Source organism: Acinetobacter sp. YH12100, assembly GCF_013419135.1.
GTDB classification, from domain to species: domain Bacteria; phylum Pseudomonadota; class Gammaproteobacteria; order Pseudomonadales; family Moraxellaceae; genus Acinetobacter; species Acinetobacter pseudolwoffii.
In genome coordinates this window covers 57,672-115,114 of record NZ_VPAQ01000003.1, presented here as the reverse complement: position 1 = coordinate 115,114, position 57,443 = coordinate 57,672, and the positions used below count along the sequence as shown (strand labels likewise).

General features: G+C 43.1%; 58 protein-coding genes and 1 other RNA gene (1 of these 59 only partly in view). 31 read left to right on the top strand and 28 right to left on the bottom strand.

Going from position 1 to position 57,443, the window contains the following annotated elements; translation table 11 throughout:
* The 11 genes from FTU40_RS03685 to FTU40_RS03635 form a co-directional block, all read right to left on the bottom strand.
* Positions 1-653: the 5' portion of a methionine ABC transporter permease gene (locus tag FTU40_RS03685; protein ID WP_180039814.1), read on the bottom strand. It extends 43 nt beyond the left edge of the window; only the first 653 of its 696 coding nucleotides appear in the window; it begins with the start codon at positions 651-653; its stop codon lies beyond the left edge, outside the window.
* Positions 650-1,675 carry a methionine ABC transporter ATP-binding protein gene (locus tag FTU40_RS03680; RefSeq protein ID WP_005171261.1) on the bottom strand — a complete coding sequence of 342 codons (1,026 nt, stop codon included), beginning with the start codon at positions 1,673-1,675 and terminating at the stop codon, positions 650-652. Before FTU40_RS03680 ends, FTU40_RS03685 begins: the two co-directional genes overlap by 4 nt.
* 76 nt (positions 1,676-1,751) lie before the next feature.
* Positions 1,752-2,627, bottom strand: a complete 876-nt coding sequence (locus tag FTU40_RS03675; RefSeq protein WP_180039812.1) for a MetQ/NlpA family ABC transporter substrate-binding protein — start codon at positions 2,625-2,627, stop codon at positions 1,752-1,754.
* Positions 2,628-3,566: 939 nt separating this feature from the next.
* Complete coding sequence (purD, locus tag FTU40_RS03670) at positions 3,567-4,850, bottom strand: phosphoribosylamine--glycine ligase (RefSeq protein ID WP_180039810.1); 1,284 nt, start codon at positions 4,848-4,850, stop codon at positions 3,567-3,569.
* A 162-nt stretch (positions 4,851-5,012) separates the two neighbouring features.
* Positions 5,013-6,587 (bottom strand): bifunctional phosphoribosylaminoimidazolecarboxamide formyltransferase/IMP cyclohydrolase, encoded by a 1,575-nt coding sequence (gene purH / locus FTU40_RS03665; protein WP_005096691.1) that lies wholly within the window; start codon positions 6,585-6,587, stop codon positions 5,013-5,015.
* Positions 6,588-6,682: 95 nt separating this feature from the next.
* Entirely contained in the window at positions 6,683-6,952 is a 270-nt protein-coding gene (fis, locus tag FTU40_RS03660; protein ID WP_001086304.1) for a DNA-binding transcriptional regulator Fis, read from the bottom strand.
* A 396-nt stretch (positions 6,953-7,348) separates the two neighbouring features.
* Positions 7,349-8,203 carry a DUF3426 domain-containing protein gene (locus FTU40_RS03655; protein ID WP_005171257.1) on the bottom strand — a complete coding sequence of 285 codons (855 nt, stop codon included), beginning with the start codon at positions 8,201-8,203 and terminating at the stop codon, positions 7,349-7,351.
* A 15-nt stretch (positions 8,204-8,218) separates the two neighbouring features.
* Positions 8,219-9,124 carry a 50S ribosomal protein L11 methyltransferase gene (gene prmA / locus FTU40_RS03650; RefSeq protein ID WP_005171256.1) on the bottom strand — a complete coding sequence of 302 codons (906 nt, stop codon included), beginning with the start codon at positions 9,122-9,124 and terminating at the stop codon, positions 8,219-8,221.
* A 129-nt stretch (positions 9,125-9,253) separates the two neighbouring features.
* A complete protein-coding gene (locus FTU40_RS03645; protein ID WP_005096694.1) occupies positions 9,254-10,141 on the bottom strand; it encodes a bile acid:sodium symporter family protein in 888 nt (295 codons plus the stop codon).
* 88 nt (positions 10,142-10,229) lie between these two features.
* Positions 10,230-11,117, bottom strand: a complete 888-nt coding sequence (locus FTU40_RS03640) for a bile acid:sodium symporter family protein (protein WP_180039808.1) — start codon at positions 11,115-11,117, stop codon at positions 10,230-10,232.
* Between the two features lie 146 nt (positions 11,118-11,263).
* On the bottom strand, positions 11,264-11,734 hold the full coding sequence (locus tag FTU40_RS03635; protein WP_005171252.1) for a hypothetical protein: 471 nt from the start codon (positions 11,732-11,734) through the stop codon (positions 11,264-11,266).
* 255 nt (positions 11,735-11,989) lie between these two features.
* Here FTU40_RS03635 and mnmG point away from each other — a divergent pair, with 255 nt between their 5' ends.
* The 3 genes from mnmG (at position 11,990) to FTU40_RS03620 (ending at position 15,851) form a co-directional block, all read left to right on the top strand.
* Positions 11,990-13,870 (top strand): tRNA uridine-5-carboxymethylaminomethyl(34) synthesis enzyme MnmG, encoded by a 1,881-nt coding sequence (gene mnmG, locus FTU40_RS03630; protein WP_100328704.1) that lies wholly within the window; start codon positions 11,990-11,992, stop codon positions 13,868-13,870.
* 376 nt (positions 13,871-14,246) lie between these two features.
* Positions 14,247-15,392 (top strand): MFS transporter, encoded by a 1,146-nt coding sequence (locus tag FTU40_RS03625; RefSeq protein WP_373686044.1) that lies wholly within the window; start codon positions 14,247-14,249, stop codon positions 15,390-15,392.
* 132 nt (positions 15,393-15,524) lie between these two features.
* The gene (locus FTU40_RS03620; RefSeq protein WP_035337926.1) at positions 15,525-15,851 is read left to right on the top strand and encodes a hypothetical protein; all 327 of its coding nucleotides are present in this window, start codon (positions 15,525-15,527) and stop codon (positions 15,849-15,851) included.
* Between the two features lie 42 nt (positions 15,852-15,893).
* Here FTU40_RS03620 and glnG read toward each other — a convergent pair whose 3' ends face one another.
* Together glnG and glnL are read right to left on the bottom strand one after the other, a co-directional pair.
* Positions 15,894-17,375, bottom strand: coding sequence for a nitrogen regulation protein NR(I) (glnG, locus tag FTU40_RS03615; RefSeq protein WP_005096701.1), 1,482 nt, complete (start codon positions 17,373-17,375; stop codon positions 15,894-15,896).
* On the bottom strand, positions 17,362-18,471 hold the full coding sequence (glnL, locus tag FTU40_RS03610) for a nitrogen regulation protein NR(II) (protein WP_005096702.1): 1,110 nt from the start codon (positions 18,469-18,471) through the stop codon (positions 17,362-17,364). Before glnL ends, glnG begins: the two co-directional genes overlap by 14 nt.
* A 341-nt stretch (positions 18,472-18,812) precedes the next feature.
* On the opposite strand from glnL, the gene rimO reads away from it, so the two are divergent.
* The 12 genes from rimO (at position 18,813) to lpxA (ending at position 31,191) form a co-directional block, all read left to right on the top strand.
* A complete protein-coding gene (gene rimO, locus FTU40_RS03605; RefSeq protein WP_180039806.1) occupies positions 18,813-20,156 on the top strand; it encodes a 30S ribosomal protein S12 methylthiotransferase RimO in 1,344 nt (447 codons plus the stop codon).
* Between the two features lie 46 nt (positions 20,157-20,202).
* Complete coding sequence (pyrH, locus tag FTU40_RS03600; protein ID WP_004279886.1) at positions 20,203-20,931, top strand: UMP kinase; 729 nt, start codon at positions 20,203-20,205, stop codon at positions 20,929-20,931.
* A gap of 78 nt (positions 20,932-21,009) precedes the next feature.
* Entirely contained in the window at positions 21,010-21,564 is a 555-nt protein-coding gene (gene frr, locus FTU40_RS03595; protein WP_005096705.1) for a ribosome recycling factor, read from the top strand.
* A 7-nt stretch (positions 21,565-21,571) separates the two neighbouring features.
* Positions 21,572-22,324 (top strand): polyprenyl diphosphate synthase, encoded by a 753-nt coding sequence (gene uppS, locus FTU40_RS03590; RefSeq protein ID WP_005096706.1) that lies wholly within the window; start codon positions 21,572-21,574, stop codon positions 22,322-22,324.
* Between the two features lie 3 nt (positions 22,325-22,327).
* Positions 22,328-23,152 (top strand): phosphatidate cytidylyltransferase, encoded by an 825-nt coding sequence (locus tag FTU40_RS03585; protein ID WP_074382864.1) that lies wholly within the window; start codon positions 22,328-22,330, stop codon positions 23,150-23,152.
* A complete protein-coding gene (gene ispC, locus FTU40_RS03580) occupies positions 23,153-24,349 on the top strand; it encodes a 1-deoxy-D-xylulose-5-phosphate reductoisomerase (protein WP_005171243.1) in 1,197 nt (398 codons plus the stop codon).
* 3 nt (positions 24,350-24,352) lie between these two features.
* Positions 24,353-25,708 carry an RIP metalloprotease RseP gene (gene rseP / locus FTU40_RS03575; RefSeq protein ID WP_100355037.1) on the top strand — a complete coding sequence of 452 codons (1,356 nt, stop codon included), beginning with the start codon at positions 24,353-24,355 and terminating at the stop codon, positions 25,706-25,708.
* A 39-nt stretch (positions 25,709-25,747) separates the two neighbouring features.
* A complete protein-coding gene (bamA, locus tag FTU40_RS03570; protein WP_005171238.1) occupies positions 25,748-28,261 on the top strand; it encodes an outer membrane protein assembly factor BamA in 2,514 nt (837 codons plus the stop codon).
* A gap of 82 nt (positions 28,262-28,343) precedes the next feature.
* On the top strand, positions 28,344-28,841 hold the full coding sequence (locus FTU40_RS03565) for an OmpH family outer membrane protein (protein WP_180039804.1): 498 nt from the start codon (positions 28,344-28,346) through the stop codon (positions 28,839-28,841).
* Positions 28,842-28,844: 3 nt separating this feature from the next.
* Positions 28,845-29,915: a UDP-3-O-(3-hydroxymyristoyl)glucosamine N-acyltransferase gene (lpxD, locus tag FTU40_RS03560; protein WP_005096712.1), complete on the top strand. Its 1,071-nt coding sequence runs from the start codon at positions 28,845-28,847 to the stop codon at positions 29,913-29,915.
* A 5-nt stretch (positions 29,916-29,920) separates the two neighbouring features.
* The gene (fabZ, locus tag FTU40_RS03555; RefSeq protein ID WP_171063349.1) at positions 29,921-30,406 is read left to right on the top strand and encodes a 3-hydroxyacyl-ACP dehydratase FabZ; all 486 of its coding nucleotides are present in this window, start codon (positions 29,921-29,923) and stop codon (positions 30,404-30,406) included.
* A complete protein-coding gene (lpxA, locus tag FTU40_RS03550; protein WP_074382858.1) occupies positions 30,403-31,191 on the top strand; it encodes an acyl-ACP--UDP-N-acetylglucosamine O-acyltransferase in 789 nt (262 codons plus the stop codon). The genes fabZ and lpxA overlap by 4 nt, the downstream gene beginning before the upstream one ends.
* A gap of 73 nt (positions 31,192-31,264) precedes the next feature.
* Here lpxA and FTU40_RS03545 read toward each other — a convergent pair whose 3' ends face one another.
* Complete coding sequence (locus FTU40_RS03545) at positions 31,265-32,062, bottom strand: YbgF trimerization domain-containing protein (RefSeq protein WP_074382857.1); 798 nt, start codon at positions 32,060-32,062, stop codon at positions 31,265-31,267.
* A gap of 293 nt (positions 32,063-32,355) precedes the next feature.
* Between FTU40_RS03545 and ffs the strand changes: the two genes are divergently transcribed.
* An RNA gene (gene ffs, locus FTU40_RS03540) (signal recognition particle sRNA small type) lies at positions 32,356-32,452 on the top strand.
* 192 nt (positions 32,453-32,644) lie between these two features.
* Here ffs and FTU40_RS03535 read toward each other — a convergent pair.
* The 4 genes from FTU40_RS03535 to FTU40_RS03520 all read right to left on the bottom strand — a co-directional run bounded on the left by FTU40_RS03535 (position 32,645) and on the right by FTU40_RS03520 (position 35,652).
* On the bottom strand, positions 32,645-33,256 hold the full coding sequence (locus tag FTU40_RS03535) for a regulatory protein RecX (protein WP_074382856.1): 612 nt from the start codon (positions 33,254-33,256) through the stop codon (positions 32,645-32,647).
* Between the two features lie 90 nt (positions 33,257-33,346).
* Entirely contained in the window at positions 33,347-34,387 is a 1,041-nt protein-coding gene (recA, locus tag FTU40_RS03530) for a recombinase RecA (RefSeq protein WP_005096717.1), read from the bottom strand.
* Between the two features lie 145 nt (positions 34,388-34,532).
* Positions 34,533-34,973, bottom strand: coding sequence for an RNA-binding S4 domain-containing protein (locus tag FTU40_RS03525; protein ID WP_005096718.1), 441 nt, complete (start codon positions 34,971-34,973; stop codon positions 34,533-34,535).
* On the bottom strand, positions 34,966-35,652 hold the full coding sequence (locus FTU40_RS03520; RefSeq protein WP_180039801.1) for an HAD-IA family hydrolase: 687 nt from the start codon (positions 35,650-35,652) through the stop codon (positions 34,966-34,968). The genes FTU40_RS03525 and FTU40_RS03520 overlap by 8 nt, the downstream gene beginning before the upstream one ends.
* A gap of 13 nt (positions 35,653-35,665) precedes the next feature.
* Between FTU40_RS03520 and FTU40_RS03515 the strand changes: the two genes are divergently transcribed.
* Together FTU40_RS03515 and FTU40_RS03510 are read left to right on the top strand one after the other, a co-directional pair.
* On the top strand, positions 35,666-36,517 hold the full coding sequence (locus FTU40_RS03515; protein WP_180039799.1) for a 3'(2'),5'-bisphosphate nucleotidase CysQ: 852 nt from the start codon (positions 35,666-35,668) through the stop codon (positions 36,515-36,517).
* Between the two features lie 60 nt (positions 36,518-36,577).
* A complete protein-coding gene (locus FTU40_RS03510; protein ID WP_034608526.1) occupies positions 36,578-37,312 on the top strand; it encodes a phosphoglycerate mutase family protein in 735 nt (244 codons plus the stop codon).
* An 85-nt stretch (positions 37,313-37,397) separates the two neighbouring features.
* Here the strand turns inward: FTU40_RS03510 and FTU40_RS03505 are convergent, their stop codons facing one another.
* The gene (locus tag FTU40_RS03505; protein ID WP_180039797.1) at positions 37,398-37,838 is read right to left on the bottom strand and encodes a hypothetical protein; all 441 of its coding nucleotides are present in this window, start codon (positions 37,836-37,838) and stop codon (positions 37,398-37,400) included.
* Positions 37,839-38,040: 202 nt separating this feature from the next.
* Positions 38,041-38,307 carry a 30S ribosomal protein S20 gene (rpsT, locus tag FTU40_RS03500; RefSeq protein WP_005171172.1) on the bottom strand — a complete coding sequence of 89 codons (267 nt, stop codon included), beginning with the start codon at positions 38,305-38,307 and terminating at the stop codon, positions 38,041-38,043.
* Between the two features lie 214 nt (positions 38,308-38,521).
* On the opposite strand from rpsT, the gene FTU40_RS03495 reads away from it, so the two are divergent.
* The 5 genes from FTU40_RS03495 to FTU40_RS03475 all read left to right on the top strand — a co-directional run bounded on the left by FTU40_RS03495 (position 38,522) and on the right by FTU40_RS03475 (position 43,435).
* The gene (locus FTU40_RS03495; protein ID WP_180039795.1) at positions 38,522-39,187 is read left to right on the top strand and encodes an NAD(P)H-binding protein; all 666 of its coding nucleotides are present in this window, start codon (positions 38,522-38,524) and stop codon (positions 39,185-39,187) included.
* A 12-nt stretch (positions 39,188-39,199) separates the two neighbouring features.
* Entirely contained in the window at positions 39,200-39,709 is a 510-nt protein-coding gene (rraA, locus tag FTU40_RS03490; protein WP_180039793.1) for a ribonuclease E activity regulator RraA, read from the top strand.
* A gap of 117 nt (positions 39,710-39,826) precedes the next feature.
* Entirely contained in the window at positions 39,827-40,609 is a 783-nt protein-coding gene (locus FTU40_RS03485; protein ID WP_180039791.1) for a glutathione S-transferase N-terminal domain-containing protein, read from the top strand.
* Between the two features lie 220 nt (positions 40,610-40,829).
* Complete coding sequence (locus tag FTU40_RS03480; RefSeq protein ID WP_005096728.1) at positions 40,830-41,513, top strand: response regulator transcription factor; 684 nt, start codon at positions 40,830-40,832, stop codon at positions 41,511-41,513.
* A complete protein-coding gene (locus FTU40_RS03475) occupies positions 41,513-43,435 on the top strand; it encodes an ATP-binding protein (RefSeq protein WP_180039789.1) in 1,923 nt (640 codons plus the stop codon). Before FTU40_RS03480 ends, FTU40_RS03475 begins: the two co-directional genes overlap by 1 nt.
* A 58-nt stretch (positions 43,436-43,493) precedes the next feature.
* Here the strand turns inward: FTU40_RS03475 and FTU40_RS03470 are convergent, their stop codons facing one another.
* From FTU40_RS03470 to FTU40_RS03460, 3 genes are read right to left on the bottom strand one after another with little or no spacing between them, the layout of a single operon-like run.
* The gene (locus FTU40_RS03470) at positions 43,494-44,663 is read right to left on the bottom strand and encodes a cupin domain-containing protein (protein WP_074382849.1); all 1,170 of its coding nucleotides are present in this window, start codon (positions 44,661-44,663) and stop codon (positions 43,494-43,496) included.
* Positions 44,664-44,689: 26 nt separating this feature from the next.
* The gene (locus FTU40_RS03465) at positions 44,690-45,283 is read right to left on the bottom strand and encodes a nucleoside triphosphate pyrophosphatase (protein WP_180039787.1); all 594 of its coding nucleotides are present in this window, start codon (positions 45,281-45,283) and stop codon (positions 44,690-44,692) included.
* Positions 45,283-45,666, bottom strand: a complete 384-nt coding sequence (locus FTU40_RS03460) for a DUF2237 family protein (protein WP_005096732.1) — start codon at positions 45,664-45,666, stop codon at positions 45,283-45,285. The genes FTU40_RS03465 and FTU40_RS03460 overlap by 1 nt, the downstream gene beginning before the upstream one ends.
* 139 nt (positions 45,667-45,805) lie before the next feature.
* Between FTU40_RS03460 and FTU40_RS03455 the strand changes: the two genes are divergently transcribed.
* The 4 genes from FTU40_RS03455 to FTU40_RS03440 all read left to right on the top strand — a co-directional run bounded on the left by FTU40_RS03455 (position 45,806) and on the right by FTU40_RS03440 (position 49,525).
* Positions 45,806-46,993, top strand: a complete 1,188-nt coding sequence (locus FTU40_RS03455) for a phosphoglycerate kinase (RefSeq protein WP_180000056.1) — start codon at positions 45,806-45,808, stop codon at positions 46,991-46,993.
* Positions 46,994-47,146: 153 nt separating this feature from the next.
* Positions 47,147-47,425, top strand: a complete 279-nt coding sequence (locus FTU40_RS03450; RefSeq protein ID WP_005171152.1) for a hypothetical protein — start codon at positions 47,147-47,149, stop codon at positions 47,423-47,425.
* A 119-nt stretch (positions 47,426-47,544) separates the two neighbouring features.
* A complete protein-coding gene (fba, locus tag FTU40_RS03445; RefSeq protein WP_005096736.1) occupies positions 47,545-48,585 on the top strand; it encodes a class II fructose-bisphosphate aldolase in 1,041 nt (346 codons plus the stop codon).
* A gap of 85 nt (positions 48,586-48,670) precedes the next feature.
* Positions 48,671-49,525, top strand: coding sequence for a DMT family transporter (locus tag FTU40_RS03440; protein ID WP_180039785.1), 855 nt, complete (start codon positions 48,671-48,673; stop codon positions 49,523-49,525).
* Here FTU40_RS03440 and FTU40_RS03435 read toward each other — a convergent pair.
* Complete coding sequence (locus FTU40_RS03435) at positions 49,488-49,715, bottom strand: hypothetical protein (protein ID WP_005096738.1); 228 nt, start codon at positions 49,713-49,715, stop codon at positions 49,488-49,490. The genes FTU40_RS03440 and FTU40_RS03435 overlap by 38 nt on opposite strands.
* Positions 49,716-49,822: 107 nt before the next feature.
* Positions 49,823-50,476 (bottom strand): oxygen-insensitive NAD(P)H nitroreductase, encoded by a 654-nt coding sequence (nfsB, locus tag FTU40_RS03430; protein ID WP_005096739.1) that lies wholly within the window; start codon positions 50,474-50,476, stop codon positions 49,823-49,825.
* 243 nt (positions 50,477-50,719) lie between these two features.
* Here nfsB and hpaI point away from each other — a divergent pair, with 243 nt between their 5' ends.
* Together hpaI and FTU40_RS03420 are read left to right on the top strand one after the other, a co-directional pair.
* Positions 50,720-51,514, top strand: coding sequence for a 4-hydroxy-2-oxoheptanedioate aldolase (hpaI, locus tag FTU40_RS03425; RefSeq protein ID WP_074382843.1), 795 nt, complete (start codon positions 50,720-50,722; stop codon positions 51,512-51,514).
* A gap of 530 nt (positions 51,515-52,044) precedes the next feature.
* Entirely contained in the window at positions 52,045-52,263 is a 219-nt protein-coding gene (locus tag FTU40_RS03420; RefSeq protein WP_005096740.1) for a hypothetical protein, read from the top strand.
* 30 nt (positions 52,264-52,293) lie between these two features.
* Here FTU40_RS03420 and FTU40_RS03415 read toward each other — a convergent pair whose 3' ends face one another.
* The gene (locus FTU40_RS03415; protein WP_005096742.1) at positions 52,294-53,013 is read right to left on the bottom strand and encodes a UDP-2,3-diacylglucosamine diphosphatase; all 720 of its coding nucleotides are present in this window, start codon (positions 53,011-53,013) and stop codon (positions 52,294-52,296) included.
* A 110-nt stretch (positions 53,014-53,123) separates the two neighbouring features.
* Complete coding sequence (locus FTU40_RS03410) at positions 53,124-53,633, bottom strand: peptidylprolyl isomerase (RefSeq protein ID WP_005171140.1); 510 nt, start codon at positions 53,631-53,633, stop codon at positions 53,124-53,126.
* A 422-nt stretch (positions 53,634-54,055) separates the two neighbouring features.
* On the opposite strand from FTU40_RS03410, the gene FTU40_RS03405 reads away from it, so the two are divergent.
* Together FTU40_RS03405 and FTU40_RS03400 are read left to right on the top strand one after the other, a co-directional pair.
* A complete protein-coding gene (locus FTU40_RS03405) occupies positions 54,056-55,783 on the top strand; it encodes a glutamine--tRNA ligase/YqeY domain fusion protein (protein ID WP_005171137.1) in 1,728 nt (575 codons plus the stop codon).
* A 68-nt stretch (positions 55,784-55,851) separates the two neighbouring features.
* A complete protein-coding gene (locus tag FTU40_RS03400; RefSeq protein ID WP_005096746.1) occupies positions 55,852-56,763 on the top strand; it encodes a bestrophin family protein in 912 nt (303 codons plus the stop codon).
* A gap of 82 nt (positions 56,764-56,845) precedes the next feature.
* Here the strand turns inward: FTU40_RS03400 and FTU40_RS03395 are convergent, their stop codons facing one another.
* Positions 56,846-57,406: a lecithin retinol acyltransferase family protein gene (locus FTU40_RS03395; RefSeq protein WP_034608524.1), complete on the bottom strand. Its 561-nt coding sequence runs from the start codon at positions 57,404-57,406 to the stop codon at positions 56,846-56,848.
* Positions 57,407-57,443: the final 37 nt, after the last annotated feature.

Genomic DNA, 57,443 nt, shown 5'->3' with positions numbered 1-57,443 from the left:
TGTACCAAAATCAATAACACAACCACCGTCATGATCACCACAGAGGTATCGAAACGCTGATAACCGTAAGAAATGGCCAGATCACCGATACCGCCGGCACCGACAGCACCCGCCATTGCTGTTGCACCAATCAAGCTGATGGTGGCAGTGGTCAGGTTCAGAATCAGTGAACTACGCGCTTCAGGTAAGACAAATTTAAAAATAATCTGCATTGGGGTTGCACCCATCGCTTGCGCAGATTCAATAATGCCTTCATTCACTTCCAGTAATGAGGTTTCTACTAAACGTCCAATATAAGGGCCGACATAGATGGTCAGTGGTACAATTGCGGCCCAGGTGCCAATTGAAGTGCCGACCAAAAACTTGGTCAGCGGAATAACGGCAATCAGTAGAATAATAAATGGTAGTGAACGTAGCGCATTGACAATCGGATTGAGACCGTGATAAATCACACGATTTTGCAAGATGCCGTTAGGACGCGTCACCACTAAAGTAATTGCCTGAATAAAACCCCAGATACAGCCAAACAGCATTGCGAAGAACACCATATGAAAGGTTTCTTGCAGCGCTGTCACAAATTGATCCATCGACAGCGAGCTTTTCCAGAACGGCGCAGTAATTGTCGTCAGCCACTGTACAATTAAATCTCTCATGCCTGTACTCCTGCTTGATCTACCTGTACGCCGTTATCTTTCAGATATTGCACTGCAGCGCTAATCTCTGCGGAATCACCCAGGAGCTGAATAAACATCTGACCAATCACCGAACCATTAATTTCGGTCATGTTGGCAAACAGGATATTTAAACTGATATCAAACTGTTTAATCACGGCCTGAATCACCGTTTCCTGTGCCGAGCTACCAAGGAATTTTAAACAATAAATACTGTGATGATTCTGGTTTTCCAGATTATTCAGAATATTGACCGGCAAATGTTGCTGAAGCACGGTTTGAATAAAATTTTTGGTGGTCGGGTGTTGCGGCTGACTGAAGATCTGTAGCGTGCTGCCGGTTTCAATCACATCACCTTTTTCCATCACAGCGACATAATCACAGACGGTTTCAATTACATCCATTTCATGAGTGACCATGACAATGGTAATACCTTGCTCTTGATTGATTTTTTTGAGTAATTGCAGAACTGATTTGGTGGTTTGTGGATCGAGTGCCGAAGTCGCTTCATCACAAAGTAAAATCTTGGGATGGTTGGCAAGGGCACGGGCAATCCCGACGCGCTGTTTTTGACCACCAGACAATTCATCCGGAAAAGCCTGCCGTTTATGTTTCAGGTCAATAAAATCTAATAATTCTTCGAGGCGTTTTTCCCGTTCAGCCTTGCTCCAGCCCAGAAGCTTCATAGGCATTTCGATATTGGCCGCCACGGTTTTGGTTTGCATTAAATTAAAATGCTGGAAAATCATGCCGATATTGGCACGTTCTTGACGCAATGTTTTGGCATCGAGTGCGGTAAAATCTGTTCCATTAATGATAATCTGACCTGAGCTTGGACGCTCAAGTAAATTAATCAGACGGATGAGGGTACTTTTACCGGCACCACTATAACCGATGATGCCAAAAATACTGCCGGTTGGAATCGATAGATTAATCTGATTCAAGGCATGCAAGGTTTGACCCTTAAGCTCATACTGTTTTGAAATATCTTTAAATTCAATCATAGTGTCAAAAACTGCATCACGGATAAAAAAACAGGCAAGAAATCGTCCTTGCCTGTTCTAAAAGACTATTATAGTACTATTTTGATTCAGTTAAATACGTCACCGGCTTGTTTACTGCAACTTTAGTGCCACCAAAATTTTCATCGACATACGCTTGAACTGCTGGCGTATGATACAAGGCACCTACTTTTTGCAGTACAGGATCCGTTTGACGATCTGCTGCAACCGCTAATACGTTTACATTCATTTTTGTGCTTTGATCAATTGGCTCATAGTAAACCGCATCTTTTAATACGTTTAAACCGCCTTCCATTGCCAGCGTATTGCCTAGCACAATTGCATCAACTTCATCTTTTACACGTACTGCAGTTGCCATTTGAATAGGCTTAATCACGATTTGTTTTGCATTTTCAGCCACATCAGCTGTTGTGCCTTTTACATTGTCAAAGCCAGCTTTTAATTTGACCAGACCTGCCGATTGTAAAAGTAATAACGCGCGTGATTCATTTGCACCGTCGTTTGGAATGGCAATGGTTGCACCTGTTTTAAACTCATTCAAAGATTTTACTTTGCTTGAGTAAATTCCCATTGGTTCTAAATAGGTGGTAGACAATGGTGCAATTTTTGCTGTATTGGCATCGTTATACGCAACCATATAGGCATATGACTGGAATGCATTGACATCGATTTCTTTATTGGCAACGGCTGTGTTCATTGACACATAGTCAGTGAAATTTTTCACATCAAGTTTAATGCCGACTGCTTTGGTTTCAGGTAATGTGGCGATATAGCGCCATACATCTGCATCTGAACCGGTCGATGCCATGGTTACGGTTTGAAGGCCATTCGCATCTTTGGCTTGTGCTGCATCATTGGCAGGCGCTTCTTGTTTGCCACACCCAGTCAAAGTTAATACAGAGGCACTCAATAAAACGCCAAGTAATTTTTTCATGAAATTTTCCTAATTTTAATCTTGCCTAGAGTATAAGCATTTTTAAATCGTGTTAAATAAGATTTTTATACGATCTAAGTATGTGTCCTGATCGTTGTTGGTGCTGGCTTTAAACTAAAAGATCCAAGCCTACAGCAATTGTTCTGGTGAACGCGATCAAGTCAGAAATGCCACAAACCTGATTGTAAATGATCTATTTTGGAGAGAAAAATAGATAGTTTATAAGCACATGAAGTAGTTTGAGCATTCTGGGATTGTCGATATCATAGCAATAAATCTATATTCGATATACTGGATAGCAAAGCCTTGTTTAGCTCTTTAATTGAATAAAAAACCAAGTTGTTTTATAAAAATATTAATTAAAACAATATTTTATTTATAGTAGGGATGTGGTTTTTAGGGGGGTGTTTAAATAGTGAGCTTTATAAGATTTTATCCAATCTAAATCATAAAAATGGATATATATGATTTATTGATGGAATCAAAGTAGCGTTGCGCTGTTCTAGACATCAGGGTGTTATCTCGATTCAGCTTCTTTGGGAAATAGCACATAACTTCATCGTCTGTGCATATTTGGATAAATGGGTCGGTGTCGGCGTCTTGCTATTAGATTTGCATAAATTTATTAGGGATGAGCATACAGTTTTTGTCAAAAATTTAGGTAATTTCAAAAGGTTGCATTGAGGGGCTTAGGTAACGCCGAGTTTAAGGAGTTATATAAAGCTTTGAATAAGTTGCATGAGGAAATCACCTATGCTTTAGATATAAAAAATTGAAGTAGATGTTCAAACTTATAACGATAAATTCCCATATTTGTATGACTATTGCCAATAATTTCTTGAAAATAAAGAAAATTATGAAAAACTAGCTAAAAATTACCTTATTGCAAAATAAGAAAACCCCGCACTCAGCGGGGTTTTTACTTAATCAAATGAATGGTTAAGCATTTTCACGAGCAATCGCACGGTAACCAATATCTTTACGGTATTGAACACCATCAAAAGTCACTTTTTGACAAAGCTCGAGCGCTTTTGCTTGCGCTTCACCAATGGTATTACCGAGTGCAGTCACACAAAGTACACGACCACCAGCCGTTACGATGTCACCATTCTCAAGTGCTTTCGTACCGGCATGGAAAACTTTTGCATCAGTCATTTCAGTGTCTAAACCAGAAATCACATCACCATTGCTTGATGTTTCTGGGTAGCCTTTCGATGCCAGTACGATACCGACAGTCTTGCGCTCATCCCATTCAGTTTCTTTCGGTAAATTACCGTCTAAGCCTGCTTGAACCAAATCCACTAAAGATGATTTTAAACGCATCATGATTGGTTGAGTTTCAGGGTCGCCAAAACGGCAGTTGAACTCGATCACTTTCGGTTGACCTTGTTCATCAATCATCAAGCCTGCATATAAGAAACCAGTATAAACGTGTCCGTCTTTTTTCATACCTTCAACGGTAGGACGCATCACTTCATTCATGGTTTTTTCAAATACATCCGCAGTCACAACAGGCGCAGGCGAGTAAGCACCCATACCACCCGTGTTTGGACCTTGGTCGCCTTCAAAGATACGTTTGTGATCTTGTGAAGTCGCCATTGGCAAAATGTTGTCGCCATCAATCATACAAATGAAAGATGCTTCTTCGCCTGCAAGGAATTCTTCAATTACAACGCGAGAACCTGCATCACCAAATTTGTTGCCTGCAAGCATGTCATCGATCGCATCAAATGCTTCTTGATTAGTCATGGCAACGATCACGCCTTTACCTGCAGCAAGCCCGTCGGCCTTGATTACGATCGGCGCACCATTTTTTTCAACAAATGCTTTCGCAGCATCTACTTCTGTAAATACATCGTAAAACGCAGTTGGAATGTTGTGGCGTTTTAAGAAATGTTTCGCGAAAGCTTTAGAGCCTTCAAGCTGCGCAGCAAATTGAGTTGGACCCCAAATTTTTACACCCGCTTCACGGCAAGCATCAACGACACCGTTTACCAATGGAGCTTCTGGGCCGACAATGACAAGCTCAACGGCATTGTTTTTTGCGAAATCGATAATCGCAGCATTGTCTAAAATACTTAAATTTACGTTTTCACATTTATTTTCAGTGGCTATACCTGCGTTGCCCGGAGCAACAAAGACTTTTGCAACTTTATCGTCTTGTGCGATTTTCCATGCAAGTGCATGTTCACGACCGCCATTACCCAAAACTAAAATATTCATCTAAAAATCCCTCAAAAGAATAGAATCCCACCTTGCGAAGCCATGCTTCTCACCCTGTAAAAAAGAAGGGCTTCACGAATAAAAATGTCCCTTTATTTGTGAAAAGTCCCCCTTTTTACAAAGGGGGATTTAGGGGGATTAATAAATACGACTTTGAATCAATTAGTGACGGAAATGACGCATGCCAGTGAACACCATCGCAATACCTGCTTCGTCAGCAGCCGCAATGGTTTCTTCGTCACGCATAGAACCACCCGGCTGGATAATGCATTTGATACCCGCTTTAGCGGCGTTATCAATACCATCACGGAATGGGAAGAATGCGTCAGACGCCATGACAGCACCCTCAACCACCAAGCCAGCATGTTCAGCTTTAATTGCAGCAATACGAGCAGAGTTAACACGGCTCATTTGACCTGCGCCAACACCAATGGTTTGACGGTTTTTCGCATAAACAATCGCATTAGATTTCACGTATTTTGCGACTTTCCAAGCAAAGATCATGTCATCGATTTCTTGTTCAGTCGGAGCGCGCTTGGTCACCACTTTAAGATCAGCTTTAGTAATCATGCCCAAGTCTTGATCTTGTACTAACAAGCCGCCATTCACGCGTTTGTAATCAAGTTGCGATTGACGTGCATCGATTGCTGGAAGTTCACCGCAAACTAAAACACGTACGTTTTTCTTCGCACCAGTCACTTCAAGTACGCCATCAGCAATACTTGGTGCAATGATCACTTCAACGAATTGACGCTCAACAATCGCTTGTGCAGTTGCAACGTCTAATTCACGGTTGAATGCAATGATGCCGCCAAATGCAGATTCGGGATCTGTTGCATACGCAAGGTCATAAGCCGCTTGAATGCCGTCTAAAGACACTGCAACGCCACATGGGTTTGCGTGCTTAACGATTACACAAGCAGGTTTCGCAAAAGATTTAACACATTCAAGTGCAGCGTCTGTGTCTGCAATGTTGTTATAAGAGAGTTCTTTACCTTGAAGCTGTTTCGCAGTAGAAACAGATGCTTCTGTCGCTGTGTCTTCAACGTAGAACGCAGCAGACTGGTGCGGGTTTTCGCCGTAACGAAGATCTTGAACTTTGTTCAATTGTGTATTGAAGGTACGTGCAAACTTGTCCGCTTCACCTTCTTGTTTGCCTACGCGAGCGCCAAGGTAAGATGCGATCATGCCGTCATATTGTGCAGTATGTTCAAATGCTTTTACTGCAAGGTCGAAACGAGTCGCATGCGATAAAGCGCCTTCAGCTTTAAGCTCAGCTACAACAGTGGCATAGTCAGAAGCATTCACCACGATGCCTACAGATGCATGGTTTTTTGCCGCAGCGCGAACCATGGTAGGGCCACCGATGTCGATGTTTTCAATCGCATCAGCCAGTGAACAGTTTGGTTTTGCTACAGTTGCAGCAAATGGATAAAGGTTTACAACGACTAAATCAATAGCATCAATGTTGTGTTCAGCCATCACAGCTTCGTCTAGACCACGACGAGCCAGAATACCACCATGAATTTTAGGATGTAGCGTTTTTACACGGCCGTCCATCATCTCTGGGAAACCAGTATGCTCTGAAACTTCTACTACAGCGACACTATTGTCTTTCAACAATTTGTAGGTACCACCTGTAGATAAAATTTCTACCCCTAGAGCAGCAAGTTCTTGTGCAAATTCAACAATACCAGTCTTGTCAGACACAGAGATTAAAGCGCGTTTAATAGTCATGATCTTCGTCACAGTTTTTAAGGAACAGAATAAAACAAAATCAGCAATTTACAGGTTAAAAAAAATGCCTGCGGAAGCCGCAAGCATTTTATCATTTATTCACTCATTAAACCGTGAGCTTTTAACTTTTTACGTAACGTACCACGGTTGAGTCCGAGAATCTCGGCAGCACGTGTTTGGTTACCACGTGTATATTCTAGAACTACAGATAGAAGAGGTTTCTCCATTTCTGCTAGCACCATGTCGTATACCTGAGATGGTTGCTCGCCCTGTAGTTGCGCAAAATAATGGCGAACTGCGCGATCTACGTGGATACGTAAAGCAACATCAGATTGTGCAGTAAAAATAGGAGATTTGCTATTCATGCGAATTAATCCGAAAAACAAATATCGCTTGGGTAAAGCGATATAAAAAGTGGTCTAAAATTGAAATGAACTCCGCTTTAGATCCTAAAACTGGAGTTCTAAAACTTAATCATTGCATTGAGCCAATAGCTTGACACATCTCAACGTTTTGGTCGAAAAATAAGCGTAACAATAGTTAAAGTTTTGTTACTGACCAAAATCAAAACAAAAAAATCTGCACGATACGCAATAAATTTTATAGCGCATTAGGCAAGACTGTATTTGTTGTGAAAAAGTAGCGAGGAGTTGCAGCACATAGCTTTCGTGGCGCGTATCATACCATTGTCTAAGCAAAAGTGAGCAAGAAAACTGCATTTTTTTTAACTTTTTTTAATTTTTTAATGCTTTCTATTCAGATTAAGGGCGAATTATTTCCAAACTATAGCGATCAAAGCTTTTACGATCGACAGGAAGCTCAAATTTGAATTTAAATGGACTGTTTTTCGGGATACGTTCAATATTGACCAGACTTTCAATCAGATACTCTTTGGCAGACAGGTTATAAGTCGCAACAACTTCACCGCGCTGTTCCAGATTGATTTTTAAAATCGGTAAAGCCAGGCTACGGTCATGGAAGTTGATCAGCTCACCGCTAAATTCAGTTTTCTTGTGACTGGTTGCCTTGATCTTGACTTTATTGACCTGAATCAGCGTGTAGTATTTTTCCAGATTGGAACAATTAAACACCTCGCATACATTGTTAAAGGCCAGACTCATGATATGACTATTTTTGATGTATTGCGGATTAAACCAGAAAAACTGGAACAGCAATACGCCAAATAGCATCAGGTTCAAGATGCTCCAGCCAATATAATACATTGGCCCACGGTATATCTGTTTTTCTGCCTGATCTTCCCAGTTCATGCTCGGCAGTACCGAGATAGGTTCGGTACTGAAATAGTTCAGATTGTTTAAATAGGTTTCCAGATCGATATTTGAATGTTCAACTTTCTGATCGAAAATATATAAAAGACTGTGCGTATTTTGCTGTTGATCGCGACCATATACAGGTGGGTTATATCGAGAATAGGTTTGATCCTGAGACGCTGAGGTAGTGACCGAGTTTTGGGCTTCGGCCACCAGATGCGATAAGGCATTAAATGAAGTGGTACATTTGGGACAGCAAACCATACCCTGCGCAATGGTGAGTTGAGCAACTGTGACCTTGTAGGTGGTGGAACAGGTAGGGCAATGGGTTCGTTTGTCACTCATAAACTATTTGTAGACTCATTCATTCTTATGGCGTTTACCCGAGATACGGCACCAGTGCTCGTCTCGTTTTTCTACGTCTAATATATCAAAATAATTTGAGTAAATGCTAGTAACATCAGCAACTTGCTCTTCGATAACTCCGGCAAGTGCGAACTGTCCCTCAGATTTAATTAAAGTTGCGAACTCAGGAGCCAACATCATTAGTGGCGCAGCCAAAATATTGGCAACAAATACGTCAGCCTTGGTAGTGCCGAGTTCATCTCTAAATTCTTCTGGCAGGCCGACATAAAGTTTGTCCAGTACACCATTCAGTTCAGCATTTTGCTGGGTGGCCAGAACTGCTTGTGGGTCAATATCAGTGGCATATGCTTTTTTAGCACCTAAGAGCAGGGCAGCTACCGCGAGAATGCCTGAACCACAGCCATAATCGATGACGATTTTGTCTTTAACGTCAATTTTGCCGAGCCATTGTAAGCACAAGAATGTAGAGGCGTGGTTCCCTGTACCGAATGCCAGACCCGGATCAAGCTTGATATTGACTGCATCGGCTTCAGGTGCTTGCATCCATTCCGGTACAATCCAGTATTTTTCAGCAATCTGGATTGGCTCATACGCATCCATCCAGGTGCGTTCCCAAGCCTGATCTTCAATGAATTCGTACTTGATCGGCGCTTCTGGCATTTGCGCACCAATAAAGGTTTCTAGTGCAGCAACGTCAATTTCTTCGCCTTCTTCCTGTGCATAAATACCAGTCACAATCACTTTATTCCAGAGTGGTGTTTCGCCTGGAAGTGGTTCCAGCAAATCCTGGTTTTCAGCATCATCCAGGGTCACACTCACTGCGCCTAGTGAGCTGAGTAATGTCTCAGTATAATCGACCTGAGCTTGTTCAACCGTAATATGAATTTGTAACCACTTCACAGAAATAACCTTTATACATTTTTCAAAAAGCTATTGTAACGGAAGTTCAGACACAACGCTGCTATCTTCTTGATGCATACCCAAAATAAAAAGGATGCCGAAGCACCCTGTATAAAGCTCTATAAAGACTTATGAAACCTTAGAGAGAAGAGGTGTTCTGTCTAATGGTGCAAAGCGGTTAAGCAGTAGACCAAAAATGGCAGCAAAAATATACATGAAGATTGAATAAACCGCGGCAGGCATGGCCACAGCAGTGCTGGACATCACGGTCAGGGCAATGGTCATGGCTAATGTGCTGTTGTGAATGCCGATTTCAAAGGCACTGGCCCGTGCCTGAGCGGTATCTATATTCATTAAGCGGGGGACAAAATAGCCGATGGTCAGGCTGAAAATACAGAACAATGCCGTGGCGACACCGACCTGAGTCAGATATTCGGCAATATTGGTGCGTTCACTATAGATGGCCCCGACAATAATCAGAATCAAGAATATGACTGCAAAAATACGCAGCGGTCTATTCAGTTTTTCAGTCAGGCGTGGTGCATGATGTCGAATCAGCATACCAATCGCGACAGGAATAATAATGATGCCAAACACCTGAAGAATTTTACCAAGCTGGAGTGTGATCTGCTGGCTGTCCTGCATGAAATGCATAATCGAAAAATTAACGATCAACGGTAAAGTTAAGGCTGCAATCACTGAATTAATCGCAGTCAGGGTGATGTTGAGTGCCAGATCACCTTTGAAAAGATAGCTAAACAGATTGGCCGTACTGCCGCCGGGTGAGGCGGCTAACAGCATCAGACCCACGGCAAGAAGTGGAGGCAGGGCCAAAACTTTACACAGGATAAATGCAATACCGACCAATAAGACCAGTTGGCAAAATAATGCGACTAAAACAGCTTTAGGATGTTGGGTGACCCGGGCGAAATCTTTGAGGGTAAGTTCGAGACCTAAACCCACCATAATAATCGCGAGCGCAAGCGGCAGTAAAATCGTAATAATGCCAGAATCCATCTGTCATGCTCCTTGTTAAAAATTATTTTAATACTTTTGCTTTTCTTGGGAAAAGCATACAGCTTTATCGCAGACTCAGCCAAATAAATTACAAATCCGATAAACGATTTTTATGGCGATAAGCGATATATTGGCGACTCATCATCACCCCGAAAATAGTCGCAAAACTATACATGACAATGGTGTAAATGCCGGCCGGAATTGCCATGGTGACATCGCCTAAGACCGAAATCGCAATGGTGATCGCAATCGCCGTATTATGAATGCCGATTTCAAAGGTACAGGCCCGTGCCATTTTTTCTGGAATACCCATCAGTAGCGGAATGCAATAACCAATAAACAGGCTGGAAAAACATAAAATCACAGTAGCTAAACCAATACTGGAAAAATATTCAAAGAGATTAAAACGATCTCTAAAAACGGCAAATATCAAGAGTATGCTTAAAAAACTAATTGAAACGAAGCGCATCGATTTGCTGACGGTAATGGATAAATGTGGAAATTTGGCTCGAAGCAGCATCCCGATGATCACGGGGATCAGGGTAATTAAAAACACCTGTATCATTTTTTCAACTGGAAATGTCACAGTCGAGTCGTGACTCATAAAATATTGTAATGAGAGATTGATAATAAAGGGCAGGGTGAAAATAGAAATGATGGTATTGATGGCAGTCAGGGTGATATTCAGTGCGACATCGCCTTTATACAGATAGCTAAACAGGTTGGCGGTTGGGCCTCCTGGTGAAGCGGCCAGAAGCATTAAACCTACTGCGAGTAAAGGAGCTAAGTCCAGAATCAGGCAAATAAAGAAAGCAATACTGGTCAACAGTATGAGCTGTGTAAATAGGGCAATAAAAATGACTTTAGGATAGCGGCTTAAGCGCAGGAAATCCTTGATTTTTAATTCGAGTCCCAGCCCCATCATCATGATTGCCAAGGTAATAGGCAAAAAAAAGTTAAAAAACCCCGAATCCATGAAAAATCCCTTTTTATTATTGATTTTTAGATAGATTTTAAGTGTAGCGGAGCTGAATAAATAAGCAATATAAAACGGGCAAAATGTATTCACTTTGCCCGTCAAAGCTTTTACTTGAAATGTAAGCTATTTAGAGCTATGACAGCTTACATGCCTGGCTGAGTTTGCATTTGCGCATCAGGCGGAGTCTGCTGGTCATTCATTGGTTGCTGCATTTGCGGCTGGCTCATTTGTGGTTGCATTGGCTGACTGTGCATTTGGGATTGTCCCTGAGGGCGTGGCGGCATAAAGCCTAAAGCACATTTACCTTTGACTTCGGTTCCATTAATGGTGGCGGTGGTCGCGCTACTATTGCCACTACAGGTACTCATGAGTTCAGCTTCATCACCTTTGATTGAAGCATTTTTTGATGAAGCGAAAAACTGTGGCTCACAGGTTCCATTCCAGATAATGCCTCGATGAGCAAAACTGACTTGAGCACCTTGGGTTTTGCCTTTACAAACCTGTTGATACTTTTGCGCATTATAAGTGGTTTCGACCTTATCATTTGCTGAGGCTGCAAATGGCGCAAAACATAAACCACACAGAACAGTTGAGAGAAAAATATTCTTATTCATCAGTTATACCTTTGTTTGTAATGTAAGCAGTATATAGCTTAAAAAATACTCAAAATTAAACAGTGTAAATCGAGTAATTTTCTGAACTTATATGTTTAATTTATATAGTCCCTCTGCAAAGTTAAATTACAGTGCTTGATTCTTGTACAGGATGATTCATTTTTTATCTCAGGATAAATTCGACTGAATCTGTCTACTTTAGAATGAAATTTGCTATAATACTCAGCTATCCTTTTTTATCTCTCAATTACCACTATGCATTATCCTAAAGTATACGATGTCATTGTTATCGGTGGCGGTCACGCCGGTACAGAAGCAGCTCTGGCTGCAGCGCGTATGGGTCGACAGACTTTACTCTTAACTCATAACATTGAGACTTTAGGGCAGATGAGCTGTAACCCGGCCATCGGTGGTATTGGTAAATCGCACTTGGTGCGTGAAATTGATGCCTTGGGCGGTGCAATGGCACTGGCTGCCGACAAAGGCGGTATTCAGTTCCGTATTTTGAACTCGCGTAAAGGTGCAGCAGTTCGTGCAACACGTGCGCAGGCAGACCGTGTCCGTTTTAAAGCGGCAATTCGTGAAACCTTAGAGAATCAGGCGAACTTGGATATTTTCCAGCAAGCGGCTGATGACCTGATTGTTGAAGGCGATACCGTCAAAGGTGTGGTTACCCAAATGGGCATTCGTTTTGATGCCAAAACTGTGGTGTTGACTGCGGGTACATTCTTGGGCGGCGTAATTCACGTTGGTCTGGAAAAATCCAGTGGTGGTCGTGCCGGTGATCCGCCGTCGATTTCATTGGCAGCACGTTTGCGCGAATTGAATTTACCTGTGGGGCGTTTAAAAACCGGTACACCACCGCGTATCGATGCACGTTCGGTCGACTTTTCTGTAATGACACCGCAGCCGGGTGATTTCCCATCTCCAACCATGTCGTTTATGGGCGATGCGTCTATGCATCCGGAACAGGTGAACTGCTATATCACCCATACCAATGAACGTACGCATGAGATTATTCGCGGTGGTCTAGATCGATCACCAATGTATACCGGTAAAATTGAAGGTGTGGGGCCGCGTTATTGCCCATCAATTGAAGATAAGATTCACCGTTTTGCCGATAAAGACTCGCATCAAGTATTCTTGGAACCGGAAGGTCTGGATACGCACGAGCTTTATCCAAATGGTATTTCAACTTCATTGCCATTTGATGTGCAGTTTGAGTTAGTTCGCTCAATCCGTGGTATGGAAAATGCGCATATTTTGCGTCCAGGCTACGCCATTGAATACGACTATTTCAACCCGCAAGCGTTGAAATTTACCCTTGAAACCAAAGCGATTAATAACCTGTATTTTGCTGGTCAAATTAATGGAACCACTGGTTATGAAGAAGCAGGTGCACAAGGTTTGCTGGCAGGTTTAAATGCTGCACGTCGTGCCTGGGATCAAGAGCAGTGGACACCAAAACGCGATGAAGCCTATATGGGTGTATTGGTAGATGACCTGATTACGTTAGGCACCAAAGAACCGTACCGTATGTTTACCTCACGTGCTGAATATCGTTTGATGTTACGTGAAGACAATGCTGACCAGCGTTTAACTGCGATCGGTCGTGAATTGGGTCTGGTCGATGATGCACGTTGGGCGGTTTACTGCGAAAAAATGGAAGCAGTTGAAAAAGAAACCGGTCGTTTGCAGCATCTTTGGGCGGCTCCAAACAATCCGATGGGCAAGAAATTCGTTGAGATGACTGGCGCAGATTTATCTAAAGAATGTTCAGCGATCGATCTTTTGAAACGTCCAAATATTTCATTTGCGCAAATTGCCGAGTTAACCGGTTCTGATGTATCTGCGCAGGTCGGTGATCAGATTGAAATCGCAGTGAAATATGCGGGTTATATCAACCGTCAGCATGAAGATGTGGCACAAATGAAACGTCTTGAAGAAACCCGTATTCCAGGCGACTTCGATTATGACATCGTGTCGGGGCTGTCGCGTGAAATCACGTTGAAACTGAAGGATGTACGTCCTGAAACATTGGCGCAAGCCAGCCGTATTCCGGGTGTGACGCCTGCGGCTGTTCAATTGGTGATGATTACGATTCGTAAGAATGCACAAACGAAAAAATCTGCTTAAGAATACAGTGTGAAAAAGCCCGCGCAATGCGGGCTTTTTATCGGCTGATATTTTTGTATAAGTCTCGGCTATCTTTCAATTATAAATAACTACTATTTAACTAAGTGACTTATTTATAAAGATAATAAAAATTATTAAGATGTAAAAAGTCTATAAATTTTAACTTTTAGGTCTAATGGAAAGGGTGTTGAGCCAAGTTGATGAACTTAAATCCGACTATTGTCGTGGTATTTCTCTGACCAGATTAGGATAAGAATAGGGGGAATAGGATCGTCAGGCTATCAAACGATTTATAGGTTATTGATGGAGATCAATCATGATATAGCCTTATAGTGAAAAATTACGAAAAATATTGACGATTTTCTTGTGCTTTTGGGTGGCATTTTTTGAGGGTTTCGATCTTCAGGCTCCTGGAATTGCAGCAAAAGGAATTGCGGCAAGCTTTGCTTTAGATCAGGTTCAGATGGGCTATGTGTTTAGTCTGGGCGTCTTTGGAATGCTCTTTGGTGCATTCTTTGGCGGACGTATCGCGGATTATTTGGGACAAAAGAAAGTCCTGATGTTGTCTGTGGCTATTTTTGGTGTGTTCATGTCGCTGACTGCAATTGCACCGAGCATCGAGGTTTTATATGCTGCGCGTTTCTTGACCGGTTTGGGTCTGGGTGCTGCAATGCCGACCATGATTTCCGTGGTTGGAGATGAAGCAACTGAAGCCAATCGCGGTAAGCTCAATAGCTTGATGTATTGTGGCCTGCCTGTTGGTGCTATTTTTGTCGCCGGTTTGGCTATGCTGCTTCCAGATATTCAATGGCAGACTTTATTTTTGATTGGTGGTTTAACCCCTTTAGCGCTTCTCCCTTTTATGGGCTTTATTCTTAAAGATCAACCTAAAGCAGCGGTAGCGCAAAAAAGATCTGGCGAAGCTGTACCGGGCATGGTCGAGGTTTTGTTCAAGCAGCAACAGTATAAAAATACAGTGCCGCTTTGGGTAGGTTTCTTTTTTACCTTGATGATCAACTATATTCTGATTAGCTGGTTGCCTAATTTGCTGATGGAACAAGGCTTGCAAAAACAGCAGGCATTTCTGGTGATGCTGGTGTTTCAGGTGGGTGCGGTGATTGGAACCTTGAGTTTGGGTTATTTGCTAGATCGTTTAAAATTGTGGCAAATGGCAGCCATTATTTACAGCGGCTTATTTGTTGCCTTGGTTTTGTTGTTCACCAGTACCTCGATTCCGCTATTAATTTTAGCCGGGGTGATGGGTGGGATCTTTTCTACAGGTGGTCAATCTATTCTGTATGGCATCTCTCCGATTTTTTATTCAGGTGCAGGTAAAGTCACAGGCGTGGGCAGCGCCATTTCTTTAGGTCGTTTAGGTGCCATGACCGGTCCGTTATTAACCGGGAAAATTTTGGCATTAGGTTTGGGAACTACAGGTATCCTTATGGCAAGTTTACCTGCGGTGGTTGTATCAGCGGTAGCAGTCACGGCACTGTCACGTTATAAGGCAGCTCATAAATAAGCCAGTTTTCTATTTTTATTGCTATTAAAAAGGAATCTACGGATTCCTTTGTTATGGCTCATATTTTAATTGAGTAAAATCGGCAGATAAAATTTGCTAAAATAGATGGATAGCAAACAGACTGGTTTTTATATGCCTTACCAATTGATCGAACTCGATATTCAGGCCACCGATAATATTGCCTGTCCACATTGCCAGCAGAACATTATTGACTGGACTGAAGAACAATATGTACAGCCATGTGAACATACTTTATTTATTGCCATGGATATTGGCTTTGAATATATGACCGATGAATTTGAGCACAGTATGCCGCGTTCGGTAGATGATCTGCATGCCAATGACGATCAGGTGAATATGTTTGATGAAATTACCGCCAGTACTTATTCAGACTATCTGATCTTAAAGTCAGACTTGGGCGCAGCAGGTTATTCGCGTTATATCGGCTTAACTGTTTAACTCATCTCAGTATAAAAAAGCACCCGAAGGTGCTTTTATAGATTAGCTTGGACTTTCGATTTCTTCTTCTACCTCATCATCGGCCGTATCCATACCGAGTTCTTTGAGCTTGCGGGTCAGCGTGTTACGGCCCCAGCCCAAAAGTTCAGCTGCATGACGTTTGCGACCACGGGTTTGTTGTAGTGCAGCATTAATCAGGGTGCGCTCAAACATCGGTGTAGCGACATCCAGAAGTTTCATCTCGCCATTTTTGAGTTTTTGCATGGCCCATTGACCCAGCAATTCATCCCAGTGCTGTGGACCCACTTGGTTTAAGTTTGGAATTGGTGAGCCTAAATCCAAATCTTGAATTGGAATTTGTTTCAGTTCAGGTGGTAGGTCTTCTGGATAGACTTCACGACCCGTGATCATCACGGTTAGCCAGCGACAGGTATTTTCAAGCTGGCGTACGTTGCCTTGCCATGGCAGTTTTTGCATATATTCCTGGGTTTCAGGACGCAGAATTTTGGGATTAACGCCGAGTTCTTTACCAGCACGTGCCAGGAAGTGCTGCGCCAGCATCGGAATGTCTTCACTGCGATGTGCCAGTTTTGGAATGTGAATCCGAATCACATTCAGGCGGTGATACAAGTCTTCACGGAAACGGCCGTCATGTACCAGTTTTTCCAGATCCTGATGCGTGGCAGCCACAATCCGCACATCGACCTTGACGGGAATATGACCACCGACACGATAAAACTCGCCATCGGCCAAAACACGCAATAAACGGGTTTGGGTTTCAAAAGGCATGTCGCCAATTTCATCCAGAAACAGCGTGCCGCCGTTGGCCTGTTCAAAACGACCTTGACGCTGGGTATTGGCACCGGTAAATGCACCTTTTTCGTGACCAAAAAGTTCGGTTTCGATCAGGTCTTTTGGAATAGCTGCCATATTCAGGGCAATAAAGGGCTTTGCACTACGCGGTGAATGGCGGTGCAAGGCATGTGCCACCAATTCTTTCCCTGTACCGGACTCACCATTAATGAGTACAGTAATATGCGATTGCGCTAAACGGCCGATGGCGCGAAACACTTCCTGCATGGCGGGAGATTCACCGATAATTTCAGTCGATTGAATCGGCGGGGCAACTTTTGCTGATTCTTGTTGTTGCAGCTTGGTAATATGCAAAATCGCACGATTGACCAGTGCCAGCGCTTCATCAATATCAAAAGGCTTTGGCAGATATTCAAAAGCACCAGTTTGATAACTTGATACAGCAGACTCTAGGTCTGAATGCGCCGTCATAATAATCACAGGCAGGTCAGGATAATTGTGTTTGACCTTACCCAAGAAGGTGAGTCCATCAATCCCCGGCATACGGATATCGGTCAGAATCACATCTGGTGCATCAACACTGAGTTGATCTAGTGCGGATTGTGCTTCTTCAAAGCTGGTCACGTCCAAGCCTTCTTCTTTAAAGGTTTTTTCCAGTACCCAGCGCATGGCACGATCGTCATCAATCACCCATATTTTATTTCGCGACATGATTCGACTCCCAAGGTAAATATAAGCTAAACACGGTTTTTCCAGCCACGGACTGACATTCAATCATGCCGTTATGCTGATGAATAATATTTTGAGCAATACTGAGACCCAGTCCGGTACCTTTGGCGCGACTGGTGACCAGTGGATAAAACACAGATTCGATAATGTCTTCGGGGACCCCAGGGCCATTGTCTTCAATATCAATGCGTACCACAGAGCGATGAATTGCCCCGTTAATGGTAAATAGGCGCTGAATCCGGGTTCTTAAAACCAGTTCAGGCTGGTGATCGACAAAAAACTCTTTGTTCTCGGTCATGGCCTGTACTGCATTGGCACAAATATTCAAGATCACCTGAATCAGTTGATCACGGTCTGCCAGAACTTCAGGTAAGGACAGGTCATAATCCCGAATAATCTTGATTTTCTTTTTGCTTTGATTGGCGATGAGTGAGCGCACCCGCTCAAGTGGCTCATGTACATTCACCAGCTCATAGCTTGGCAGTTGGCGTGAACCGAGCATGGTGTCGGCCAGATTTCGGAGTCGATCGACTTCACTAATAATAATATCGGTAAATTCTTTGTATTGTGGATCATTCAGACTGCGAGCCAGAAGTTGTGTTGCCCCCCGAATTCCGCCGAGTGGATTCTTGATTTCGTGCGCGACACCACGAATCAGCTGGCGAGCCACTTGATGTTGCTGAATCAGGTTTTCTTCACGCGAAATTTTAAGCATGCGGTCACGAGGATTGAGCTCGATTAACAACAGTGGGTGATAGGGCTTACCCAGATTTAGCTGAGAAACGGTGTAATCGACATGAATGTCCTTAAAGTTGACAATCAGTGTGGCTTCACGGCGCGTATAAGGTTGGCCTGTAGTTAAAGTGTTGTTCAGCGCTTCTTCAGTATTAAACTCATCGGTCGGATGTTGCAGAAGACCTAGTGCCGGACTTCCACTGGCGCGAAATAAGCTCACATCAAATAAGGCTTCGCAGGCAGAGTTGAGATAATAAATATTAAGATCGCGGTCTACCAATAAGATACACGTGGTCATATTGTCCACTAAAACACGATAGTCGATCGGAATAAGCTGATCCATTCGCGGTTTTTTTCCTGTATTAAAATGGCGCAATGGCATCTTCATAAAGCAATTTAATCAATTTTAAGTTCTGATTTGATGCAAGATGCACGCCAACTTTTATGACTAAAGCTTATTTATTGCGATGAAATGCAGAAATGTGCCACAGCGACACAATTCATCTTAGGTATAGCGGATTAAATTGAGGCTGTAAATCTAAAATGTTCTATTTTGGTGCGCGCGCAAATATGTTGTATATTTTATGGCGTTATTTTAGTGCATGATGCAAAGAGTCAGGTTTTCAACTATTTTTATGATGCGAAAAGACATACAATACGCGCATTCTAGTAGAGCGAAAATTCATGAAGTCCCCCAAAGTCGGTTTTGTATCTTTAGGTTGTCCTAAGGCATTGGTAGATTCTGAACGTATTTTAACCCAGTTAAAGACTGAAGGTTATGACGTCGCTTCGGATTATGACGGTGCTGATTTAGTTGTAGTAAATACCTGTGGTTTCATTGAATCCGCAGTGCAAGAATCGCTAGACGCGATTGGTGAGGCGATGAGCGCGAATGGTCGCGTTATCGTAACAGGCTGTCTAGGTAAAGACGAAGACAAGATTCGCCAGATGCATCCAAATGTCCTGAAAGTGACAGGTGCAGCGGCATATAAAGATGTTATGGATGCGGTTCATCAATACGTGCCTGAACCGCCAAAACACAATCCATTTATTGATTTAGTTCCAGAGCAAGGCATCCGCCTAACGCCTAAACATTATGCCTATTTGAAAATATCGGAAGGCTGCAACCATCGTTGTACTTTCTGTATTATTCCAAGCATGCGTGGTGATTTGGTCTCCCGTCCAGTTGGTTCTGTGCTTGAAGAAGCCGCAGCGCTGAAACGTGCCGGTGTTAAAGAAGTACTCGTTATCTCCCAGGATACTTCTGCTTATGGCCTGGACACCAAATACAAGCTGGATTTCTGGAACGGCCAGCCAGTGAAAACCAAATTCTATGACATGTGTGAAGCACTCGGTCAGTTGGGAATCTGGGTGCGTTTGCATTATGTTTATCCATATCCGCATGTCGATGCCGTGATTGATCTGATGGCTCAAGGCAAAATCCTGCCTTATCTGGATATTCCATTTCAGCATGCGAGTCCAAAAATTCTCAAGCTGATGAAACGTCCTGCGCACAGTGAAAACACACTGGAGCGATTGAATATCTGGCGTGAAAAATGTCCTGATCTGGTTATCCGTTCAACATTTGTGGTGGGCTTCCCGGGTGAAACCGAAGAAGACTTCCAGATGCTGCTCGATTGGCTGAAACAAGCTCAATTGGATCGTGTAGGTTGCTTTACCTATTCACCAGTTGAAGGTGCGACAGCAAACGATTTGCCAGACCACGTTCCTGAAGGAATTAAACAAGAGCGTTATGAGCGTTTCATGCAGGTTCAGCAAGAAATCTCGGCAGCGAAACTCCAAAAACGTATTGGTCAGACCATGACCGTGCTGGTAGATGATCTGGAAGAAGAATTCCCGGTGGCAGTTGCGCGTTCTTATGCAGATGCACCTGAAATTGATGGCAATGTTTTTGTTGAAGATATCGATAAAAGCGTCATTAAGGCAGGGGATTTGCTTGAAGTCGAGATTACCGATGCAGACGAGTACGATCTGTATGCAAAACTCATTTCAGTCAAATCTGCTTAAGATTTTGAATTAAAAAAATTTAAATTGAATACTTTGGAGTTTGATGATGTTGGATTCTAAAAAGCCACGCTTTGGTCGCATCCTGTTAAAGCTTTCTGGTGAAGCATTGGCAGGCAATAAAGACATGGGAATCGATGCACAAGTGCTCGACCAGATGTCGCTTTCTATTGCGCACCTTGTGGGTTTAGGCGTACAAGTAGGTATCGTGGTTGGTGGTGGTAACCTGTACCGCGGTAGCCAGCTGCAAAAAGACGGTCTGGTTGGCCGGGTCACTGGCGACCAGATGGGTATGCTGGCAACCGTGATGAACGGTCTGGCACTACGCGACGCTTTGGTGCGCCGTAATATTAAAACCCGTTTGATGTCTGCACTGCCAATTGGTGCAGTGGTTGAGTCTTACTCGAGCCGTGATGCGATCCGTCACCTGACTCAGGGTGAAGTGTGTGTATTCGTGGCAGGTACAGGTAATCCATTCTTTACCACAGATACCGCAGCATGTTTGCGTGGTATTGAAATCGAATCAGATTTGATTTTGAAAGCCACTAAAGTCGATGGCGTATATAACAAAGATCCAAGCAAATATGACGATGCGGTTAAATATGACACTTTAACCTTTGATCAGGTGCTGGATGAAAAACTGGGTGTCATGGACTTAACTGCGATCTGTTTATGTCGTGACCACAATGTGCCACTACAAGTATTCGATATGAATAAATCTGGCGCATTACTTTCAGTGGTGATGGGCGAAAAAGAAGGGACTCACGTTACCAATTAATGACGTGAGCACCAAAGCGCTTTATACTACGCGCTAATTTAGCAATTAACTTTTTTAGAATTAAGTAAGGAAGATCATATGATTAACGATCTTAAAAAAGACAGCGAAGACCGTATGAACAAAACTCTAGAATCTCTAGAGCATGGTTTTGCAAAAGTTCGTACCGGTCGCGCGCATCCATCTATTTTAAATAATGTGATGGTTTCTTACTATGGTTCAGACGTTCCATTGAACCAGGTGGCAAACGTTGGTGTTGAAGATTCACGCACCCTGTTGGTTCAACCGTTTGAACGTTCAATGGTGGCTGCAATTGATAAAGCGATTCGTGAATCTGACTTGGGTCTTAACCCGATTTCAGCAGATGCGATCCGTGTACCTATGGCAGCACTCACTGAAGAAACACGTCGTGACATGCAGAAAGTTGCCCGTACTGAAGCAGAAAATGCAAAAGTGGCAATTCGTAACATTCGCCGTGATGTATTGGGTGATATCAAAGCTTTATTGAAAGAAAAAGAAATTTCTGAAGATGAAGAACGTCGTGCTGCTGATGAAATCCAGAAAATTACCGACAAATTTGTTGCTGAAGTTGACAAACGCTTGGCTGCGAAAGAAGCTGAATTGATGAAGGTCTAATTCATCGATGACCGCTGCTGAAGAAAACCCCTGTCTTCCGAAACATGTTGCCATCATTATGGATGGCAACAATCGTTTCGCCAAAAAAAATCAGATGCAGAAAGGTGATGGACACCGTGAAGGAAAAACGGTTCTGGATCCGATTGTAGAACACTGTAGAAAAAGAAATATCCAGGCTTTAACTGTTTTTGCCTTTTCCAGTGAAAACTGGAATCGTCCACAGTTTGAAGTCGAATTGCTCATGAAACTCCTGCTTGACACGATTCATGAGCAACTCCCCCGCATGGAAAAATTCAATATTGCCTTACGTTTTATCGGTGATCGCAGCCGTTTGTCCGCTGAATTGCAGGGACTCATGTTGCAAGCCGAACAAAGGACTGCTAATTTCAATAGTATGACACTCACTATTGCAATCAGTTATGGCGGTATGTGGGATATGGCACAAGCTGCAAAGCAAATTGCCAGTGATGTTTTAACAAATAAATTAGATCTTGATGCAATTGATACTGATGTATTTGGTCAATATGTCAGCCTCGGTGACTTACCAGCAGTTGATCTGCTGATTCGTACTGGCGGAGATTTCCGTCTGTCGAATTTTCTGTTATGGCAGGCAGCCTATGCAGAGCTTTATTTCACTGAGACGCTGTGGCCAGAATTTACCGTTGAAGAACTTGATGATGCACTTGCCGTATTTGGTGGGCGTGAACGTCGTTTCGGTAAAACATCAGAGCAGGTTCATCAGGAAAAACTTGAGAATTAATACATGTTTGAGCGGATTATAACCGCATTGGTGTTGGTAGCAGTTGTACTGAGCTGTATGTTTGCTACTGAATCACATTATCCAATGTTTGTATTGATGGTTCTTGCTGCCGGGGTTGCCGGTTATGAGTGGTTTAAACTCATGCCGCGAAAATTTAAGCAGGTCATCAAGCCCGTTGCATGGGGATATGGGGTGCTGACCGCGGCTCTATCAGCATTGGCATTGTATTTTGCTGAAGTCGCTTTGTTGTTATGGGTGGCTTCTATTATTACCTGGTTACTCAGTATTTACTGGGTCAAGTCTTATCCTGAGTATGACGGCTGGTACAATACAAGCCTAAATGGCATTGGTGTAGTGCTGATTTCTGCTGCTGTCACCGCAATTTTCTCGGTTTGGCAAAGTTCACCGTGGTGGTTGATGTACCTGTTTTTACTGGTATGGGGCGCAGACAGCGGTGCGTATTTTGTTGGCCGTAAATTCGGTAGGAAAAAACTTGCACCAAATGTCAGCCCAAACAAATCTGTAGAAGGGCTGTATGGTGGTGTGGTCACCTCAATGCTGATTGTGATTGCAGTTGCTTTGCTTTATCTGGAGATGACCTGGCCAGAACTTATTTTATTCCTGACCTTATCGGTGATCACGGTCTTCAGTTCAGTACTGGGAGATCTGTTTGAATCCATGATCAAACGACGTGCCGGTATTAAAGACTCGGGCCGTATTTTACCGGGTCATGGTGGGGTGCTGGATCGTATTGATTCTTTGCTTGCTGCAGCTCCAATCTTTGCGGCAGGTATTGCTGTTCTAAAACTTATTGGTGTAGATTTATAAATGTCACAAGCGGTTTGTATACTGGGTGCTACAGGTTCTATTGGTCAAAGTACTTTAAAAATCTTGCAGCGACATCCTGAAGCGTACTCGGTTTTTGCTGTAACCGCGCAAAGTCGTATTGATGAGCTGGTCAAGATTTGCCAGCAATATCGCCCTAAAGTGGCGGTGGTGCCTGCGGCAAAAGTGGAGGAGTTTTCAAAACTCCTTCAGCAACATGGTCTGGCTGATATTGAAATTCTGCAAGATGAAGCCGGTTTAATTGCTGTGGCTGAACATGCGGATGTCGATATTGTCATGGCTGCCATTGTCGGTGCTGCCGGATTGTTGCCGACACTGGCTGCAGTAAAAGCAGGCAAGCGCGTACTGTTGGCCAATAAAGAAGCTTTGGTGATGTCCGGTGACATCATGATGCAGGCTGCACGCGATCATGGTGCATTGTTGCTTCCGGTGGATTCCGAACACAATGCGATTTTCCAGTGTTTACCACAGCACTATTTTGAGGCAGAGCGTCATGGCAAGCCCAAGCTGGGTGTCTCGCAAATTTTGTTAACTGCATCTGGTGGGCCGTTTCTCAATCATAGTCTACAACAGCTTGAAGATGTGACGCCTGCACAGGCCTGCAAGCATCCCAACTGGTCAATGGGCCAAAAAATTTCGGTCGATTCAGCGACTTTAATGAATAAAGGTCTGGAATTGATCGAAGCCTGTCATTTGTTTGCAGTTCAAGAACAATTTGTTACAGTCGTGGTGCATCCACAGAGTATTATTCACTCCATGGTTCAATATGTAGATGGTTCAACTTTGGCACAAATGGGTAATCCGGATATGGGCACACCTATTGCACATGCATTGGCATGGCCTGAGCGAATCAGTACGCATGTACCACCCTTAGATCTGTTTATGCACTCGCAGCTTAACTTTCAGGAACCGGATGTGATTCGGTTTCCTGCATTAAAGTTGGCGCGTCAGGCGATGCAGAGCGGCGGGATTGCACCCACGATTTTAAATGCGGCCAATGAAATTGCAGTTGACGCATTTTTACATCAGCAAATTAGGTTTACCCAAATCCCTCAAGTGGTTGAGCATGTCCTGAATCAGATGGATAATCAGCCGGCAAATGATCTGGAGGCTATCTTGCAGGCAGATCAAATGGCACGAGGTTTATCACAGCAGTATGTTGTGAATAAAGGAAGTTAAGACATGAACGCCTTGTTTATTATTGCAGCCGCAATCCTGTTACTCGGTCCCTTAATTGCGATTCATGAGTTTGGTCACTATATTGTGGCGCGTAAACTGGGCGTTAAAGTGTTGGTGTATTCGATTGGTTTTGGACCAACGCTGTTAAAGTGGACCTCAAAAAAATCTGGCATTCAATATCAGCTATCCGCCTTACCTTTAGGCGGTTATGTGAAAATGCTGGATGAACGTGAAGGCAATGTTGCTGAAGAAGACTTGCCCAAAGCATTTAACCGTCAGCATCCCTGGAAACGGATTGCCATTGTGGCAGCGGGACCATTGATCAACCTCATTCTTGCGGTGCTGTTATTCTGGGTGCTGTTTTTACCGGCACAAGAGCAGCTGAATACCCGCGTTGGTAAAGTTTTACCAGATACGCCGGCTGCAACAGTACAAATGCAGCCGGGTGACAAAATTGTTGCTGTGGACGGGACTCCAGTCGAAACCTGGGAAAAACTGAGTTATGCGCTGGTGGATCGTGTGGGTGAAACCGGTGTAGTGTCTATTCAGGCAGAACGTGCCGGGGAAAACAAGCTGTTCCAGTTACCGATTCGGGACTATTTAAAAGACCAGAGTCAATCTCCGTTAGACAGTCTGGGCTTCTTGCCTTATCGACCGGAAATTCCGGCTGTGATTAGCAAGCTGACTGAAGATGGTGCAGCAATTCGCCAAGGCCTGAAGCAAGGTGACAAAATTCTGGCCATTGATGGTGTCCAGATGAAAGACTGGTTTGATGTGGTACAAATTGTACAGGCATCACCAGAAAAGTTATTGAAGATGGATGTATTGCGCGAAAACCAGGTGGTGCAACTTGAAGTGATGCCACAGGGCAAGCGTGACAATATGGGCAATGTCACGGGTATGCTCGGTGTACAAAGTGATCCCGGTAAAATCTCGATTCCTGCAGAATATAAGCAGACCATTCACTACAATCCAGCTGAAGCACTGGTGATGGCATTTGATAAAACGGTGCACTTATCTTCGATGATTCTGAACTCGATTGTCAAAATGGTACGTGGCATGATTGGACTGGATAACTTATCTGGACCGATCACCATTGCCAAAGTCGCAGGACAAAGCGCAGAAATGGGTTGGGAAACTTTTATTTCCTTTATGGCGCTAATGAGTGTAAGTTTAGGAATATTAAATCTACTGCCGATTCCAATGCTTGATGGCGGACATCTGGTTTACTATTTTGTTGAATTAATTCGTGGTAAACCTGTTTCCGAACAAATACAATTGGTTGGACTAAAAATTGGTATGGTACTGCTCGGCAGTATGATGCTTCTGGCATTATTTAATGATTTTATGCGTTTATAACAACGTAGATGGAATAAATTAACAGCGGAAAAGACTGGCATGCAGCACACACATTTATTTATGCCTCTGGCACTCGTTAGTGCAATGGCAGTAGCACAACAAGTATATGCAGCAGATGAATTCATTGTACAAGATATAAAATTTGATGGATTAGTGCGTTTAACTCCTGAGAATGTATATGGCCTCGTGCCAATTAACAGTGGTGATCGGGTCAATGATCCGGTCATTGCCAATGCAATTCGCAGTTTATATGCATCAGGCTTATTTGATGACATCAAAGCTGTTCAGCAAGGCAATACTCTAGTTTTTCAGGTGGTAGAGCGCCCAGTCATTTCGAAAATCGAACTGAAAGGCAATAAGCTGATTCCAAAGGAAGCACTTGAAGATGGCCTGAAAAAAATGGGTCTGGCTGAAGGTGAAGTGCTGAAAAAATCTGCTTTACAGACAGTCGAAACCGAGCTTGAACAGCAATACATGCAGCAAGGTCGCTATGATGCGGATGTTACAGTCACGACGACAGCAAGACCGAATAACCGAGTTGAATTGCTGATTGATTTTATTGAAGGTAAAGCCGCAAAAGTTTTTGATATCAATATCATTGGCAATACTGTTTTCAAAGAATCAGATATTAAACAGGCATTTGCTGTTAAAGAAAGTAGCTGGAACTCGGTGATTTCACGTAATGACCGTTATGCACGTGAAAAAATGGCTGCAAGCCTTGAAGCATTGCGTGCTATGTATCTGAACCAGGGTTATATTAACTTTAATATTACCAATTCCAGTTTGAACTTGAGTGAAGATAAAAAGAATGTCTTTATTGAAGTGTCTGTAGATGAAGGCGAGCAATTTAAATTTGGTCAAACCAAATATTTAGGTGATGCACTTTATCAAACTGAAGAATTGCAAGCCTTACAGCTGTTTAAAGAAGGTGAAACTTATTCGCAAGAAAAAGTAAATGTGGTTAAGCAGCTATTACAGCGTAAATATGGTAATGCTGGTTATTATTATGCAGAAGTGAATATTGTTCCTCAAATTAATAATGAAACCAAACAGGTTGATTTAAATTACTACATTAACCCAGGTCAGCAAGTTACAGTACGACGTATTAATTTTACCGGTAATACCAAAACTGCAGATGAAGTGTTGCGTCGTGAAATGCGCCAGATGGAAGGTGCTTTAGCCAGTAATGAAAAAATTGACTTGTCTAAAGTCCGTCTGGAACGTACCGGTTTCTTTAAAACAGTTGATATTAAGCCTGCACGTATTCCGGGTTCACCGGATCAGGTCGATCTAAATGTCGCAGTAGAAGAACAGCATTCAGGTACCAGTACCTTGGCGGTGGGTTTCTCGCAAAGTGGCGGTGTGACCTTCCAGGCAGGTTTAAGTCAAACCAACTTCCTGGGCACTGGTAATAGTGTATCGATCGACTTGTCGCGTTCTGAAACCCAAGATTATTATAACCTGAGTGTGATGGACCCGTACTTTACCATTGATGGTGTACGTCGCGGTTATAACATGTACTACCGCAAGACCAAGCTAGACGATGACTATAACGTCAACAACTATGTGACGGACAGTTTTGGTGGTGGAATTAACTTTGGTTATCCAATTGATGAAAACCAGAGTGTTAGTGCTGGTTTAAATATCGATCAAACTAAAGTGACAACAGGTCAGTTTGTATCTACGTATGTTCGTGATTATCTAGAAGCGAATGGAGGGAAGAGTATTGATACCAATACATTCCAAACATGTTCAATTGCTAATCCGGGTAATGACCCTGCATGGACATGTCCAGAGGGTAGTGTAGTCACCAATAGTTATGAAAGTGAATTTGAAGGTAAATTCTTAACATATAACTTAAATTTAGGCTGGTCGTATAATACCTTAAACCGTCCGATGTTCCCGACTAATGGTATGTCACATCGTATTAATGCAGAAGTTGCATTACCGGGTAGTGAAGTGGAATATCAAAAAGTGACTTATGATGCTCAGGCCTTCTTCCCGTTAGGTAAAGACTTTGTTCTGCGCGGTTATGGTAAGTTGGGCTATGGTAATGACCTGCCATTCTATAAGAATTTTTATGCCGGTGGTTTTGGTTCGGTGCGTGGCTATGAAAATAGTACCTTAGGTCCAAAATATGATGGTGTATATTTTAGTGAAAGAGGTGAGCCGGATCCTTCACCTGAAGAAGTAGGTGGTAATGCATTGGTTCAGTTTGGTACTGAGCTAGTACTGCCAGTGCCATTTAAAGGCGATTGGGCGCGTCAGGTTCGTCCGGTTATCTTTGCAGAAGGTGCGCAGGTTTTTGATACCAACTGTGATGTGCCTGCTCCAGACAGTAATCTTATTGTAGGTGGTACTACTTATAATGCTCGCCAATACTGTAAAGATAACTTCGGTTTCGATGCAGGCAATATGCGTTATAGCGTTGGTGCCGGTTTCACCTGGATTACCATGATTGGCCCATTGTCACTGAGCTATGCTTATCCGTTGAATAAGAAAGACGGTGATGAGACCAAAAATATCCAGTTCGAAATCGGACGTACTTTCTAAGATTATGATCTGGTCTTGAATATAGATTTTGCTCATGAAGTTGCGAGGCTTTATGAGCAAATTTTTTTGAATGAGTAAGAATATGAAAAAAATGATCATGGCGATGAGCCTGGCTTTGGCAAGTGTTGCACCGTTAACTCAAGCAGCTGGTATTGGTGTGATTGACTTGGAGCGTGTTGTTGAAGGCAGTACTTATCTGAAACAGCAAAACACGGCATTTCAGCAAAAAATTCAGCCACAAACCAGCAAGATTGAACAACTCAGTAAAGAACTGGAAGCTTTGCAGCAGCGTGCTCAGTCTAATACCAAACTGAGCGATGCTGAAAAGCAGAAGATGTCTACGCAATATCAGGCTAAATTTCAGGAATTGAATCAGTTGCAACAATCTGTGCAGAGTAATGTTCAAAGTTCGATTCAGCAGATTCGGACGGTATTTGATGCACGTGTAAAGCAAATTACTGAACAATTGCGTAAAGAAAATAACCTGGATGTGGTTTTAAATAAAAATTCAGCACTTGCTTATGACGCTAAATATGATTTAACTGATAAAATGATTCAAAAGGTTAATGCAATTAAGTAATCAATGAATCATCAACAGCTTCAGTTAGCTGACCTTGCTCGCCTGGTTCAAGGCGAGTGCGTAGGTCAGGCAGATTTGCGTTTGAGCGCTTTGGCCAGTCTTGAGCATGCGACATCGCAAGATTTGGCATTCGTCAATGCAGACAAATATGTAGAGCAAGCCAATCAAAGTCAGGCAGCTGCTTTAATTGTCACTGCTGAACTGAAACAACAAATAACGTCACATCAGAACTTTATTGTTGTTGCAAATCCTTATCTGGCTTTTGCGATCCTGACCCATGTATTTGAGAAAAAAAATACCCAGCGTGGTATCGAAAGTACTGCTCAAATTCATCCTTCAGCGATCATCGCCGATGATGCGTATATTGGACACTATGTGGTGATTGGCGAGCATTGTGTTGTGGGCGCCAATACCGTGATTCAGCCTCATGTACATGTCGATAATGATGTGGAAATCGGTCAGGACTGTTTTATTGATGCGCATGTGACGCTGACGGGTGGCGCCAAAATTGGCAATCGCGTTCGTATTCATGCCAATACCGTGATTGGCAGCGAAGGTTTTGGTTTTGCACCTTATCAAGGTAAATGGCATCGTATTGCCCAGCTTGGTTCTGTGCGTATTGCTGATGATGTGCGTATCGGGTCAAACTGTAGTATAGACCGCGGTGCATTGGATGATACGATTTTGCAACAGGGTGTGATTATTGATAATCTTGTGCAAATCGCGCATAACGTCAAGATTGGTGCCAATACCGCACTCGCAGCAAAATGCGGAATCGCCGGAAGCACTACAATTGGCAAAAACTGTGTATTTGCAGGTGCGGTGGGGGTAGTAGGCCACATTAATATCGCAGATAATGTCACAATTACTGGCATGTCAATGGTGACAAAAAATATTTCTGAGGCGGGCAGTTATTCTTCTGGCACACCTATGTTGGAAAGTTTGCACTGGAAACGTGCTGCTGTGCGTTTTAAACAATTAGCAGATGTGCCATTGACCCAGGTGATGAAACGACTAGATCATATGCAATCTCAAATTGAGTCCATTGAATCAACATTTAAGTTGCGTAAATAATTATGATGACAGAGTCGAATTTGCCTACATTCACGAAACCTGAATTGCCAATGAATATTCAAAAGATTCGTGAATATTTGCCCCATCGTTATCCATTTTTATTGGTTGATCGCGTGGTCGAGATTACCGAAAATGGCATTGTTGGTTATAAAAACGTCTCAATTAATGAAGAGTTTTTGCAAGGCCATTTTCCGAATTATCCAATTATGCCGGGTGTGCTGATTGTTGAAGCACTGGCACAAATCTCGGGAATCTTGGGTTTTGTGATGAACAATGAAACACCAAGTGCGGGTTCATTGTTCCTTTTTGCCGGTGCGGAGAAGGTTAGGTTTAAAAAACAGGTGGTTGCAGGCGATCAATTGGTATTAAAAGCTGAATTGGTGATGCAAAAGCGCGGCATTTACAAATATAATTGTATTGCCACTGTAGATGGCGTCGTCGCAACAACCGCGGAAATTATGGTTTCGCATCAAAAAGTCGAGCAGGCATGAGCAATAATCCCCTTATTCATCCAACTGCCATTATTGACGCATCAGCAGTCATCGCTGCTGATGTAGAAATTGGTCCATACTGTATTATTGGGCCAAACGTCACTATTGGTGCGGGTAGCAAACTTCATTCACATGTAGTGGTGGGTGGCTATACGCGTATAGGTGAATATAATGAAATTTTCCAGTTCGCCAGTGTAGGCGAGGTTTGTCAGGATCTTAAGTATGCCGGTGAAGAAACCTGGCTTGAGATTGGCGATCACAACAAGATCCGTGAGCATTGTAGTTTGCATCGTGGTACCGTTCAGGATCAGGGTTTAACCAAGATTGGCAGTCATAATCTTCTAATGGTCAACACCCATATTGCCCATGACTGCATGGTCGGTGATCACAATATCTTTGCCAATAATGTCGGTGTGGCTGGACATGTTCATGTCGGGGATTATGTGGTCATTGGTGGAAACTCAGGGATTCATCAATTCTGCAAGATTGACTCTTATAGCATGATTGGCGGAGCATCACTGATTTTGAAAGATGTGCCGGCCTATGTGATGGTGTCAGGTAATCCTGCGCACGCTTTTGCTATGAATATTGAGGGAATGCGTCGTAAGGGCTGGTCTAAGGCCATAATTGACGGTTTGCGTACTGCCTTTAAACTGATTTATAAATCAGGTTTAACCACGCAGGAAGCAATCGAGCAGATTCGTAAAGATATCTTGCCGGAAGTTGCCGAAGCACAACGTTTGATTGATTCTCTTGAACAATCCAAGCGTGGTATTGTGCGCTAAAATATTTCAAGTAAAAAAAGACACCTTTAAGGTGTCTTTTTTATTGCTGAATTAAGGGTTATCTAGAAGATTATTACTTAAAAAATTTAGCTTCTTCAGATTGCGGGTAATTACTGAGTAATTTGTTCTTGTACTGGGTGGCAATGGCCGGTTTTTGCTCGACGTCCTTGCTAATGTTATGCAGTTGATAAAGCGCACGCGAAGCACGGGTCGACTTTGGATAGCGGTCTGCCACAATGGTGTAATTGCGTTTTGCTTCTTCAAAATTTGGCGGATCGATGGCCAGATTGAATTCTGCTAACCAGAAATAGGCATTGCTGATATACACACTATTCGGATTGTTTTTAATAAAGTTCTGCATGGGTGCAATGGCTTTGGCTGCACCGCCATTTTTATAGGCATCTAAGGCTACTGTATAGGCTGCTTTGTCCAGCTCGGTGGGCTGTTGTCCGCTGCTCGCTGTATTGATCTCATTCGCATTTAAACTGGGAGAACTATCCTGTGGGTTGTCCTCCGTTGGGTTTTCTTCAGCCGGTTCAATTTTTTGCTGTAACAGTTCCAGGCGCTGATCGAGATCGGCATAGCGATTGGTCAGTTCGCTTTTCAGTTGGGCAATTTCATTTTCCTGTTCTTCCATTTTGCCGCGCAAGATCCGCAGATCACTTTCCAGTTGCTGGTTTTTTTGCATAATCTGCCAGCTGGTATTGGTTTGCACAGGTGTCGATACGCCGGCAGAACTCGCAGACTGGGTATTCATTGACGCTTGATTGGCAGTCTGGCTCAAGCCACGCGATTCAATTGGAATATTGGCAAATAGCGGTGTGGTAAAGAGTGCTGTCACTGCACACAATACGGTCTTTTTAAACATCATAAAATTTCCATAATTCTTTGTGAGATACGTATCCGCTGCTCATCTTTTAAAGAAGATCATTCATATACATTGCACACATTAAAAACGGCATTTTTAGAAATTGCAACAAGGTTTTACAAAGATCATGCGAATCTGGGTGTTGATGGATTGATTGTGAAGATCGCCTGAAAATCAGCAGAAACATTAATATTGTTTTTAAAATAATCAAACGGATAGCTTGATGGATTATTTTAAGGAACAAAGCTTGCAACTTGATTAAAAATCTCTATACTCTGTTTTTGTAATGGTAGCCCTGCTGGTTACTTCGCAATTGTACTCTATGAACCCCGCCAGGACCGGAAGGTAGCAACGGTAATAGAACTATGATGTGCCGGAGCTTTGCTGGTAGGGTTGCCACCATATTTTTCAATAATAAAAACATTTTATCCCAGCCTATTAATCTCAAAGCTCACTTCTAATATCAGCTAATTTTTAATATTTTATTATCCCGATAATTCGTTCTGCTAGCGAACTGATTTTCTCATTTTAAGATCAATCTGCAAACACTTTTGTAATGGGTCTATTAATGAATCTGAATACAAATTAATCTTCCACTTTACGGTTAATCGCCTTAATAATCGTATCCATTTCAAAACCACGGTACATCAGAAAACGGATCTGTTTGGCCTTGAGCTTCGGATCTTTAGTAACTTCCGCCCCATATTTTTTGACTTTCAGCGCATAGGCTTGCTGCACCCAGTCAGTTTCTTTCAGTTCTTCTGCGATTAAAGCCGTATCAACTTTCTTGTTTTTTAATTTCATTTTAATCTGATTGGGGCCTTTGCCTTTACGCTTTTGGCTCGACAGCATGGTTTCTGCGACACGCTGATCACTCTGGTAATTCTCTCGTGATAATTCTTCAACTAATTCCAGTACTTCATCGCGATCCTCTGCATATAGGCATAGCTTCTCGATCAGTTCGGCTTTGGCATATTCCTTGCGGGTCAGTACGGCAAAAGCATACGAACGCAAACGTGAGCCAGTTAAGCCCGGTTTTTTCTTTTCATCATCAGGGGTATCAAACAGGCGCTCTTCTGAGTCGAAAGTGGGTTTTTGTTTCGATATGTTTTGCTGGGTCGCTTGATCATCAGCATCTCCAAATTTCTGTTTTAAAGTTTCATAATCGAGCAGTTTGCTGAATTTTGCCTCTGACATCTTTCTCTCGCATTTTATCATCTACCCATAATAACAAAACGCCCCGTAGGGCGCTGTGTCGTGATGTTTAAAGACTAGGCAAATAATAGATTAGGCATCTAAAAGATCTGCTTCTTCTTTATTATCTTCTTCAGTGATCACGGCTTTGGTCAGCAGTTGCTCGCGAATCAGCTTTTCAATGGTTTGTGCCATTTCTTTATGCTCTTCCAGATAACGGATGGTATTGTTCTTACCTTGGCCAATTTTGTCGCCTTGATAAGAATACCACGCACCGGCTTTCTGCACGATTTCTTGCTGTACAGCAAGATCGATCAATTCACCTAGATGGTTCACGCCTTTGCCGTACAGAATCTGGAACAGCGCTTCTCTAAATGGAGGTGCCATTTTGTTTTTCACGACTTTGACTTTGGTTTCAGAACCAACGATCTCGTCACCTTCTTTCACCTGACCAATACGACGGATGTCTAGACGTACAGATGCATAGAACTTCAATGCGTTACCGCCAGTCGTGGTTTCCGGGCTACCGAACATGACACCAATCTTCATACGAATCTGGTTAATGAAGATCACCATACAGTTGGAACGCTTGGCATTACCGGTGATTTTACGCAGTGCCTGGCTCATCAAACGGGCTTGCAGACCCATATGCGAGTCACCCATTTCGCCTTCAATTTCCGCACGTGGCGTTAGAGCAGCTACAGAATCGACCACGATCATGTCAATTGCACCAGAGCGTACCAGCATATCTGCGATTTCAAGTGCCTGTTCACCGTGATCGGGCTGCGATACCAGCAGGTTATCAATATCTACGCCAAGTTTACGCGCATATTGCGGATCAAGTGCATGTTCGGCATCGATAAATGCACATGTACCACCGGCTTTTTGACATTCTGCAATTGCTTGCAGGGTCATCGTGGTTTTACCTGATGATTCAGGACCATAAATCTCGACGATACGGCCCTTCGGTAGGCCACCAATACCGAGTGCGATATCCAGGGTTAAAGAACCTGTAGATACTGCTTCAACAGCCTGAACGGTATTGTCACCAAGACGCATGACTGTATTTTTACCAAACTGTTTTTCAATCTGGCTTAAGGCAGCATTAAGCGCCTTGTTTTTATTCTCATCCATCTTACAACCTCAATACGATGTCACTCAGTTAGTACTCAAGTGGATGTCTTAAATTAGAGCTTTGTTCCACAGGCGTATAGTGACAGAATTTTCCCTAGTGTTCTATCAATGTCAGCGCATGTACGACACATTCTGACGCTTGAATTTAATCGTCATTATACGACCATGACTGATCAAAACTCTGACTATTTTCATTTTTAAATTTACTGATATCCCGGCGATCTTTCTTGCTTGGACGATGATCGGGACGAGCTAGATTATGCAACTTTCTTTGTGAGGTAATCAATTCCCGTCGAGCAATACTGACTTCGGTTTCTTCATACAGTTTTTGTGCCACAGGTGCAGGGCCGCGAACATCAGAAAGTTCTTTAACCAGGACAGTTTTCTTGTCGATGCCTTGCTGAATCGTCAGTTCCATGCCAACACGGACTTCGCGTGATACTTTGACACGTTCACCATTGTGGTGGACTTTACCACCTTCAATTGCATGTTTGGCAATGGAACGGGTCTTGAAAAACCGTGCTGCCCAAAGCCATTTGTCTATACGCATGCCTACCGCATCTTCGGGTAAAGACGATTTACGCATATTTTTTCTCTACCTCAGCCTGATTTAAATAAGTGATTAAATCTGTTAATTGGTGCAGCATCGGATAATTGCAAGTCTCGCGTGCGACTTTGGCCGAGGAGGGGTGCTGGATACTGAACAGGTTTTCAATCCCGTAGGCTTTGGCACCATTCAGGACTTTTTCGGTATCATCAATAAAATAAGCATGTTGCGGATCGAAGGGATGCATGGCATTCAAGCCTTGCCAGAATTCAACAAATTCTTTGGCATGCCCAATCGTTTCTGAACTGACAATCACATCAAAATAATGGCTTAAATTTAAGTGATCCAGTTTAAAGGCCAGTCCGGCACAATCGGCATTGGTGGCCAGCCAGATCGGGTAGCCATTCGTTTTCAGATAATCCAGTAATTCGAGACAATACGGGCGTAAGGCGACTTTGTCTTTATGTTCAATCTGCATCGCCAGAACATCAACTTCGACTTTAGCCGTCCAGAAGCGTGAGGAGTACCAGTTTAGGGTATGATTATGTTCCTGATAGAATGCGGAGAGGGTCGCCTGACTGTGTTCTATGCTACAGCCATGTGTCTCGGCATAACGGACAGGCAGCAACTCATTCCAGATGAAATCATCGTAGGCAAGATCAAGTAAAGTTCCATCCATATCGAAAATTATGGTAGGTTTTTCAGAGCATTTTGACATATTTAGGTTTTCTATGTTTAAAGCAATAGCAGCACCACAAGATCCGATGATTTTGCAGTTTGTGCCCATTTTGACACAAGCCTGTGAAATTTTGCGAGAAGAATATCAGCGTTATTGTTCTGGTGCGGCTTTTGATGTCATCCAAAAAAATGATAATTCTCCGGTAACTCAGGCAGACTTAAGGGTCAATACTTTTCTAACTCAGGCTTTGGCAGATATTTCAGACTTGCCTTTATTGTCAGAAGAAGGAAAAGAATATGAGCGTCGTTCATGGCCAGAATTCTGGTTATTAGATCCGCTAGATGGCACCAAGGAGTTTTTGCATCAGCGGCCTGAATTCACCATCAATTTAAGTTTGGTTCGTGGAAGTTTGACGACTTTTGCCATATTGGCAGTACCAGAACAGCAACTGATTTATTTCTGTGCAGAGCAGGGGCTGCCTTATAAATATGATATTCAGCGAGATACGTGGTTTGGCTATGAAGCAGCGCCAACAGACCAACGAATTGCGATTGGTCTGAGTCAAAGTAGCCAGCAGAAACCGAAATATGTCGACTATTTACAGCATCTGGCCAAACTTACCGAATATACAGAGTTCAAAGCGGGCAGCGCCTACAAGTTTTGTATGATGCTGGAAGATCAGGTGGATATCTATCCACGTTTTCACCCAACTTCGGAATGGGACACCAGTGCTGGTCAATGTATGCTCGAACGGATTGGTGGTGGTTTGGTCGATTTAAAAGGGCGGCCATTTATTTATAATCATCGCGATACCTTACTCAATGGCGGATTTATTGCCTATAAAAATAATAATATGAAAAATATTGCATTACAGGCGGTGGCTGACATGCAGGCCGAGCATTGAGCAAAATCCTGAGCATGGTATAGTGATGATTAACTCATTACCAATCCAGTTGGCTGTCACGTGTCCCTGAAACTGCTTCCACCGAGTATGTTAAGTGCAATTGATTTATTGCCTGATGTACAGACGCCTGTCACCTTATTCACACGCCATTCGGTTCGTGAAGATGTTCCGGGTCAAGGTCTGGCAGGTTATGACCTGCAATTGACTGGTCAGGGGCGGGATCTGGCACAGGAATGGGGTGCTTATCTGGCTGATCAGACAGATCGTGTAATTCATCACTGTATTTCGAGCCCGATCCAGCGCTGTATTGATACTGCTGCGCTCATGATTGAAGGTGCAGATGCGGTTACCCCTGAACAGAATACCCATCGTATTGAAATTATCGAACAGGGATTGCTGGTCGAGCCGGGCAGTTTTGTGCTGGATATTCAAAAAGCCGGTCCTTATTTTGCCAAGCAGGGCGCTCTCGGTTTTGTGAACAGTTTTGTGAATAATGCCTTGCCGGGGATGAAACAGCCGATTCATGGTGTGGTGGATGTGCTGGAACTGATTTATAACACCCATCCGCAAAATAAGTATGGGCTGAGTCTGGCGGTCAGTCATGACACGATTCTGGCAGCGATGATTGCCGTAATGTCCGGGCGTCAGGACATCAGCCGAGAAGACTGGCCTAAAATGATGGAAGGTCTGTTTGTCTGGTTCGAGGGCGATGTTTTTCTGGAATCAAAACTGAAATGGATCTGGCGTGGTCAGGTACATGAGCTGGATATTGCTGATTTTAAGCGTTCCCAGTAATTTTAATTCAATAGGTATTCATTTATCATAAAGGAAGCCCAATCGCAGATATGATTGGGCTTTTTACATATAGGTCTGTTTTTTTCTAAATATTGGCTTTTAAACGCTGAGGATAGGCATTGAGATCAAGCAGGTCACCTGTATCATTCAGCGGCCAAAGAGGACTATTGACTGGAACCTGTTGCTGATGAATGCGACTATATTTGTCGGCGGCGATCAGTGTTGCGATGTCATGTTCCGGAAGGCTGTAAGCTGCAAAGACTTGTTGGGGATAGCGGGTGCGTATATAAAAATCTACTTCATTTTCACCCTTATATCGGGCAAAGATATATTCTACTGCGGGCAAATACACACCATAGCCTAACCAGGCATCTACGCCTTGAGATGCCTGAAGTTCAGCAGTGCCTTTCATATTGGAAATCACCCGGCCTAAAATGTCTTTTTCACCTTGAGTCTTAAAGTATTCAATATATTGCTGTTCGATTGCTAGAAACTTCTCTAAAGATGGTAAATATTTTGTAATCATGGTTTTTATTCCCTTCACAGCCAGCAAAATAGTGACAAGCTTAAAATTATAGTGATGTAAGCAATATGATTGAGAATACCATAATTTTTATATGGGATTGTATCAGAGTAAAAAATTGAAAATAAAAATGAGAAAAATACAGAATCATTTTTTAGCAGACACAAAAAAAAGCCCTAAAAAGGGCTTTTTTCATTGCAACAAATTAGTTAGCTAATGCTTTAACTTGTGCGTTCAAGCGGCTCTTGTGACGAGCTGCTTTGTTTTTATGGATGATGCCTTTGTCAGCCATGCGGTCGATTACTGGAACAAGCGTTTTGTACGCTTCAGTAGCAACAGCATAGTCATTAGTGCCGATAGCAGCTAATGTACGTTTAAGATAGGTACGAACCATAGAACGCAAGCTTGCGTTGTGTTTGCGTGCTTTAACGTTTTGACGAGCACGTTTTTTAGCTTGAGCAGAGTTTGCCACTCGTGCACTCCTTGAAATAGATTGGTCTGGGCGGGCTGAAACTCAACTGAAAACCATCATCAGAGGAATTATCACCAGCCCGTAAACAAGTGCCATATTTTGATTAAACTGAGCACCGAAGTCAAGTCTTGACATGCTTTGACAACATTTTAGATGCAGAAAAATTCTAAAGAAAACGTTAGATTAGTATTCTACCTAGGAGATCGTATAAAAAATGACTAAATCGCTGATTCATCCCATCGTCATAGGTGCCACCGGTTTGGTGGGAAAACAACTCTTAAAACGTCTGCAAGACGAGCCAACTTGCCAGCATATTACTGCAGTGGTCAGAAAATATCAAAATGATCTGGATAGTTTGGATAAAGTCCAGCAATTGGTACTTGAAGATTTTCTGATGCTGAATGATCAGGATGTCAGCGAGCACAGTCACGGTTTTAGCTGTTTGGGCAGTACCATGAAACAAGCCGGATCCAAGCAGGCCTTTTATAATATTGATTATACTATTAATGCCCATTTTGCCGAATTGCTGCAACAGACTTCAGCGCATTACTTGCTGTTGAGTGCGATGGGCGCCAACTCCCAGTCTCATTTTTATTATAATCAGGTTAAAGGCCAGCTAGAAGAATATGTACAGACCTTGAGTCTGGATAAAATCAGCCTGATTCGGCCTTCATTATTAATTGGCGAACGTCCCGAGCAGCGTTTTTTGGAGGATGCCGCACAGCAGGTTTATCATAAAATATCGCGTTTTATTCCGGATAGTTTTGCGTATAAGCCAGTGACAGCCGATCAGGTGGCTCATACTATGGTCGAGGCCGCGCTAACTCAGACGGTAAAATTTGAAATTTATGATAATTTACGCATACAAAAAATGAAATGAGGGGAAAACACCGTGTCTACAGCAGCATTTGTCACCTGTGACTTGTTAGATGATCATCCAGACCTAGAGCTTCAGGTGGTGACACCTTGCCTGGACGGTAAATTTTTTAAGAGTTATGGGGCGCGCAAAACCTTTGGCGGTCAGATTGTGACAGTAAAATGTTTTGAAGATAACTCACGGGTGAAAGAGTTATTGGCCACAGATGGAACGGGCAAGGTACTGGTGGTCGATGGCGGTGCATCGATGCGCTGTGCCTTGATGGGTGACCTGATTGCAGAATCAGCGGTAAAAAATCACTGGAATGGCGTGATTATTTATGGTTGTGTGCGTGATGTCGATGCGATTGCTGAATTAGACCTTGGCGTACATGCCTTGGCGGCTATTCCGCAAAAGAGTAATCGCAAGGGTGTGGGTGAAGTTGATATCTCTCTCTGTTTTGGTGGTGTAACGTTTAATGCTGGCGATTATGTCTATGCAGACAATAATGGTATTGTGGTGTCCAAAACAGCCTTAGTGGCTTAATCGGCTAGAATCTGCATTTCTGCATGCAAGAATAACAACAAAACTCATTTGTACCCTGAAAGACAGGATGCTTAGATTCTGTCTTTCATTCATATAAAACAAAAATAGGAAAATACTATGTTGAGTCATCAAATCAAGGTTGCACAAGCATTAGCCTCTTCAGTCGCCCAAGGAGGACGTGGCATGGTTGGAACGCCATTTCCGAATCAGCCTGAAAAATCAATTAAGCTCTATGAATTTGAAGGTTCACCTTTTTGTCGTCGGGTGCGAGAAGTGCTGACCTTACTTAATTTGGACTATGAAGTTTATCCGTGCCCTAAGGGTGGTACGAAATATCGTCCGGTCGTAAAACAGTTGGGCGGCAAGACTCGCTTTCCATTTTTGGTGGATGAAAATACAGGCGATCAGATGTATGAGTCGCAAGATATTATCCATCATCTCTTCAAGCATTATGGCAAAAGTGGCAAAACGCCAAAGAAATATGCAACTTATCCGAAAATTCCAGTCGCTGCTTTTGCTGGAACGATTATTAATGGTGCGCGCGGAGTCTGGATCAATAAACAGGTGGTTGATCGTCCGGCACCGGAACAGCTATTGGAATTATGGGGTTTTGAAGCCAGTCCTTTTGTCCGAGTGGTACGTGGCGTTCTCTCAGAGCTTGAAATTCCCTTTGTTTTTCATAATGTCGCCAAAGAACGTTGGCAGGATTATGGGCCAGCCAAGTTGCGCTTAAGACCGGGGAAATATGAACCACTACCAGGCGGGAAGCGTGAACATTTATTTGAAATGATGGGAAATAATATTCAGGTTCCTTATCTGGTCGATCCAAATACAGGCGTGAATATGTTTGAATCAGCTGAGATTGTAAAATATTTAAAACAGCAATACGGCGCCGCTTAAAATATTCAGCCTATTAAAACTCTAAAATTGTGCTTAAGAAATGCCATTCACTGCGTAGATGGCATTTTTTTATGCTGGTTTTAAGCAGACGGTATTTAGAATATCCCTATGAGGCTAGAAAGAAATAGCATAAAAATGAAATAAATCATGATTTTTAGAGTTTTTTTGGTTATATTTTACTCTTCAAGGTGACATAACAATAAATATAAGGGGCGTGCTTATGACAGCACTAGAGGCAGTCTTGCCAGTACCTGTATTAATCGTTGAAGATGAGTATGTCATTCAACGACGTTTAAAAATTATATTAACCAATTTGGGCTATAGCGAAGATGTTCTGCTCTTTGCCAATAATCTTAAAGAAGCATATTTCATTTTAAAACAACAGCCGATTTCACTGGCATTGGTCGATTTGGGGCTGCCAGATGGGAGTGGGATTTCGATTATTGAAAAAATTCGCGAAAATGACGCACAAACTCTGATTTTGGTGGTTTCGGCCTGGAGTACGCAGAACAGTTTATTTACTGCAATTCAGGCGGGTGCCACCGGTTATGTATTAAAAGAACGCGATGATGTGGAGGTCACTCTGGCGATCCGCAGTATTTTACGGGGTGGCGCGCCAATTGATCCTTTTATTGCGCGGGAAATTCTCAAACAGATTTCTATACCTGCTTCATCACCACCAGTCGAACGCAACCATTCGGATGCCGAGCAGGAAGTGCTGACCCATCGGGAAAAAGAAATTCTGTCACTGGTCGCACAAGGCCTGAGTAATCGAGAGATTGCCGAGCAACTTTGTGTGTCACGTTATACCGTCGAAAGTCATATCAAGCATATTTACCGGAAACTGTCCGTCAGTCGGCGTACCAAGGCAGTCAGTACCGCACGGCATTTAGGAATTCTGTGATGCATCCAGCTCGTTCTGGAAGCAGGCAGCGACAGAGATTGCAATGGATCGGTATTTTGCTCTTTTGCTGCTGGCTGTGTCTGTTAAGTGGTATGAGTCAGGCGCAAGACCATTTTCAGGTCAATGATCTCTGTGATGTAAAGATTGACTACATTCAAAAGGTTCAGGTGCAAAATCCTAGCCAGATGCCTGCATCTGGCTGGCAAAGTGTCAGTTTACCGGATAACTGGCAGCGTAACTGGAAAGATTATCATGGTGGGGCCTGGTATAAAATTGTTTGGAACTGGTCATGCCAAGACAATATTCGTCTTGCAGAACCGATTGCCTTTTCCATTGATTATATTAATTCGGCCGGCGCCGTGTTCCTGAATGGTGATTTACTCTGGTCAGATCAACACCTGCAAGAGCCATTGTCAAAAAGTTGGAATATGCCGCGTTACTGGATTTTGCCCATCAGTGGCTTAAACAAGGGCAGTAATGAAATTCTGGTTTATGTACAGGGTTATAGTTTTCAGAACGCCGGACTGGGTAAAATTGAATTTAATAATGTGCTGGTCAATAGCCAGAAGTATTTAGGCGAAATCTGGGATCGCCGCACGCTGTTTCAGATGAATATGATTTTCTCAGCAATGATTGGGATCATCTGCTTCATTGTCTGGCAATTTCGACGTTCAGAAACCACCTTTGGCTGGCTGGCACTCAGTTCATTCCTATGGATTCTGTTTATTTCCAATGTACTGACCACAGAAAGCTTTCCGTTTCGCTCCAGCATCGCGGCCAGCAAAGCCAATATGCTTTGTTTTATTGCCTATATCCACTGTTTTAGTCTGTATTTGATCCGCTTTTTAAAACAGAGATTTAAGTATGTGGAGCGGGGATTTATCCTGATCACGCTTTTATTTGCTCTGCTGATTGTGATGAGTTCCTTGGATTATCTGGGGCAGGTACTGGGCACAGCATTTATTTTCTATGTGGGATTATTTATAAGCTGTATTATTTATGTGAGCTATCACGCACTTAAAACCCGCAATGGGGAATATCTTTTCCTGATGCTGTGTCTGTGGGGGGTTTTGTTATGTGTAATCGTAGATCTGATCATTTTAAGTCAAACGGCAATTAGTGATTTTTCACCTTTATCACCCTATACCTCACCAATTATTACCCTGTTTGTGGTACTGATTATGGCCACGCGGTTGAATCGTAATGTCAGGAAAATCGAAAAATTTAATAGCCAGTTAGAACGTAAAGTCCAGCAGGTCGGCGCTGATCTGAATAAAAGCCTGAACGATAAACATCAACTGGAGCTGGATAATGTCCGCTTACAGGAGCGGATTAACTTATCGCATGAACTGCATGATGGGCTAGGAGGCTCGATTGTGCGCTCTATGATTCTGGTCGATCAGAGTACTGACAGCATTCCCAACCGACAGTTTCTTTCCATGCTGAAATTGCTCAGAGATGATCTTAGACAAATCATTGATAGTGGTTCGTCTATCGAAAATAAAGTACCGGAAACCCCACTACTCTGGATTGCCCCGGTACGTTATCGTTTTACCCAGTTGCTGGAAGAGATAAATATTGAGGTTGAATGGTTATTTCCAAAAGTCTGGCAGCGTGAACCGACCGCATTGCAATGTTTGACCCTGATTCGGGTGGTCGAAGAAAGTCTGACCAATATCATTAAGCACAGTCAGGCCAGTCAGGCGAAAGTCAGTCTGGAATATTTTCTGCCACATCAACTCACTTTAAGTATTCAGGACAATGGCGTTGGGTTTGATGCTGAAATAGTGCAAAAAAATGGTCTGAGTATTGGGATGCGCAGCATGAAAATGCGGGTCGAACGTATGGGAGGCGTGTTTCAGATTGAGTCTGAGAAAGGGAATACAGTGATTCAGGTCGTATTGGAGCTCTATCAACCCTAATCTTTGCAAATAAAAAGAGGATTATTTAATCCTCTTTTTATTTGGCTTTAGCTTAGAATTAGTCTTGTTCTGCTGGCGGAACCAGCATCAGTACCGCATCATTTAATAATGCCGCGACATCTTCCAGAATATCTTCATCAGCGAAGTTTTCATCTAGCAATATGGTTTCACCATCTGCAAGCTGCTTGAGTTTTGTGCTAAATGCCTCAGAGATTTCAATCCCTTCAGCATTGGCCCAGAACAGAACATCGCCGTCTGCTTCGGTGTAGAGCAGGCGTGAAGCCGGTTCGAGCATCAGGCTATAACCCTGATCCAGTGCTTCTTCCAGATCACCTGTACCGATTTCTTCTGCTTCTGGAAGGTTCTCTGGATATTTGGGTTCTGACATTAAAGTCATAATGGCATCTTCTAAAACATTCGAATTATGCAGTTGCTGCATGATCTGTTCTTTTAGATATTCCAGCTCATTGCCGCTGACTTCACCAATGGCTCCGACCTGGTCACGAATAATATCAACCAGCGGATTGCGTAAACTTTCATTCTCAGAAAATTTATCACCAACACGGTCCATCATATCGCTCACATTTGGCATACGGAAGCCAAAGGAAAAGGTTAGACAATCATCTTCTGCAACGCCGTAATGCGCCAAACCAGGTGGCACATACAGCAAGTCGCCAGGTGCCAGAACTTCGTCAAAATTCACCTCAATTTCAGGCAATAATTTCAGTGGCTGACCCGGAACCAATGCAGTTTCGGCATCACACATTTGTCCGAGCTGCCAGCGACGATGCCCGTAGCCTTGTACCAGAAAGACATCGTAAAAATCAAAGTGCTTTCCTACAGAGCCGCCTTGAGGTGCATAAGACACCATGATGTCATCGCGGCGCCATTGCGGAATAAACGGGAACTTTTTCCACATTTCCGATAGGTCAAATGAATAATGATCTACCGCCTGAACCAAAAGTGTCCACAGCTTGGGCATTTTCTGAAAATCAGCTTTAAGTAAAGGCGAAGATTTCACGCTCCACTGATTCGGATCGCGATCTTTTTGCTTGATTAAACGCGCAGTGACATGTTCCTCAAGCGCAAGTTCCATCACGTCATCAGGTTCAAGCAGATTGGCGATTTCAGGCATCGCATTACGCACCAGTAACGGTTTTTTTTGCCAGTATTCACTCAGGAATTGTTCAGCGGTGATTCCGCCTAAAACGTCTAAAGGTTGAGACATAGATTACAGCCTGAATTAAGGGGAGATTAAGGAACTAAAATTTTCAATTCACGAAGAATGTGACACAGCTTGATCATCGGCATGCCCATCAAAGTGGTCTGGTCTTGCCCGATCATTTCTTCAAACAGGCTGATGCCGAGGCTTTCACATTTGAAACTGCCGGCACAATGCAGTGGCTGTTCAATCGTGACATAGCGTTCAATTTCGGCTTTGGACAGTTTACGGAACTTGACTTTATAGTGCTCGACCAGCGTTCGTTCATAACCAGTAGCCTGCTGTTGCACACTGAGTGCAGTACTAAAATAGACAATCTTGTCCGAATTGGCCTGTAACTGGCGAATGGCTTTTTCAGGGGTTAAAGGTTTGCCAATAAAAATATCTGGTGCGCCTTCACGCCATGCCACCTGATCCGAACCAATCACAATCGCTTCAGGATTTTGCTCAGCAATATATTTGGCTTTCTCAAAAGCCAGCCGCTTGGCCAAATCATCTGCGTGATTTTCACCGCGAGGAGACTCATCGATATCCGGTACTAGAGAAATATAATCAATATGCAGGCGATTCATCAACTCTTTACGGGTTTGGCTGGAGGATGCCAAAATAATCTGTACAGCATTCATTAGACAGCATATTCCTCAAGAATATTTAAAGGTACATAAGACAGCACCGCTTTATGGCAGGCTTGCAGCTTGATCGGGGGCGCTTGACCTGCTTCATAGGCTTCGACCCAGCGTGTCACGCAGAGGCACCAGAAATCACCGGGTTGCAGGCCAGGGAAGTCCAGCTCTGGCAAAGGTGTGATCAGGTCATTGCCCACTTTTTGCGAGAAATTGAGAAATTCCGACGTCATCTGCGCGCATACCGTATGCTGCCCCAGATCAGTGGTCGCAGTATGGCAAAAGCCATTGCGGAAATAACCGGTAATCGGATCGAAGCAGCAGCTTGATAAAGGCTCACCTAACACGTTCAAACGGTTAAGATTTGGATCAGGATGTATCGACATAGGCACTGAATCTAAAAGAAGCTTTTTTCTATCATAACAAAACTTTGGCATTCAGAATGTTTTCTGCAAAAGATGCTAACCTTTTTCTGCATAATCATTTAAAATCGGCTGGTTTTAATATCTATAAAGTGAGCTCTACATGAACTTTCAGCGTATGACTGACCTCGATTTAGCAGGTAAACGTGTTCTGATCCGTGAAGATTTAAACGTTCCTGTTAAAAATGGTGTGATCACCAGCGATGCGCGTCTTCGTGCAGCATTGCCAACCATTCAGGCAGCAGTTGAAAAAGGCGCTGCAGTGATGGTGTATTCTCACCTTGGTCGTCCGGTTGAAGGTGAGCCTAAAGCTGAACAATCGCTTGCACCTGTAGCGGCTTACTTGACTGAAGCTTTGGGTCAAGACGTAAAATTATTGACCGACTACCTAGATGGCGTTGAGGTTCAGCCGGGTCAAGTTGTGTTACTTGAGAACTGCCGTTTTAACGTTGGTGAAAAGAAAAACAATCCTGAACTTGCTGCAAAATATGCAGCGCTGTGTGATGTATTCGTGATGGATGCATTCGGTACAGCGCACCGTGCAGAAGCATCGACTGAAGGCGTAGCGCGTTTAGCCAAAGTAGCTGCGGCAGGTCCATTGCTTGCAGCTGAACTTGATGCACTAGGCCGTGCGCTTAAGACACCTGAAAAGCCAATGGTGGCAATTGTTGCTGGTTCTAAAGTATCGACTAAACTTGATGTGTTGACTTCACTGTCTGACATCTGCGATCAATTGATCGTGGGTGGTGGTATTGCCAATACTTTCCTTGCTGCGGCAGGCTATAACGTTGGTAAGTCACTGTGTGAAAAAGATCTGATCGATACTGCAAAAGCCATTGCTGCAAAAGTATCAGTGCCACTTCCAACTGACGTTGTGGTTGCCGATGCTTCTGAAATCAACTTTGAAGATTTTCTGGGTTCATTGGCTGCTGCGAAAGCAACTGTGAAAAATGTTGCCGATGTTGCTGATAACGACATGATTCTGGATGTAGGTCCGGAAACTGCGAAAGCATTTGCAGAAATCCTGAAAACCTCTAAAACCATTCTCTGGAATGGCCCGGTGGGTGTGTTTGAAGTCGATCAATTCGGCGAAGGTACCAAAACTTTATCTTTAGCGATTGCTGAATCTGCCGGTTTCTCGATCGCGGGTGGTGGTGACACATTAGCTGCAATCGACAAGTACGAAGTAGCAGATAAAATTGGCTATATTTCTACGGGTGGTGGTGCATTCCTCGAATTCGTTGAAGGTAAAACCCTTCCTGCAGTTGCCGTACTCTTAGAACGTGCTTGATTGCATGTCCTAAGCTAAAAAGCTGGCCAAGTGCCAGCTTTTTTATGTCATTTTTTTGACAATGAAAACTTACCCTTCATGGCTTCGTCATGAAAATGCAATAAATCTGTCATAAGATGCAGTCATTAAATCACCAAATGATGAGATCACGTGATGAAAAAACAGTTAACTTTGGCGGCTTTATTCGCTGCATCATTGGCACTGACTGCATGTGCGAAACAGGAAAATGCACCGGTCGCTGAAACAGAAAGCTCGGCAGCAGTAGCCAATGAGACTATAACGCCAGAGCAGCAAGCAGCCATTGATGCTATTGACCAGCCAGTTTTAGATGAAAAAAATACCGATATTCCAGCTGAAATTGCCAATGCGCCAGCAGATGAAGCAACTGCAGACCAGTCAGTTACAGCGACTTCTGAGCCTGTAGCACCTTAATCCAGTGCATGTGAGATAAAATCCCTGCAAAAGCAGGGATTTTTTTTAAATAGTGTTATTTGTTGCTGAATTGAAACCTTTGAACATGTAGAATATGTGGCATTCACTGGGAGGATATTATGGCTCTTATTTCATTGCGCCAGCTCTTGGATCACGCCGGCGAACATGCTTACGGCGTACCAGCATTTAACGTAAACAACTTAGAACAAATGCGTGCAATTATGCTTGCAGCAGATGCAACCAATTCACCTGTTATCGTACAAGCATCTGCGGGTGCGCGTAAATATGCAGGTGCTCCGTTCTTGCGTCACCTGATTTTGGCTGCAATTGAAGAATGGCCACATATTCCAGTGGTAATGCATCAAGACCACGGTACGAGCCCTGACATTTGTCAACGTTCAATCCAGCTCGGCTTTTCATCAGTGATGATGGACGGCTCACTGGGTGAAGACGGTAAAACACCAACTTCATATGAATATAACGTTGATGTGACTCGCCGTACAGTTCAAATGGCACATGCGTGTGGCGTATCTGTTGAAGGTGAAATCGGTTGTTTGGGTAGCCTTGAAACAGGTATGGCAGGTGAAGAAGATGGCGTAGGCGCAGAAGGCGTACTGGATCATTCTCAACTCCTGACTTCAGTTGAAGAAGCACGTAGTTTCGTTGCTGATACCAATGTTGATGCGCTTGCGATTGCAGTAGGTACTTCACACGGTGCGTACAAGTTCACGCGTCCACCTACAGGTGATATTCTTGCGATTGACCGCATTAAAGAAATTCACGCAGCGCTTCCAAACACGCATCTTGTCATGCACGGTTCAAGCTCTGTGCCTCAAGAATGGTTGGCAGTAATTAACCAGTATGGCGGTGACATCAAGGAAACTTATGGTGTTCCGGTTGAACAGCTGGTTGAAGCGATCAAACACGGCGTGCGCAAGATCAACATCGATACTGACTTGCGTTTAGCGTCTACTGGTGCAATGCGTCGTATGATGGCTGAAAAGCCAAGCGAATTCGATCCACGTAAATTCTTCAGCGCAACGGTTGATGCCATGAAGCAAATCTGTATCGATCGTTATGAAGCATTTGGTACTGCGGGCAATGCAGACAAGATTCGCCCAATTTCTTTAGAGAAAATGGTGTCGTACTATAATAAATAATTCCCAGTGAATCATTTATAGAAAAAGCCCACAGCGAATGTGGGCTTTTTTGTAGACTGATAAATACCAAGAATAAGAGCAGCATATGGAACTGATTTTCGCAGCAGCGCTGTGTAGCGTTGTGGTCTCAATATTATTAAAAGTCGCCAAAAACAGAGGGCTGAGTCCGATCCACATGATTAGCTGGAATTATGCCACCGCCAGCTTGTTGTGCTTTTTCTGGTTTAAGCCGGATATCCAGCATATTTCGCCAAGCCAGACACCATGGTTCCTCATTCTGGCATTGGGTATTTTGCTTCCGAGCGTATTTCTGTTGCTGGCCAAAGCCTTGGAAAGCGCTGGAATTTTAAAAACAGAAATCGCCCAGCGGCTTTCTGTAGTCTTGTCACTGGCGGCGGCTTATTTTATTTTTCAGGAACAGTTTAATCAGCTGAAAATACTCGGGATCGCTTTAGGTATTGGCGCAGTGCTGTGTATTTTATTCTCACATCGACAAAGTACAGGACAGGGCAGTCAGGGCATGTTGTATCTGGGGCTGGTCTGGGTGGGTTATGCACTGATTGATGTATTATTAAAATATACAACCAGTTTAGGTTTGCAGTTTACCATTGCACTCAATCTGATGTTTATTTGCGCTCTGATCATGTCGATGGGCTATCTACTACTTAAATATAAAAGCTTGGGGTCGATACAGAATATCGGCGCTGGTCTGTTATTGGGTGTGCTGAATTTTGCCAATATTGCGTTTTATGTCAAAGCCCATATGCTGCTCAAGGATTCGCCGGCAATTGTCTTTGCTGGCATGAATATTCTGGTGGTGGTGTTTGGAGTCATTGCAGGTGTGATGTTCTTTAAAGAGCGACTCAAACCTGCAAGTGCCGCGGGTTTACTGCTAGGTCTCACTAGTGTGATTTGCCTAGCTTATGCAATGTCTGCTTGACATAAGAAGATGCAAATTCAATCGGATGTCGCAGCAGGTCGCCTGCTTCGGCCAGTCCAAGCAATAAACCGGCCTGTTGGCAGTCTGGACAGTGCGGATAACGATGCTGTTGATCTTTATAGTGTTGGAGATAAATTTTATCGCAATGATGGCATGCAAATTTCAGGGATTTGGAGGTAAGGAGCGACATAGATGACCTCTATTGTTATTCTATTAGATGGTAAATTAAATAAAGCAAAAAATAGGCCCGAACTGATATGGAAAGGGGCGCCTGGCCCCTTTTATAGCATAAAATCCTTACAGTTTGGTGAAAATGTCTTCAGCGGGTAGACGTGATTTCGGCAGTTTGGCATTGAAGTCATTTTCACTGCGATAACCCAAAGTCAGCAAGACAGAGGGAATTAAACCCTGTTCTGCGAGTTGTAATTCTTCACTAATTATCTCTTCATCAAAGCCGCCAATTGGTGTGGCATCGACACCTTCAATTCCGGCAGCCAACAGCATCTGACCGAGCGCAATAAAGGTCTGATTTTCAGCCCAGCGCTGAATGTCACCTTTTTCATTACGATAATAATGAATATAGCCTGCACGGGTGTTTTTCTGACCTTCTTTGGCCGATTCATCTTTAAAACGCCCGCTGAGATCATCGCGATTCAGTAAGTTTTCCAGATGCAGCTCATTAATATCGGCTTTGGTGCAAAATAAAATAGTATGCGAAGAATCCAGAACTTTGGGTGCATTGTAGGCATAAGTACCGATCAAGGCTTTGGCAATGCGCTGTTTGGCGGCATCATGATCGGCAATAAAAAAATGCCAAGGCTGAATATTGATCGAAGAAGGTGCAAAACGCAAAACTTCTAATAAACGTTCAAACTGGGCTGCCGGGATTTTCTTGCTAGGATCATAGGCTTTGGTGGCATAGCGAGTCTGTGTGATTTTGAGTAAATCCATTAATGGACTCCAATCTTTTTAAATAAACAGAGGATAGATGTTTTGCAGGTATAAGCTTTTGAAATCTCCTGATTATTACAATAAAAATACCTTAGGCAAAGTCTGTTGTTGAATGATCTTGATATAAATGCAAGTAAAACTTAGCGTTAAATTAGATAACAATCCAGTTTTTGTCTATTGGCACTTTTGGACAAGAAGCGTTTAATAAGCAGTATCGCCAGTAACATGCAAATAGGTCCGTAAATGCAATTTACCAATTATTTTAAACACAAACTTAAAACCCAGCAGCAAATCGGGTTGTGGATTGGGCTGGCAGATGCCTATGGTACCGAGATTGCAGCAAATGCCGGCTATGACTGGTTACTGATTGATGGTGAGCATGCTCCCAGCGATTTGAGAATTACATTGTCGCAACTGCAAAGTATTGCCGCTTATCCGTCGCAAGCGGTGGTAAGACCTCCGGTTGGCAGTGTACAGCTGATCAAGCAGCTGCTCGATATCGGTGCGCAGACTTTATTGATTCCGATGGTCGAAACTGTGGAACAGGCGGAACTGATGGTTAAGGCAGTACGTTATCCACCGGAAGGAATTCGTGGCGTTGGCGCTGCACTGGCACGTGCCACGCGCTGGAACAGCATTCCGAATTATTATCAGACTGCGCATGAAGAAATCTGTTTGCTGATCCAGATCGAGTCGGTTACCGGATTGAAAAATCTGGATGCTATTCTTCAGATTGATGGAATTGACGGGGTATTTATTGGCGCCGTAGACCTGTCTGCTACCATGGGCTATCAGGGTGATCCAAATCATCCAGAGGTGCAAGCCGCGGTTGTGGATGCAATTCAGCGGATTCGTGTTGCAGGTAAAGCCGCTGGTATTCTGTCAACTCAGCATGAAGTCACACAAAAGTATCTGGAGCTTGGTACTGAATTTGTTGCAGTAGGCGTTGATACCAGCGTTCTGATGAATTCATTGCGGGATTTGTTGGGAAAATATAAAACCGATATAAATGTAATTAAAACAAATACGGGATATTAATCATTTACCAGATCTGAATGAATGGATTAGATAAGGTTTTGAATGCTTTTTAAGCAAAACTTGTCTGCAATGATCTATTCATTCAAATCTAACAAGATGATCGTCTGTTTTTTGACCTAATATAAAGCTCAATGTGCTTATTTCCTGAATGATGAGAAGAGCAGAACTGGACTTTTGATGTCTGCTATCTGTTTTAATGGCCTTGTAGCAGCTATGAATTATTTTATAAAAGTGATATCTATCAATAACAATTACCTTTATAAAATTTCTGTACAATCATTGTTTTAAAAATCAGGCAGGCATTATTTGTAATGACAATGTGTGTTTGCTTTCTAGTAAATAAGCATGTATACTTATAAACACTTCGAGTGGGTATAGTTCCCGCTTTTATTATTTCTAGCTAATTGTGATTCACTTTTGGTTCAAGCTTGAGCTTGAATAACATCTAGTAACTACAGAATTATTATACAAATTTGGTTTTCTTAATCTCTTTGTACAGTCACAAAAAGCTCATTTTATGAGTAAATATTTTGAATATATTAAATGAATGGCATACCGCTACAGCCGTAAATGGTGGCGAAATTAATGTTAAACTGGTTCCTTTAAAGCGCAAGCAAAACACTCAGGATGGTTTTATCTGGGTAGAAGTTGGAAAAATGATCCAGCTACAAACAGGTGAAGAAATTCTGTTTAACCTTGATGGTAAAAGTTTCTATACCGGTGTGAATAAGCTTTATCGTCTGTGCTAAGCAAACACATATCTTAAAAAAAGTGGCCGATTAATATCGCCACTTTTTTAGTTTTAGGCTTTCGAAATCTTGGTTTTCCTGAATTTCCAGTATCTCGGCACTGTCTTCCTTCCAGTCACCCAGTACGATTCTTTTTTTCTGACCTAGCGGATGAATGGCTGCGCGATGCGTATGGCCATGGATCAATACGTCAACGTCTTGTAATGCCAGCTCAACGGCCTGATCATTAACATCCATCACTTCATAGCTTTTAAACTGCTGCGCCTGATGACTTTGCTGACGAAAGCCATTGGCTAATTTTTTACGGAAAGACAGCGGTGTACGCTTTAATAAGCCTAGCAGAAGTGGATGCCGGATAATCTTTTTAAAGCGCTGATAAGCGATGTCATCGGTACACAGTGCATCACCATGTTCCAGGCGAAAACGTGTTCTTGCAATGTTCAGTTGGTCTATCTCAGGAAGCAGCTTTCCGCCAAATTGAGCTAAAAACTTGCTGCCGAGAACAAAATCCCGGTTGCCTGCCTGAAAATATACCTGATTGCCAGCCTGAATAAACTGTTTTAAGGCAGTGATAATTTCGTCCAGCCATGGGGCTGTATAGTCATCACCGATCCAGGCATTGAACCAGTCACCCAAAATATACAATCGGGTATTTTGATCTTGATATTCGGTCAATAAATCTAAAAACCCCCGAACAAGTCGAGGGTGATCAGGTGACAAATGTAAATCTGAGATAAACAGATAGGTCACGAATCTTTTCCTTTTATTCCTCTCTAGATCCCTCATTTATATGAGGGATTTTCCATTACACCGTTTTAAAGCATCGCTTTAAAACTCATAAAGAACGGAGAGGACGTTTTTTATTCAGAAATGATTTTTGCAGACTCAATAACCACATTTTCTAGTGGAACATCAGCGTGGTAGCCACGGTTGCCAGTACGAACGCCTTTAATTTCGTTGACAATGTCCATGCCGTCAGTCACTTTACCAAATACTGCATAACCCCAACCTTGTGCTGTTTTACCAGAATGGTTAAGGAATGCGTTGTTGCCAACGTTAATGAAGAATTGAGCAGATGCAGAATGTGGAGCTTGCGTACGCGCCATGGCAATTGTGCCCAAATCGTTAGTTAAGCCATTGTCTGCTTCATTTTCGATTGCATCACGGGTCGCTTTTTCTTTGAAGTTTTCATCCATACCACCACCCTGGATCATGAAACCATCAATCACACGGTGGAAAATTACGCCGTCATAAAAACCGTCACGCACATATTCTAAAAAGTTAGCCACTGTTTTAGGTGCTTTTTCAGCATTGAGTTCAAGAACAATACGACCTTTATTGGTGTTTAATTCGACTTGAGGAAAACTCATTGTGTAATCTCCTAATCATGGACGAGTGCCATGGTTTTTTCTGAATGAGTGAAGCATAAGCAAACTACAATCGACTAGGCAAGTAAAAACATTATTTTCTTTGTTAAAAGCATAAAAATAGTACCTTATTTATACGTTGATTTATCAAGGCATTTCAGATATTGCCCTATCAGGCACCCTATTTTGAATTGGCGTAAATTAATGATTTTACTGCTTGTACAAGCACTGATATTTTAGTTTCAGGCAACTCGCCGTATTTTCATTTTTTAAAATGGGTGAATTGAAATCAAATACCATAGTTAGCGGTTGAGAGATTATTCACCTCTAGTTAAACTAAGGAACTTTGATAATGAATATGCGTACAACCTGTGCGATTAAATATTCGTTAATCCCTTTTTAACTTTAGAAGTGAATGATTGATCATGAAGCCAAATGATGTTGTGACATCTCTGCCCGAGAACCCGACCCAAAAGAACAATGCAGTCGATTCAGTGCAGCAGCAAGAACAACAACCGGGCTTGGACTTTGTACGTCAGGTCATTACGGATGATTTAGCCGCTGGTCGTACCCAACAGATCGTCACGCGTTTTCCGCCTGAGCCAAATGGCTACTTACATATTGGCCATGTGAAAGCAATTTGCTTGAACTTTGGGATTGCTGAAGAATTCCAGGGGGTGTGTAATCTTCGTTTTGATGATACCAATCCGGATGCTGAAGAACAGGAATATGTTGATGGTATTGCCAATGATGTGAAATGGTTGGGCTTCCAGTGGGAGGGCGAGCCGCGCTATGCATCGAGCTATTTTGATCAACTTTATACATGGGCGGTTCAGCTGATTGAACAGGGTGATGCCTATGTGGATTTACAAAGCCCCGAAGACATCCGTTTAAACCGCGGTAATTTTGTCGAGCCGGGTAAGAACTCGCCACAACGTGATGCAACTGTTGCAGAGAATCTGGAACGTTTTGAGAAGATGCGTAGCGGTGAATATGCTGAAGGTCAGGCTGTTTTACGCGCTAAAATCGATATGACCTCACCGAACGTACATATGCGTGATCCGATCTTGTATCGTATTTTGCATTCAGCGCACCATCAGACAGGCGATACATGGAAAATTTATCCAATGTACGACTATGCGCATCCATTGTCTGATGCGATTGAAGGCATTACTCACTCGCTTTGTACATTAGAGTTCCAGGATCACCGTCCGTTCTATGACTGGGTGGTGGCAAAGGTTAAATCACCATCTGTGCCACGTCAGTATGAATCTAGCCGTTTGAACGTGGATTATACCATCACCTCGAAACGTAAATTACGTAAACTGGTTGAAGGTGCTCATGTGAATGGTTGGGACGATCCACGTATGCCGACCGTAGTCGGTATGCGTCGCCGTGGTTTTACACCTGAAGGTCTGCGTGATTTCTGTCAGCGTGTCGGTGTATCGAAAGTGGATGGTAGTATTGTCGATGTCGCGATGCTGGAATATTGCATCCGCCAGTCTCTGGAAAATACTGCAGCGCGTGGTATGGCCGTGTTAAATCCACTGAAAGTGACCTTAAGCAACTTGCCAGCAGATATGGATCTGACCCATTCACGTCATCCGAACGTGGATATGGGGGAGCGCGTGATTCCTTTAACCACTGAGCTGTTTATTGACCGTAAAGACTTTGAGGAAGAACCACCAAAAGGCTTTAAACGTCTGATTCCAGGTGGTGAAGTACGTTTACGTCATGCCTATGTGATCAAATGTGATGAAGTCATTAAAGATGAAAATGGTGAAGTGGTTGAGCTGAAATGTTCGATTGATCCTGAAACTTTGGGTAAGAATCCTGAAGGCCGCAAGGTGAAAGGTGTGGTTCACTGGGTATCTGCGACTAAAGGTGTGCCTGCCGAAGTCCGTATTTATGAACGTCTGTTCACTGAGTCGGATCCTGAAGTGGGTGATGACTTCCTGGCCAACTTGAACCCTGAATCCTTAAAGGTGGTTCAAGCCGTGATTGAGCCGGCATTGGCGCAAGCTCAACCGGAAGATCGCTTCCAGTTTGAGCGTGAAGGTTACTTCGTTGCCGATCAATACGATCATAATAGCAAGAAACCAGTATTTAACCGTATTCTTGACTTGAAAGACAGTTTCAAGCCAGGCAAATAATCAGGTTTAAATCAGATATTAAAAGCCCAACTTCGGTTGGGCTTTTTCAATACAGCAGGGAAAATGCCATGATTGTGCGTGATAAAAACAATAGTATCGGTTTACTGTTTGCCTGGCAGGGCACAATTTTGCCTAAGGTATTGCCGGCTTTAGTCTTGGTGGTCTTTATTTCCGGCCTACTGGTCTATTTGAGTCAGGCACATTTTGTGAATCTTCCTGCCGTACCCGCAATCGGCTTTACCATTTTTGGTGTGATTCTTTCGATCTTTCTCAGCTTTAGAAATACGGCATGTTATGAGCGCTGGTGGGAAGGGCGCAAGCTCTGGGGAGCGCTAATCGCCACCACACGTCATTTATGCCGGGACAGCCATGTGCTGGATGATCAGACCCGCGAGGTCTTGTTATATCGCATGATGCTGTTTAGCCATCTGTTGCGTGACCGGCTCAGACAGCAAGTACAAAGTATTCAGCATTACCAAACAACCACGCATTTTGAAAATATGGCATTCGATCAGTTGCTCGTGCAAATCAATCCTTCACAATGGGTGCTGGAACAGATGCAAAAGGAGTTGGTTCAGCAATATAAGCAGGGCAACATCAGCGATATTATTTATAACAATTTGAATCAGCATACTGTGGCCTTGGGCAATATTCAGGCCGGTTGTGACCGGATACTGTCGACGCCATTGCCATTTTCTTATTCGGTACTGTTACATCGTGCAGTGTATTCGTTCTGTTTTATTTTACCTTTTAGTTTGCAGGCCAATCTGGGCCTGTGGACGCCGATTCTGGTCGGGTTGATTGCTTATATGCTCTTAGGCCTAGATGAGCTCAGTGCTGAGCTAGAAGAGCCTTTTGGGCTACAGGATAATGATCTGCCACTCGATTCAATGGTACGACTGGTAGAACGGGAAACCTTAAGCTCTTTGGGTAAAGGTTTACCTGAAGCGATTCAGGCCAAAAAAGGTTATTTAACCTGATCTGTTCCTTTTAATATCAAAGTTTAAACCCGAACTCAAAATTTCTTACTAACAAAAAATCATCGGCAGGCTGAGCTTTAAATTAACGATGTTTAAGATTAGTCAGGTCTGACACTTTCGTTTTAGCCTGATCTTGCAATTCACGGTATTGTTGCAAACGCAGATTGGCTTTATCTCTAAGCTTCTTCTTGATGTACAAGGCCAAGGCAAAACTCGTCGTGGTCAGGGTCAGGAACATGCTGTTCATGAAACTCATCATCGAGCTGATATAACCAATCGTGGTCAGGCGATTCATCATATAGATCACTTGCGGGCTGCTTTCTACGCCGGTAATCGCCCAAGTACACAGATGTTCGCAATTATTGATAATCAGATGATAATTATTTTCATGCATTCTGGAACGCATGCGACGCACAACTTTACGGCCTTTATATTTCGCCGAGTCATAATGTTGCACATGAATCGCTTTGCCATGACTGAATTTTTCAATAGAGGTTATTTCAATGGGGCGTTTCTTGAATAAATGTGCAAAGCCCGAATAATGAATAACACGACCACGTCCAGCGTATATCCCATGATGGGTATAACCGAAATGTTTAACCATAAGGTGCGCTCCTATGGGAAACCGTTTAGTCTGTTGCATATCAGAATTAAGCCATTTAAAAAAGCATTGTAGTTTA

Bases quoted from the DNA above. Each gene is read 5' to 3' on its own strand.
- FTU40_RS03680 (WP_005171261.1), bottom strand. From the start codon at position 1,675: ATGATTGAATTTAAAGATATTTCAAAACAGTATGAGCTTAAGGGTCAA.
- FTU40_RS03675 (WP_180039812.1), bottom strand. From the start codon at position 2,627: ATGAAAAAATTACTTGGCGTTTTATTGAGTGCCTCTGTATTAACTTTG.
- purD (WP_180039810.1), bottom strand. From the start codon at position 4,850: ATGAATATTTTAGTTTTGGGTAATGGCGGTCGTGAACATGCACTTGCA.
- purH (WP_005096691.1), bottom strand. From the start codon at position 6,587: ATGACTATTAAACGCGCTTTAATCTCTGTGTCTGACAAGACTGGTATT.
- fis (WP_001086304.1), bottom strand. From the start codon at position 6,952: ATGAATAGCAAATCTCCTATTTTTACTGCACAATCTGATGTTGCTTTA.
- FTU40_RS03655 (WP_005171257.1), bottom strand. From the start codon at position 8,203: ATGAGTGACAAACGAACCCATTGCCCTACCTGTTCCACCACCTACAAG.
- FTU40_RS03645 (WP_005096694.1), bottom strand. From the start codon at position 10,141: ATGGATTCTGGCATTATTACGATTTTACTGCCGCTTGCGCTCGCGATT.
- FTU40_RS03640 (WP_180039808.1), bottom strand. From the start codon at position 11,117: ATGGATTCGGGGTTTTTTAACTTTTTTTTGCCTATTACCTTGGCAATC.
- FTU40_RS03635 (WP_005171252.1), bottom strand. From the start codon at position 11,734: ATGAATAAGAATATTTTTCTCTCAACTGTTCTGTGTGGTTTATGTTTT.
- mnmG (WP_100328704.1), top strand. From the start codon at position 11,990: ATGCATTATCCTAAAGTATACGATGTCATTGTTATCGGTGGCGGTCAC.
- FTU40_RS03620 (WP_035337926.1), top strand. From the start codon at position 15,525: ATGCCTTACCAATTGATCGAACTCGATATTCAGGCCACCGATAATATT.
- glnG (WP_005096701.1), bottom strand. From the start codon at position 17,375: ATGTCGCGAAATAAAATATGGGTGATTGATGACGATCGTGCCATGCGC.
- glnL (WP_005096702.1), bottom strand. From the start codon at position 18,471: ATGGATCAGCTTATTCCGATCGACTATCGTGTTTTAGTGGACAATATG.
- rimO (WP_180039806.1), top strand. From the start codon at position 18,813: ATGAAGTCCCCCAAAGTCGGTTTTGTATCTTTAGGTTGTCCTAAGGCA.
- pyrH (WP_004279886.1), top strand. From the start codon at position 20,203: ATGTTGGATTCTAAAAAGCCACGCTTTGGTCGCATCCTGTTAAAGCTT.
- frr (WP_005096705.1), top strand. From the start codon at position 21,010: ATGATTAACGATCTTAAAAAAGACAGCGAAGACCGTATGAACAAAACT.
- uppS (WP_005096706.1), top strand. From the start codon at position 21,572: ATGACCGCTGCTGAAGAAAACCCCTGTCTTCCGAAACATGTTGCCATC.
- FTU40_RS03585 (WP_074382864.1), top strand. From the start codon at position 22,328: ATGTTTGAGCGGATTATAACCGCATTGGTGTTGGTAGCAGTTGTACTG.
- ispC (WP_005171243.1), top strand. From the start codon at position 23,153: ATGTCACAAGCGGTTTGTATACTGGGTGCTACAGGTTCTATTGGTCAA.
- rseP (WP_100355037.1), top strand. From the start codon at position 24,353: ATGAACGCCTTGTTTATTATTGCAGCCGCAATCCTGTTACTCGGTCCC.
- bamA (WP_005171238.1), top strand. From the start codon at position 25,748: ATGCAGCACACACATTTATTTATGCCTCTGGCACTCGTTAGTGCAATG.
- FTU40_RS03565 (WP_180039804.1), top strand. From the start codon at position 28,344: ATGAAAAAAATGATCATGGCGATGAGCCTGGCTTTGGCAAGTGTTGCA.
- lpxD (WP_005096712.1), top strand. From the start codon at position 28,845: ATGAATCATCAACAGCTTCAGTTAGCTGACCTTGCTCGCCTGGTTCAA.
- fabZ (WP_171063349.1), top strand. From the start codon at position 29,921: ATGACAGAGTCGAATTTGCCTACATTCACGAAACCTGAATTGCCAATG.
- lpxA (WP_074382858.1), top strand. From the start codon at position 30,403: ATGAGCAATAATCCCCTTATTCATCCAACTGCCATTATTGACGCATCA.
- FTU40_RS03545 (WP_074382857.1), bottom strand. From the start codon at position 32,062: ATGATGTTTAAAAAGACCGTATTGTGTGCAGTGACAGCACTCTTTACC.
- FTU40_RS03535 (WP_074382856.1), bottom strand. From the start codon at position 33,256: ATGTCAGAGGCAAAATTCAGCAAACTGCTCGATTATGAAACTTTAAAA.
- recA (WP_005096717.1), bottom strand. From the start codon at position 34,387: ATGGATGAGAATAAAAACAAGGCGCTTAATGCTGCCTTAAGCCAGATT.
- FTU40_RS03525 (WP_005096718.1), bottom strand. From the start codon at position 34,973: ATGCGTAAATCGTCTTTACCCGAAGATGCGGTAGGCATGCGTATAGAC.
- FTU40_RS03520 (WP_180039801.1), bottom strand. From the start codon at position 35,652: ATGTCAAAATGCTCTGAAAAACCTACCATAATTTTCGATATGGATGGA.
- FTU40_RS03515 (WP_180039799.1), top strand. From the start codon at position 35,666: ATGTTTAAAGCAATAGCAGCACCACAAGATCCGATGATTTTGCAGTTT.
- FTU40_RS03505 (WP_180039797.1), bottom strand. From the start codon at position 37,838: ATGATTACAAAATATTTACCATCTTTAGAGAAGTTTCTAGCAATCGAA.
- FTU40_RS03495 (WP_180039795.1), top strand. From the start codon at position 38,522: ATGACTAAATCGCTGATTCATCCCATCGTCATAGGTGCCACCGGTTTG.
- FTU40_RS03485 (WP_180039791.1), top strand. From the start codon at position 39,827: ATGTTGAGTCATCAAATCAAGGTTGCACAAGCATTAGCCTCTTCAGTC.
- FTU40_RS03480 (WP_005096728.1), top strand. From the start codon at position 40,830: ATGACAGCACTAGAGGCAGTCTTGCCAGTACCTGTATTAATCGTTGAA.
- FTU40_RS03475 (WP_180039789.1), top strand. From the start codon at position 41,513: ATGCATCCAGCTCGTTCTGGAAGCAGGCAGCGACAGAGATTGCAATGG.
- FTU40_RS03470 (WP_074382849.1), bottom strand. From the start codon at position 44,663: ATGTCTCAACCTTTAGACGTTTTAGGCGGAATCACCGCTGAACAATTC.
- FTU40_RS03465 (WP_180039787.1), bottom strand. From the start codon at position 45,283: ATGAATGCTGTACAGATTATTTTGGCATCCTCCAGCCAAACCCGTAAA.
- FTU40_RS03460 (WP_005096732.1), bottom strand. From the start codon at position 45,666: ATGTCGATACATCCTGATCCAAATCTTAACCGTTTGAACGTGTTAGGT.
- FTU40_RS03455 (WP_180000056.1), top strand. From the start codon at position 45,806: ATGAACTTTCAGCGTATGACTGACCTCGATTTAGCAGGTAAACGTGTT.
- FTU40_RS03450 (WP_005171152.1), top strand. From the start codon at position 47,147: ATGAAAAAACAGTTAACTTTGGCGGCTTTATTCGCTGCATCATTGGCA.
- fba (WP_005096736.1), top strand. From the start codon at position 47,545: ATGGCTCTTATTTCATTGCGCCAGCTCTTGGATCACGCCGGCGAACAT.
- FTU40_RS03440 (WP_180039785.1), top strand. From the start codon at position 48,671: ATGGAACTGATTTTCGCAGCAGCGCTGTGTAGCGTTGTGGTCTCAATA.
- FTU40_RS03435 (WP_005096738.1), bottom strand. From the start codon at position 49,715: ATGTCGCTCCTTACCTCCAAATCCCTGAAATTTGCATGCCATCATTGC.
- nfsB (WP_005096739.1), bottom strand. From the start codon at position 50,476: ATGGATTTACTCAAAATCACACAGACTCGCTATGCCACCAAAGCCTAT.
- hpaI (WP_074382843.1), top strand. From the start codon at position 50,720: ATGCAATTTACCAATTATTTTAAACACAAACTTAAAACCCAGCAGCAA.
- FTU40_RS03410 (WP_005171140.1), bottom strand. From the start codon at position 53,633: ATGAGTTTTCCTCAAGTCGAATTAAACACCAATAAAGGTCGTATTGTT.
- FTU40_RS03405 (WP_005171137.1), top strand. From the start codon at position 54,056: ATGAAGCCAAATGATGTTGTGACATCTCTGCCCGAGAACCCGACCCAA.
- FTU40_RS03400 (WP_005096746.1), top strand. From the start codon at position 55,852: ATGATTGTGCGTGATAAAAACAATAGTATCGGTTTACTGTTTGCCTGG.
- FTU40_RS03395 (WP_034608524.1), bottom strand. From the start codon at position 57,406: ATGCAACAGACTAAACGGTTTCCCATAGGAGCGCACCTTATGGTTAAA.